At 62.5% G+C, this 57,001-nt stretch carries 56 protein-coding genes and 2 pseudogenes (1 of these 58 cut by a window edge); 31 read left to right on the top strand and 27 right to left on the bottom strand.

What is annotated here, in order from left to right; genetic code table 11:
* The 18 genes from ACZ9HU_RS20970 to ACZ9HU_RS20885 form a co-directional block, all read right to left on the bottom strand.
* Nucleotides 1-183, bottom strand: partial view of a YgjV family protein gene (locus tag ACZ9HU_RS20970; RefSeq protein ID WP_476107826.1) — the 5' portion only. Its footprint begins 393 nt before the window's first position; only the first 183 of its 576 coding nucleotides appear in the window; the start codon lies at nt 181-183; its stop codon lies off the left edge, out of view.
* A 125-nt stretch (nt 184-308) separates the two neighbouring features.
* A complete protein-coding gene (locus tag ACZ9HU_RS20965; RefSeq protein WP_017502290.1) occupies nt 309-701 on the bottom strand; it encodes a copper-binding protein in 393 nt (130 codons plus the stop codon).
* Between the two features lie 268 nt (nt 702-969).
* A complete protein-coding gene (locus ACZ9HU_RS20960) occupies nt 970-2,028 on the bottom strand; it encodes an IS110 family RNA-guided transposase (RefSeq protein WP_476107825.1) in 1,059 nt (352 codons plus the stop codon).
* A 140-nt stretch (nt 2,029-2,168) separates the two neighbouring features.
* The gene (locus tag ACZ9HU_RS20955) at nt 2,169-5,309 is read right to left on the bottom strand and encodes an efflux RND transporter permease subunit (RefSeq protein WP_017502289.1); all 3,141 of its coding nucleotides are present in this window, start codon (nt 5,307-5,309) and stop codon (nt 2,169-2,171) included.
* The gene (locus ACZ9HU_RS20950; RefSeq protein ID WP_017502288.1) at nt 5,306-6,799 is read right to left on the bottom strand and encodes an efflux RND transporter periplasmic adaptor subunit; all 1,494 of its coding nucleotides are present in this window, start codon (nt 6,797-6,799) and stop codon (nt 5,306-5,308) included. The genes ACZ9HU_RS20955 and ACZ9HU_RS20950 overlap by 4 nt, the downstream gene beginning before the upstream one ends.
* Complete coding sequence (locus ACZ9HU_RS20945; RefSeq protein ID WP_476107823.1) at nt 6,796-8,025, bottom strand: TolC family protein; 1,230 nt, start codon at nt 8,023-8,025, stop codon at nt 6,796-6,798. Before ACZ9HU_RS20945 ends, ACZ9HU_RS20950 begins: the two co-directional genes overlap by 4 nt.
* Before the next feature lie 135 nt (nt 8,026-8,160).
* Nucleotides 8,161-8,445 carry a hypothetical protein gene (locus ACZ9HU_RS20940; protein WP_021243444.1) on the bottom strand — a complete coding sequence of 95 codons (285 nt, stop codon included), beginning with the start codon at nt 8,443-8,445 and terminating at the stop codon, nt 8,161-8,163.
* Between the two features lie 103 nt (nt 8,446-8,548).
* Complete coding sequence (locus ACZ9HU_RS20935; protein ID WP_231377893.1) at nt 8,549-8,725, bottom strand: hypothetical protein; 177 nt, start codon at nt 8,723-8,725, stop codon at nt 8,549-8,551.
* Nucleotides 8,726-8,969: 244 nt separating this feature from the next.
* Complete coding sequence (locus tag ACZ9HU_RS20930; protein WP_017502283.1) at nt 8,970-9,413, bottom strand: DUF411 domain-containing protein; 444 nt, start codon at nt 9,411-9,413, stop codon at nt 8,970-8,972.
* Nucleotides 9,414-9,459: 46 nt separating this feature from the next.
* Nucleotides 9,460-9,855, bottom strand: coding sequence for a DUF305 domain-containing protein (locus tag ACZ9HU_RS20925; protein ID WP_017502282.1), 396 nt, complete (start codon nt 9,853-9,855; stop codon nt 9,460-9,462).
* A gap of 71 nt (nt 9,856-9,926) precedes the next feature.
* Nucleotides 9,927-10,373, bottom strand: coding sequence for a DUF305 domain-containing protein (locus ACZ9HU_RS20920; RefSeq protein WP_017502281.1), 447 nt, complete (start codon nt 10,371-10,373; stop codon nt 9,927-9,929).
* A 42-nt stretch (nt 10,374-10,415) separates the two neighbouring features.
* The gene (locus ACZ9HU_RS20915) at nt 10,416-11,108 is read right to left on the bottom strand and encodes a PepSY domain-containing protein (protein ID WP_026109409.1); all 693 of its coding nucleotides are present in this window, start codon (nt 11,106-11,108) and stop codon (nt 10,416-10,418) included.
* Between the two features lie 23 nt (nt 11,109-11,131).
* Nucleotides 11,132-12,397, bottom strand: coding sequence for a copper resistance protein B (locus ACZ9HU_RS20910; RefSeq protein ID WP_017502279.1), 1,266 nt, complete (start codon nt 12,395-12,397; stop codon nt 11,132-11,134).
* Nucleotides 12,394-14,289, bottom strand: coding sequence for a copper resistance system multicopper oxidase (locus tag ACZ9HU_RS20905; protein WP_476107840.1), 1,896 nt, complete (start codon nt 14,287-14,289; stop codon nt 12,394-12,396). The genes ACZ9HU_RS20910 and ACZ9HU_RS20905 overlap by 4 nt, the downstream gene beginning before the upstream one ends.
* A 93-nt stretch (nt 14,290-14,382) precedes the next feature.
* The gene (locus ACZ9HU_RS20900) at nt 14,383-14,955 is read right to left on the bottom strand and encodes an RNA polymerase sigma factor (RefSeq protein ID WP_021243451.1); all 573 of its coding nucleotides are present in this window, start codon (nt 14,953-14,955) and stop codon (nt 14,383-14,385) included.
* Nucleotides 14,952-15,389 carry a periplasmic heavy metal sensor gene (locus ACZ9HU_RS20895; protein ID WP_031290470.1) on the bottom strand — a complete coding sequence of 146 codons (438 nt, stop codon included), beginning with the start codon at nt 15,387-15,389 and terminating at the stop codon, nt 14,952-14,954. The genes ACZ9HU_RS20900 and ACZ9HU_RS20895 overlap by 4 nt, the downstream gene beginning before the upstream one ends.
* On the bottom strand, nt 15,386-15,667 hold the full coding sequence (locus tag ACZ9HU_RS20890) for a hypothetical protein (protein WP_017502274.1): 282 nt from the start codon (nt 15,665-15,667) through the stop codon (nt 15,386-15,388). The genes ACZ9HU_RS20895 and ACZ9HU_RS20890 overlap by 4 nt, the downstream gene beginning before the upstream one ends.
* A 135-nt stretch (nt 15,668-15,802) precedes the next feature.
* Nucleotides 15,803-16,354 (bottom strand): c-type cytochrome, encoded by a 552-nt coding sequence (locus tag ACZ9HU_RS20885; protein WP_279729508.1) that lies wholly within the window; start codon nt 16,352-16,354, stop codon nt 15,803-15,805.
* Between the two features lie 265 nt (nt 16,355-16,619).
* On the opposite strand from ACZ9HU_RS20885, the gene copC reads away from it, so the two are divergent.
* The 4 genes from copC (at nt 16,620) to ACZ9HU_RS20865 (ending at nt 20,391) form a co-directional block, all read left to right on the top strand.
* Entirely contained in the window at nt 16,620-17,000 is a 381-nt protein-coding gene (gene copC / locus ACZ9HU_RS20880; protein ID WP_476107821.1) for a copper homeostasis periplasmic binding protein CopC, read from the top strand.
* Between the two features lie 4 nt (nt 17,001-17,004).
* Nucleotides 17,005-17,940 carry a copper homeostasis membrane protein CopD gene (copD, locus tag ACZ9HU_RS20875; RefSeq protein ID WP_279729507.1) on the top strand — a complete coding sequence of 312 codons (936 nt, stop codon included), beginning with the start codon at nt 17,005-17,007 and terminating at the stop codon, nt 17,938-17,940.
* A gap of 636 nt (nt 17,941-18,576) precedes the next feature.
* Nucleotides 18,577-19,104 carry a DUF2141 domain-containing protein gene (locus tag ACZ9HU_RS20870; protein ID WP_476107820.1) on the top strand — a complete coding sequence of 176 codons (528 nt, stop codon included), beginning with the start codon at nt 18,577-18,579 and terminating at the stop codon, nt 19,102-19,104.
* 3 nt (nt 19,105-19,107) lie between these two features.
* Complete coding sequence (locus tag ACZ9HU_RS20865; RefSeq protein WP_476107819.1) at nt 19,108-20,391, top strand: glycosyltransferase; 1,284 nt, start codon at nt 19,108-19,110, stop codon at nt 20,389-20,391.
* 118 nt (nt 20,392-20,509) lie between these two features.
* Here the strand turns inward: ACZ9HU_RS20865 and ACZ9HU_RS20860 are convergent, their stop codons facing one another.
* Together ACZ9HU_RS20860 and ACZ9HU_RS20855 are read right to left on the bottom strand one after the other, a co-directional pair.
* Complete coding sequence (locus ACZ9HU_RS20860; RefSeq protein ID WP_476107818.1) at nt 20,510-21,793, bottom strand: type II restriction endonuclease; 1,284 nt, start codon at nt 21,791-21,793, stop codon at nt 20,510-20,512.
* A 99-nt stretch (nt 21,794-21,892) separates the two neighbouring features.
* Nucleotides 21,893-22,165, bottom strand: coding sequence for a flagellar biosynthetic protein FliQ (locus ACZ9HU_RS20855; RefSeq protein WP_476107816.1), 273 nt, complete (start codon nt 22,163-22,165; stop codon nt 21,893-21,895).
* A gap of 313 nt (nt 22,166-22,478) precedes the next feature.
* On the opposite strand from ACZ9HU_RS20855, the gene ACZ9HU_RS20850 reads away from it, so the two are divergent.
* From ACZ9HU_RS20850 to ACZ9HU_RS20840, 3 genes and pseudogenes are all read left to right on the top strand, one after another.
* Complete coding sequence (locus ACZ9HU_RS20850; RefSeq protein ID WP_476107814.1) at nt 22,479-23,366, top strand: NAD(P)/FAD-dependent oxidoreductase; 888 nt, start codon at nt 22,479-22,481, stop codon at nt 23,364-23,366.
* Between the two features lie 178 nt (nt 23,367-23,544).
* Nucleotides 23,545-25,839: a heavy metal translocating P-type ATPase gene (locus ACZ9HU_RS20845; RefSeq protein WP_476107839.1), complete on the top strand. Its 2,295-nt coding sequence runs from the start codon at nt 23,545-23,547 to the stop codon at nt 25,837-25,839.
* Nucleotides 25,836-26,065 (top strand): annotated as a pseudogene (locus ACZ9HU_RS20840) (MerR family DNA-binding transcriptional regulator). Before ACZ9HU_RS20845 ends, ACZ9HU_RS20840 begins: the two are co-directional and overlap by 4 nt.
* Nucleotides 26,066-26,356: 291 nt before the next feature.
* Here ACZ9HU_RS20840 and ACZ9HU_RS20835 read toward each other — a convergent pair.
* On the bottom strand, nt 26,357-26,773 hold the full coding sequence (locus ACZ9HU_RS20835) for a MerR family transcriptional regulator (protein WP_476107838.1): 417 nt from the start codon (nt 26,771-26,773) through the stop codon (nt 26,357-26,359).
* Between the two features lie 73 nt (nt 26,774-26,846).
* On the opposite strand from ACZ9HU_RS20835, the gene ACZ9HU_RS20830 reads away from it, so the two are divergent.
* Both ACZ9HU_RS20830 and ACZ9HU_RS20825 read left to right on the top strand, forming a co-directional pair.
* Nucleotides 26,847-27,215: a mercuric reductase gene (locus ACZ9HU_RS20830; RefSeq protein ID WP_476107813.1), complete on the top strand. Its 369-nt coding sequence runs from the start codon at nt 26,847-26,849 to the stop codon at nt 27,213-27,215.
* Nucleotides 27,208-27,435 carry a GDCCVxC domain-containing (seleno)protein gene (locus ACZ9HU_RS20825; RefSeq protein WP_476107812.1) on the top strand — a complete coding sequence of 76 codons (228 nt, stop codon included), beginning with the start codon at nt 27,208-27,210 and terminating at the stop codon, nt 27,433-27,435. The genes ACZ9HU_RS20830 and ACZ9HU_RS20825 overlap by 8 nt, the downstream gene beginning before the upstream one ends.
* Before the next feature lie 173 nt (nt 27,436-27,608).
* On the opposite strand, the gene ACZ9HU_RS20820 is transcribed toward ACZ9HU_RS20825, so the two are convergent.
* Nucleotides 27,609-28,766 (bottom strand): tyrosine-type recombinase/integrase, encoded by a 1,158-nt coding sequence (locus ACZ9HU_RS20820; protein WP_476107837.1) that lies wholly within the window; start codon nt 28,764-28,766, stop codon nt 27,609-27,611.
* A gap of 50 nt (nt 28,767-28,816) precedes the next feature.
* Complete coding sequence (locus ACZ9HU_RS20815; RefSeq protein ID WP_476107811.1) at nt 28,817-30,061, bottom strand: hypothetical protein; 1,245 nt, start codon at nt 30,059-30,061, stop codon at nt 28,817-28,819.
* Between the two features lie 166 nt (nt 30,062-30,227).
* Between ACZ9HU_RS20815 and ACZ9HU_RS20810 the strand changes: the two genes are divergently transcribed.
* Nucleotides 30,228-31,178, top strand: coding sequence for a hypothetical protein (locus tag ACZ9HU_RS20810; protein WP_051743944.1), 951 nt, complete (start codon nt 30,228-30,230; stop codon nt 31,176-31,178).
* Nucleotides 31,179-31,224: 46 nt separating this feature from the next.
* Here ACZ9HU_RS20810 and ACZ9HU_RS20805 read toward each other — a convergent pair whose 3' ends face one another.
* From ACZ9HU_RS20805 to ACZ9HU_RS20795, 3 genes are all read right to left on the bottom strand, one after another.
* A complete protein-coding gene (locus ACZ9HU_RS20805) occupies nt 31,225-32,208 on the bottom strand; it encodes a ParB/RepB/Spo0J family partition protein (protein ID WP_030092784.1) in 984 nt (327 codons plus the stop codon).
* A 259-nt stretch (nt 32,209-32,467) separates the two neighbouring features.
* Complete coding sequence (locus tag ACZ9HU_RS20800; protein ID WP_476107810.1) at nt 32,468-33,670, bottom strand: AAA family ATPase; 1,203 nt, start codon at nt 33,668-33,670, stop codon at nt 32,468-32,470.
* A 335-nt stretch (nt 33,671-34,005) separates the two neighbouring features.
* Nucleotides 34,006-34,230, bottom strand: a complete 225-nt coding sequence (locus ACZ9HU_RS20795; protein WP_126000574.1) for a hypothetical protein — start codon at nt 34,228-34,230, stop codon at nt 34,006-34,008.
* Here ACZ9HU_RS20795 and ACZ9HU_RS20790 point away from each other — a divergent pair.
* From ACZ9HU_RS20790 to ACZ9HU_RS20755, 8 genes are all read left to right on the top strand, one after another.
* Nucleotides 34,213-35,517, top strand: coding sequence for a replication protein RepA (locus tag ACZ9HU_RS20790; RefSeq protein WP_062787891.1), 1,305 nt, complete (start codon nt 34,213-34,215; stop codon nt 35,515-35,517). The two genes, ACZ9HU_RS20795 and ACZ9HU_RS20790, sit on opposite strands and share 18 nt — an antisense overlap.
* 164 nt (nt 35,518-35,681) lie before the next feature.
* Nucleotides 35,682-36,527, top strand: coding sequence for a DUF7146 domain-containing protein (locus ACZ9HU_RS20785; RefSeq protein ID WP_030092781.1), 846 nt, complete (start codon nt 35,682-35,684; stop codon nt 36,525-36,527).
* Between the two features lie 75 nt (nt 36,528-36,602).
* Nucleotides 36,603-40,826 (top strand): strawberry notch family protein, encoded by a 4,224-nt coding sequence (locus ACZ9HU_RS20780; protein WP_070936342.1) that lies wholly within the window; start codon nt 36,603-36,605, stop codon nt 40,824-40,826.
* 105 nt (nt 40,827-40,931) lie between these two features.
* Nucleotides 40,932-43,037, top strand: a complete 2,106-nt coding sequence (locus ACZ9HU_RS20775) for a ParB/RepB/Spo0J family partition protein (RefSeq protein WP_476107809.1) — start codon at nt 40,932-40,934, stop codon at nt 43,035-43,037.
* 101 nt (nt 43,038-43,138) lie between these two features.
* Nucleotides 43,139-44,080, top strand: a complete 942-nt coding sequence (locus ACZ9HU_RS20770) for an ArdC family protein (RefSeq protein ID WP_476107808.1) — start codon at nt 43,139-43,141, stop codon at nt 44,078-44,080.
* Between the two features lie 43 nt (nt 44,081-44,123).
* A complete protein-coding gene (locus ACZ9HU_RS20765) occupies nt 44,124-44,732 on the top strand; it encodes a DUF6927 domain-containing protein (RefSeq protein ID WP_476107807.1) in 609 nt (202 codons plus the stop codon).
* A gap of 42 nt (nt 44,733-44,774) precedes the next feature.
* A complete protein-coding gene (locus ACZ9HU_RS20760) occupies nt 44,775-44,975 on the top strand; it encodes a hypothetical protein (protein ID WP_030090560.1) in 201 nt (66 codons plus the stop codon).
* Nucleotides 44,976-44,995: 20 nt separating this feature from the next.
* Nucleotides 44,996-45,475, top strand: a complete 480-nt coding sequence (locus ACZ9HU_RS20755) for a thermonuclease family protein (protein WP_476107835.1) — start codon at nt 44,996-44,998, stop codon at nt 45,473-45,475.
* Between the two features lie 3 nt (nt 45,476-45,478).
* On the opposite strand, the gene ACZ9HU_RS20750 is transcribed toward ACZ9HU_RS20755, so the two are convergent.
* The gene (locus tag ACZ9HU_RS20750; protein ID WP_293977824.1) at nt 45,479-45,967 is read right to left on the bottom strand and encodes a hypothetical protein; all 489 of its coding nucleotides are present in this window, start codon (nt 45,965-45,967) and stop codon (nt 45,479-45,481) included.
* An 87-nt stretch (nt 45,968-46,054) separates the two neighbouring features.
* Between ACZ9HU_RS20750 and ACZ9HU_RS20745 the strand changes: the two genes are divergently transcribed.
* The 13 genes and pseudogenes from ACZ9HU_RS20745 (at nt 46,055) to ACZ9HU_RS20685 (ending at nt 56,968) form a co-directional block, all read left to right on the top strand.
* The gene (locus ACZ9HU_RS20745) at nt 46,055-47,068 is read left to right on the top strand and encodes a deazapurine DNA modification protein DpdA family protein (protein ID WP_293977822.1); all 1,014 of its coding nucleotides are present in this window, start codon (nt 46,055-46,057) and stop codon (nt 47,066-47,068) included.
* A gap of 97 nt (nt 47,069-47,165) precedes the next feature.
* On the top strand, nt 47,166-48,782 hold the full coding sequence (locus ACZ9HU_RS20740) for a PRTRC system ParB family protein (RefSeq protein WP_476107804.1): 1,617 nt from the start codon (nt 47,166-47,168) through the stop codon (nt 48,780-48,782).
* A gap of 34 nt (nt 48,783-48,816) precedes the next feature.
* The gene (locus tag ACZ9HU_RS20735; protein ID WP_293977799.1) at nt 48,817-49,248 is read left to right on the top strand and encodes a PRTRC system protein E; all 432 of its coding nucleotides are present in this window, start codon (nt 48,817-48,819) and stop codon (nt 49,246-49,248) included.
* A gap of 47 nt (nt 49,249-49,295) precedes the next feature.
* Nucleotides 49,296-49,502: a PRTRC system protein C gene (locus ACZ9HU_RS20730; protein WP_367120085.1), complete on the top strand. Its 207-nt coding sequence runs from the start codon at nt 49,296-49,298 to the stop codon at nt 49,500-49,502.
* Between the two features lie 269 nt (nt 49,503-49,771).
* Nucleotides 49,772-50,665, top strand: coding sequence for a hypothetical protein (locus tag ACZ9HU_RS20725; protein WP_476107803.1), 894 nt, complete (start codon nt 49,772-49,774; stop codon nt 50,663-50,665).
* 10 nt (nt 50,666-50,675) lie between these two features.
* Nucleotides 50,676-51,506, top strand: a complete 831-nt coding sequence (locus ACZ9HU_RS20720) for a PRTRC system protein B (RefSeq protein ID WP_476107802.1) — start codon at nt 50,676-50,678, stop codon at nt 51,504-51,506.
* Nucleotides 51,503-52,162, top strand: a complete 660-nt coding sequence (locus ACZ9HU_RS20715) for a PRTRC system protein A (RefSeq protein ID WP_476107801.1) — start codon at nt 51,503-51,505, stop codon at nt 52,160-52,162. Before ACZ9HU_RS20720 ends, ACZ9HU_RS20715 begins: the two co-directional genes overlap by 4 nt.
* On the top strand, nt 52,152-52,910 hold the full coding sequence (locus ACZ9HU_RS20710; RefSeq protein ID WP_476107799.1) for a PRTRC system ThiF family protein: 759 nt from the start codon (nt 52,152-52,154) through the stop codon (nt 52,908-52,910). The genes ACZ9HU_RS20715 and ACZ9HU_RS20710 overlap by 11 nt, the downstream gene beginning before the upstream one ends.
* A gap of 93 nt (nt 52,911-53,003) precedes the next feature.
* Complete coding sequence (locus tag ACZ9HU_RS20705; RefSeq protein WP_476107798.1) at nt 53,004-53,648, top strand: hypothetical protein; 645 nt, start codon at nt 53,004-53,006, stop codon at nt 53,646-53,648.
* Nucleotides 53,649-53,668: 20 nt separating this feature from the next.
* Entirely contained in the window at nt 53,669-54,952 is a 1,284-nt protein-coding gene (locus tag ACZ9HU_RS20700; protein WP_476107796.1) for a hypothetical protein, read from the top strand.
* Between the two features lie 18 nt (nt 54,953-54,970).
* Nucleotides 54,971-55,807, top strand: a complete 837-nt coding sequence (locus ACZ9HU_RS20695; RefSeq protein WP_476107794.1) for a Mom family adenine methylcarbamoylation protein — start codon at nt 54,971-54,973, stop codon at nt 55,805-55,807.
* 56 nt (nt 55,808-55,863) lie between these two features.
* A pseudogene (locus ACZ9HU_RS20690) lies at nt 55,864-56,220 on the top strand (hypothetical protein); the annotation flags it as partial.
* A gap of 241 nt (nt 56,221-56,461) precedes the next feature.
* On the top strand, nt 56,462-56,968 hold the full coding sequence (locus tag ACZ9HU_RS20685) for a TIR domain-containing protein (RefSeq protein WP_476107793.1): 507 nt from the start codon (nt 56,462-56,464) through the stop codon (nt 56,966-56,968).
* The last annotated feature ends 33 nt before the right edge of the window (nt 56,969-57,001 follow it).

Below are 57,001 nucleotides of genomic sequence, written 5' to 3'. Positions count from 1 at the left end.
GACGAGCTGCGAACATGAAATGAGGCACGCTATCGCCGCAGTGGGTGAGCCGAGCATCAAAAAATAGAGCGCGAAGGCGGCAGCACCCGCGCTCTGGATTTTCACCGCGGTTCGATAGTCGTCGAAAAACGGCCAGCTAATGACGCACAAAAGCGCGACGCAGCCGAACGCTGTGGCAATCATGATTGCCGCCACCCGGTTGTTTCGCTCAAGACCTGCGTTTCGCGCCCAGCTCTATCTTTCTTCATAGTGCAAGCGTGAACGAACAAGGTTAATTACGATTTAAGAACGCCCGTAGTAGCGCGGATTTACGGCTGCTTTTGGATCGCCGTTACCTCGCCGGCGTTGCCCGTCAACATAAGGTCAAAATCGACCTTATCGCCAACCTTCACTGCATCTGTGATCGCCGGGGCAGCCTTGAACGCCATTGTCATTGCCGGCCATTTGGCTTCGGGGATGGCGCCATGATCGAGTGTGATCGTGCCCGCAGACTTGTCGATCGCGGTGACCGTGCCGTGTCCCTTCACCTTGATTGCAGTGGCAGCCGACGGCTCCATCGCCATATTTGCCATGTTGCCGCTCATAGCGGCGGCGGGTTCTGCCTTGTTGGTCTCGACCGCAACGGGCGGTTCGGCTTTTTTCCCGCAAGCGACGGTCAGTGCCGCGAGGCCGAGGGCAAAGGTCAGTCGTCCGTAGTTCATGGTCTTCTCCAATGAAAGAACTCAAGAGTGGGAATGCACGTAAAAGGCACGTTTCCTCGTGAGTTCGTTGTTGTTTCTGTGTCCGCCGGCGCCTGTGCGGACGAGTTAACCCTCGCGAAGACAGGCGCCCTGTCCTCGTTTCGGCATTGAGCCATTCTCCAATCCGTGACCTTACCGTGTAGGCTCGGTCACATTCCGGTGTTCGGCTCTCGGCTTCCTATTCTCCTTCAGAGTGCGGCTCCGCGATGCGGAACCCACTAGAGGACCATCAGGACAGCCGAGAACTGGAAGACGGTCGCTCCAGCGCGTCGCGGCGTTCGTAGTCGCGCTGGTCGCGCAGCATCTGGTAGGCGATCGTCAAGAGCTTGCGCGCCACGGCGACCTTGGCGCGGTTCGCGCCTTTGGTGGCCTTGAGGCGCTCATAGTCGAACTTGAGAGCCGGCTCTGCCCGCATGGCCGGAATGGCGGCTTCCACGAAAGCCCAGCGCAGCCATTTGTTGCCCGCCTTGATGATCCGCCCGTTCCAGCATTTGCCGCCGCTCGCATAGGTCGAAGGCACGAGCCCCGCATAGGCGGCGAGCTTCTTGGCCGAGCGGAAGCGCGTGACGTCGTCGATCTCGGCCGCGATCAGGCGCGCGAAGAACTCCCCGACGCCAGGCATCGTCTTCAGACGTTTGACGTCCGCATTGTCAGCGCTGAAGCGGCGGATCGTCTTTTCGGACTCGCGGATGTGCTGGTTGATGTCGTCGATGAAGGCCAGCGCGCGGTCGATATGCTCGCGATCGATCGTCGACACCGAAAGCAGCTCGAGCTGGCCGCGCCCGATCTTGCCGAACAGGTCCGTCATCTCGCGCAGCGCCCGGGTCTGCTCGGGATAGCGGTCGAAGATCGTCACCACCCGGTTCTTTACCATCGTGCGCAGCCGGACGAAGAAGATCCGCTCGCGCAGCGCCTGGCGCAGTTCGCGCGCGGCCTCGCATGGGACATAGGCCTCTGGGATCAGATCGGCCCGCAGCAGATGCGCCAGGATCGTCGCGTCGATCTTGTCGGTCTTGATCTTGGCGTCGGCGATCGCCTTCACCTTCAACGGATGGGCGAGAACGACATCGTCGCACAGCTCGTCGAGCCAGTCGTACATCACCGTCCAGTTGCGGCTGGCTTCCATCACCGCATGGCTGTTCGCCAGATAAGGCGTCAAAAAGCCGGCAAGCGAGCGCGGGTCGTTCTTCACCTTGCCCGATCGTAGAACCTGGCCGCCGCCGTCCTGGACCACCAGGTGCGTGTAGGCTTTGTGGTAATCCACGCCGATGTGATAATCGTAAGACATGGGTGCATCTCCATTGCCGAGGAGGTTCGGCAATCCTTCATAGGCTCGTGTCCGCACGAGGGGGTGCACCCTGGTCTCCACGGTGATCATCTCACCGCTCCGTTCCGTCATCAAAGCTTGGCGCTTTCATACCGGCTCCTTTATAATGAAACGTGTTGGTCATTGGGCTTCATCTTCGGCCGCCGAAGCAGCAGATAGGCGGCAGGCAGGACGAACATCGACAACAGCGGCGCGGTCAGCATGCCGCCTATCATCGGCGCGGCGATCCGGCTCATGACTTCGGATCCGGCGCCCGATCCCAGCAGGATCGGCAAGAGGGCAGCGAGGATCACGGCGACCGTCATCGCCTTGGGCCGAACGCGGAGCAGTGCGCCTTCGCGCACTGCCGTCTCGACCTCGGCGACATCCGGATCGGTGCGCTCTTCCAAGGCGTTCTTCAGGTAGATCAGCATCACGACGCCGAATTCGGCGGAGACGCCAGCGAGCGCGATGAAACCTACCCCGGTGGCGACCGACTGGTTGAAGCCGAGCAGATAGAGGATCCAGATGCCGCCGGTGAGCGCGAACGGCAACGTCCCCATGATCAAAGCTGCTTCATCGAACCGCCCGAAGATCATGTAGAGCAGCACGAAGATGATCAGCAGCGTCGCCGGCACGACGAGCTTCAATTTGGCAACGGCACGCTGGAGATATTCGAACTGTCCCGAATAGGCGACGCTAACCCCTGGCGAGAGCGTCACCTGTCTTGCGATCGCATGCTGCAGGTCACTCACGACCGACGCAAGGTCGCGTCCGCGCACGTCGACATAGACCCAGGTCGATGGGCGGGCGTTTTCGGTCTTGAGCATCGGGGGCCCCTCAGCGATCGAGACGCGCGCAATGGTGCCGAGCGTGATCTGCTGTCCGGACGGGGTCAGGACCGGCAGCATCCGTATTCCGTCAAGACTGTCGCGTAGCTCCCGCGGATAGCGGACGCTGATCGGATACCGTGCCAGCCCCTCGACCGTCTCGCCGATCGTCTCGCCGCCGATCGCGCCAGAGACGATCCGCTGCACGTCCGTAATATTGAGCCCAAATCGGGCGGCAGCGGCCCGATCGACATCGACATCGACATAGCGCCCGCCCGTCAAGCGCTCTGCGAGCGCCGAACTGACCCCAGGCACGGTTTTCGCAACCGTCTCGACATCGTGCGCGATGCGGTCGAGCTCAGCGAGGTCAGCACCCGACACCTTGACCCCGATCGGGCTCTTGATGCCGGTCGCCAGCATGTCGATCCGGTTGCGAATGGGCGGCACCCACACATTGGCGAGGCCGGGCAGTTTTACCGTTCGATCAAGCTCCTCGACCAGCTTGTCCGGAGTCATGCCCGGTCGCCATTGGTCGCGAGGTTTGAACTGGATCGTCGTCTCGAACATCTCAAGCGGCGCAGGATCGGTGGCAGTCTCGGCGCGGCCGGCCTTGCCGAACACGCTCTCGACCTCGGGCACGGTCTTGATCAGGCGGTCGGTCTGCTGGAGCAGGTCCGACGCCTTCGCCGCCGAGAGACCCGGCAGCGCCGAGGGCATGTAGAGCAGATCACCCTCCTCCATCTTCGGCATGAACTCGCCGCCAAGCTGGGTGAGCGGCCAGGCGGTTGTTGCAAAAGCGAGCGCCGCGATCAGCAGTACGGTCCTTGGCCGCCGCATCGTCCAGTCGAGCGCGGGCCGGTAGATGTTCGTCAGCCAGCGATTGACCGGGTTGGACTGCTCGGGCGGAATCTTGCCCCGGATCAGCAAACCCATGAGCACCGGCACCAGGGTCACCGACAGGATCGCCGCCGACGCCATCGCATAGGTCTTGGTGAAAGCGAGCGGTGCGAACAGCCGCCCTTCCTGTCCTTCCAGCGTGAACACCGGAATGAACGACAGGGTGATGATCAGAAGGCTGAAGAACAGCGCTGGCCCAACTTCGGCTGCCGCTTCGGTGATGACGGTCCATCGGGTATCCCCCTCGAGATGTTCGTCCGGGTGATCCTCCTCCCATCGCTCGATTTTCTTATGGGCATTCTCGATCATGACGACCGCGGCATCGACCATCGCGCCGATGGCGATCGCGATGCCGCCCAACGACATGATGTTGGCATTGACCCCCTGGAAACGCATGACGACGAAGGCTGCCAGCACACCAAGCGGAAGCGTGAGGATTGCAACGAGCGCCGAACGGACATGCCAAAGGAAGAGCCCGCAGACGATCGCAACGACTATGAATTCCTCGACCAGCTTGTGGGTCAGATTCTCAACGGCGCGGTCGATGAGCTGCGAGCGATCATAGACCGTAACCACATCGACGCCGGGTGGCAGGCCCTTCTTGAGCTCTGCGAGCTTGTCCTTGACCGCCGCGATTGTCTCGCGCGCATTCTTGCCCGAGCGCAGGATCACAACGCCGCCCGCGACCTCGCCCTCACCGTTCAGTTCGGCAATCCCGCGCCGCATCTCGGGGCCGGCCTGGATCGTGGCAACGTCGCCCAGTCGCACCGGCACACCGCCGGCTGCGGTCCTTAAGGGAATGGCGCGGAAATCGTCGAGCGTCTTCAGATAGCCGGAGACACGGACCATATATTCGGCCTCGGCCATCTCCAGTACCGAGCCGCCGCTCTCCTGATTGGCCTTCTGAATGGCATCGACCGTCTGGGCGTGGGTCACGCCGTAGGCGGCGAGCTTCACCGGATCGAGCAGCACCTGATATTGCTTCACCATGCCGCCAATGCTGGCGACCTCTGCGACCCCCGTTACCGTTTTCAGCTCGTAGCGCAGGAACCAGTCCTGAAGCCCGCGAAGCTGCGAGAGATCGTGGCGGCCAGTGCGATCGACCAGCGCATATTCATAGACCCAGCCCACCCCGGTCGCATCCGGCCCCAGCGCGCTGCGGGCGCTGGCCGGCAGCCGGCCTTGTACCTGGTTGAGATATTCGAGCACGCGGCTGCGCGCCCAATAGAGATCGGTGCCGTCCTCGAAGATCACATAGACAAAGCTGTCGCCGAAGAAGGAATAGCCGCGGACGGTCTTTGCGCCGGGCACAGAGAGCATTGTGGTGGTGAGCGGATAAGTGACTTGGTTCTCGACGATCTGCGGCGCCTGCCCGGGATAGGAGGTGCGGATGATCACCTGCGTGTCCGAGAGATCGGGCAACGCATCGATCGCGGTCGATCGCACCGCCCAGACGCCCACGCCGATCAGCGTCAGCACCCCGATCATGACGAAGAAGCGGTTTCTGACTGACCAGCGGATGAGATGGGCGATCACTGGCCCATTACCTTCGCCATGCGTCGCACGGTTGGTCCACTCGGTGGTTGATCGAACCCGAACCGGACCCGGTCGCCCGTCTTTAAGCCGCGCGCGACTTTCGGGTCTGTGAGCTGAAACGTCATCGTCATCGCTGGCCAGCCAATGGCTGGCACGGCTTGATGGCTCAGCGTCACCGACTGGGCGGTGATCTTTTCGATCGTACCGACGGTCTCATAGACCGCGCCGGTCGGCATAGGTTTGGCAGGACTCTTTGGCATGTCAGCACCGATCGGCCGTGCTTCCACGCCCGAGAGGCTTGCTTCGGAATCGATCAGGAACTGACCCGAAGCGACGATCTTTTCGCCTTCGCTCAGGCCCGCCAGAATCTCCGTATCATCGCCAGCTTCCCTCCCAGTTTGCACCTCGGCAGGGCGGTAGCGCCCCTTGTCGAGCGCGAGCATGACCAACGTGCGCTTGCCAGTGCGGATCAGGGCTTCGGACGGCACCAGCAACGCCGGCTGCGCGCTCCCGCCAAACGAGACGGTCGCAAACATGCCGGGACGCAGTCGCCCGCCGCGATTGGGCAGCTCGATCCGAACGGTGAGTGTGCGGCTGTCGGCCTGTGTCTCGGGGAGGATCGCCGAAACGCGCCCGGAGATGGTTTCGCCGGGGAAGGCTGCAAGCGCGGCTCGCACCGCTTGTCCAGGCTTCAAGGGACCGGCGACCGCTTCCGGCACGGCGGCATTCAACCAGACCGTGCCGAGCCCGTTGACCTCGGCAAGCGTCTGGCCTGCCATCAAGGTCATGCCGCCCCGCACGTTCAACGTCTTGATCACGCCGCCCGTGGGCGTGGAGATGGTGATCACATTATGCGGTCGTCCGGTTTGCTCGACCGATGCGATCGTGCCGGAGGGCATGCCGAGCAGCATGAGCCGTTGACGCGCGGCCTGGATCAGAGCGGCGTTGCCGGTGCGGCGGACCGCCAGAAACTCGGTCTGTGCGCCGCCCCATTCCGGCACCAGAACATCGGCAAGCGGCGCGCCTGCACCGATCACATCACCAGGTGCGCGGCCATAGACACGGGAAACGAAGCCGCCTGCACGCGCCTGAACGATCGCAACGTCGCGCTGGTTGAAGTCGATCGTGCCGGTGGCGGTGAGACTGCTCGCCAATTCGCCGCGCCGCACAGCCACCGTTCGCATCCCGAGCGCCTGGGAGGCGGACGGGTCGATCGATATTCCCGGCTGTGCCGCGCTTGCCCCCACCTCATCCGCATAGCGCGGGATTGTTTGCATTCCCATCGACGACAGGCCTGGACCGTCATGATGCTCAGCGGGGATCATCGGGTCATACCAATAGAGGATCTTGCGTGCCGGCGGTTTGGCGGCCGTAGCGTCGGGTGATCCTCCTCTCCATTCAGAGATGGTGAAACCGACCCCGCCAGCGGCGACCGCGAGCAGCGCCGCGGCACCGAAAAGGCCGCCCCGAGGGATTGTGAAATGGCTCATTGCGATTCGCTCCGATACGTAAGGTTCAGTCGAACACCGTCAGCAGCGACAAGGGCTTCACGGTCGAGAGTGTTGAGGGTGACGTCGGCAAGGGCCGCATAGGCATCCGCGATATCGACAAGATTGGCGCGACCTGCCCCGTAGCTTGCCGTCTCCAACGTCACCCGCTGCTCGGCGAGTGGCAGCAATGTGTCCCGCGCGCGCAGCCACTGTTCATGATGCATGATATGGTCCGCAAGATCGGTTTCGAGATCAGCGGCCAGCGCCCGCAGGGCCGCGTCGCGTTCGGCCAGGATGCGTCCGGCATTCTCCTGGGCCGCCGCAATGCCCGCATTCTGTCGACTGCGGGTAAAGAAGGGCAGACTGACCGTCACACCGGCTGACACATAATCTCCAAAACGAGGGTCGCGGCGTTGATAGGCAAGGTTCACCCCGAAGTCGGAACGGCGGTTGGCATCGGCCATACGCACATCGGCCATTGCCTGACCGGACTGGGCGTCGATCATTGCCATGGTGGGAAGGCGATCCAGGCCAGCGCGCAGTTCGGCCCCATTGACAGGGAAGTCGGGAATAGATCCGGCAATTTCAGGCGCCGGGTCACCCGTCCATCGCGTCAGAGCAGCCCGTGCCCGCGCTATGTTTGAGACCAGTTCGCTGCGACGATCTTCTAATGAGGCGATAGCCTGTCGGCCGGCAAGAGTCTGCGCAGGCCGGGCATTGCCCGACGCGACGGCACTGGGCGTTGTCCGCACCACGCGCTCCAGACGGGCTAGAAGATCATCAAGCGCGGTCAGCCGGCGCTCGGCATAGGCAAGGTTGATCCAGGCAAGCGCAGTGCCGACCTCAACCGAACGCGCCTCAAATGCGGTGTCGGCATCTGCAGCCTTGATATCGCTGTCAGCGCGGGCGCGTTGCGCACGGCGCTTGGCGAGGTTGGGAATATCCTGGGACACGCCCACCCGCGCCATCGTGAAATTGTCCTGCCCGGGCGCAAACGCCAATGGCCCCGAGATCGGGAAACTGTCGAGCCCAACGGCCAGAGTCGGATCAGGTAGCGATCCGGCGCCGCCACGAGCGGAACGAGCGGCCTCGGCGGCGAGCGCCTTGGCCTTGATCGACGGCGCTTCCTGCCGCGCGCGCTGGAGCGCAGCGTCGAAAGTGAGGGGACCAGCGAATGCAACGCCGGGGATCGCCGCGAGCAGCGGCAGACAAACAAACAATCGCATGGAAAACTCCTGATCGGAGGATCAGGCCGGCGTCGCGCACTCTGGCAGGCATGTCAGTGGCGGCGGGATGGGGGCAATCCCGCCGCCACTGCTGGCCTGGCCGTCTATGCGACCTTACACGGCCAGAGGCTGTGCCTAGCCGGCCGAGGGAGCCGACGAAGGCGATGCCATGCTATGCATCTCCTTCATGCAGTCCGCCGCGCTCATCTTCATCATGTCGCAGTTGCAGTTCGCCATCTGCGGAGCATCGGGCACCCAGACGCGACGGGGGCTCATAGATGGCGCACGCGGGCCATAGTTTGGCGATTGACGCCATTCATAATGGCCAGACTGCGAGTTTGTGTTGGGTTCGCCGGCGAAAGCGGCAACGGGAGCGGCAAGCGCAATGCCCAGCAGGGCATAGAAAACACGGTTCTTCATGACTGTAATCCTTGGGCAAAATATCGTGGTAGCCGCGGGTCAGACAGGATTTTCAGATGCGCGATAGACGCAAGAATCCTGTCAGCCTGGCAGCCGGTGTCGATCAGCCAAGGAGAGTCGGTGGTTCCGGTTCGGGAGTGAGGTCACTGCCGTGCAGGACAGTGATGGTTGCCCAGAAGGGCAGAGCTGGACTGGCTTCGCGTGCTTCCAGCATAGGCGCGTCATTACGAACGGCCAGCGGAACGACGCAGCCCATGGCCGCGATGCATTCCAGGGTCATGCCCTTGCAAGGCTTCTGAGCAGGTTGTTGCTGCTGTGCCATTATCTTCATGCAGTCTTCCGACATCCCAGCCACGGCCTGCACAGACGTGGCCATTGGGGCGGACATCGCAGGCGGAGCGGACGCAAAGGCCGCCGCTTGGCCAATCAAGCCAACCATGGCTCCCAGAAGGAGAAGAAGTTGCAAAACGCGTTTCACAGCCGTTATTTATTACGCCTCGTAGCATCAAAGATCAACGAGATGGTCACCCGCCGTGTCGGGCAAATACCGTCTGACCCGCCGATCCGAAGGCGATGACAGAGTAGGGTTGTGGTTTTTGGCCGGGGACTTCCATCCCCGGAGAACCCAGCGGCATGCCCGCTACGGCCAATCCCTTTACGCCCTTCGGGCGCTTCGCGATCGCGCGCTTCATGTCGGCAATGGGAACGTGGCCCTCGAAAACCATGCCATCGACAATTGCAGTATGGCATGATGCCAGCGCAGCGGGCACGCCTTGAGCGCGTTGAAAGCGGCCGCGTTGCTGGTCGTCGACGATATTGACGCTTTGTCCAAATTGTCTGCGCACCTGGGCCGCCCACTGTTCGCAGCAACCGCAACCAGGGTCACGATGCATGATGATCGGGGCAGCTTCGGCGCTGGCGACGGAGAAGGCTGCTATGAACGCAGCGAGGGCAAATTTGAGTGTCATACGATCCCTTATTGGTTCCCCCGCCCCTGGGCGGGGGAGGAAAGGTCTATTGGGCGCGCTTGTTGTGGGCTCTCAGCCAGCCTTGAAGCTCGCCCACTTCTCGCGTTTGCTCGGTGATTGACTTGTTCGCCATCATTCGGACCTGCGCGTCCTTGGTGTCGCGCAAAACGATGCGTGACATCGCAATCGCACCGCGATGATGCTCGATCATCTTGCGCACCCAGGTCTCCGTTGCATCGCTGCCCGTGGCGGACATCATCTTCTGATGCATCTCCATTTCTGCAGGCGGGTAAGGATTGGCTGGCGTGGGGTTCATGGTCTGGCGCATGTCCATCTTGCTATGGTCCATGCCCTGCATTTGGGCGATCGCCGGCGCGGCCACCAATCCAGCGATGATGATGGGGACTATTTTCTTCACAATTCTCTCCTCAGCGCCCCGCATTGATAATACGCATGGGCGCGCCATTTCCCTCGTGAGGCGGCACAAAATTTACGGGAACGGGAGCGCGAAGCCTACTTGCGGGCTAGAATAGCCTTCATTTCATCGATTTCGCGGCGCTGAGATTCCTCGATGCCGCTGCACAGACGAACGATTTCCGGATCCTTCAAGGAGGCCTCGCGGCACATCAGGATCGCGCCCGAATGATGCGGGATCATCGATCGGAGGAATGCTGTATCGCCGATCGTTGTTTGCGTGCGGATGAGGGCAAATGATCCGGCGAATATCGCAACTGACCCTAATATAAGGGCCGCGTTTGCCTTTTTCGACGGGAACATATGGCCCATCGCGAGGACCATCAGCACCACCATGGGCGCCACCATCATTAGCGTCATGTAGAGCATATTCAGGTTGTTGTAGAAGCTCCCCAAGCTGTCGATCATGACGAACATCACCAGATACATGATGACGCCGCCAACCAAGGTCTGCAGGGCGAGGCTCGCATAGGCATTTTTCATCATTGGTCGTCTCCTTTGGCCCCCGCCCCGATCCTGCTTGACTATTCAACCCGTGCGGCGTCGCTTTCGCGGCCACCGAAGATACAAAAGTGCCGAACCCGCGATCGCCAATGCGAGACCACCTGCGGCAAACGCCATCAACCACGGCGTGTTGAAATTTTCGTGGTTTTTCCAATCCATGATGTGGAGCGCCCAGAAGAAATCGTACAGGCGCCACGTTCCATTTCTCACAGCGACGATCCGACCACTATTCTGGGCAACATAGACGCGGGTCGCTTCGCGGTCAGGGAAGTCCACCCGCCAGGCCGGCAGGACGCCCTTGAATTCTGGGGTCGACGCCACAACCAGGCGCACGCTCGGCGGCTCCGACGTACCACGGTAGGCCTGTATCGCCACCGCGCGAGCCATCGCAGCGTTCACGGGACCAAGTCGACGACCTGTTTCTGCATCGTGGAGTGAGATCGTCCCATCGATAGACTCGACCTCCGCAATCTCGCGGCCGAGCAGCGCGCGATATCGGACTTCACGCACGGGTCTGGTCGCCGCGCGCAACACTAGGTCCAACGGCGCGCGCGATCTCGACTGTTCCAATATCGCCGGCGACGATCGCTCGACGAGATGTTCACCGCGGACCCGCTCGATCGGCAACAGGCTCATGACAAGACCGCTCGCAAACCAAAGCAGCAGCTGGACGCCGATAACCAGGGCTAACCAGCGATGAACGCGGCTAGCCCCGATGTGGAAGCGGAGTTTGGCGCTTCTCAGAACCAGGTCCGAACACCGATTACAAAGCTGGCCGCCTTCACGTCCCCTCCGTCTGAGCGTGCATAGTCCGCCGTCCGCCCGAACTTTCGGTCGTAAGAAACGCCGATGTAGGGGGCAAATTCGCGGCGCAGTTCGTAACGCAAACGCAGTCCCAATTCGGCGTTCGTGATGCCCGCTCCAATCCGCGTCTCCGGGACATTTTGTGCTGAAAGGTTCACTTCCAGGCGCGGCTGGAGAATGAGGCGTTGCGTGATACGCTGATCATAATAGCCCTCGATCCGCCCCAACACCTCGCCTTTGTTCGACAGAAACAGGGCAGCCTCGGTCTCAAACCAGTAAGGCGCCACCCCCTCAATACCGATCGTCGCATAAGTACGGGATGGGTTGGGTTTGAAATCGTAACGGACACCCGCCTGGAGGTTCCAATAAGGGTCGAGTGCACGACTGTAGAGCGCCTGAACTTCTGCGGTCTCCATGTAGGTGCCGCTTCTGCCAGCAAGAACGCCCTCACCCTCTGTCTTGACCACCAGCCGATCGAGATCCTTGCCGAACCACGCCTCCCCGTCCCACCGATAGCCGTCGCGGCCGTTACGGACCTGATATTCCGCCAGATTGAACAGGATCATCGAGCTGGATGAGCCGCCATGTTCCTTATGCAGCATGGTACGCGAAGCCGCCATCTCGCCGTTTTTGTAGACGCGGTCGGCATAGTTGTCGGTAGGAGGTTGGGGTGCAGGGGCGTTGCCGGGCATGAGACTGGTGCCACCAGCGCCATGGGCTGCCATCGGCCCATCCATCGCCATGCCGGGCATCGACGACATATCGTGCTGCATCGGCTGACCGCCGGGTGCCGCCTGCATGTCCATGCCGGGCATGTCGTGTTTCATCGTACCGCCCGCCCCATCGGGCATGGTCATGCCAGGCATGCCGGACATGTCGTGGCCGGCATGCGGGTCAGCCGTTGGAGGCGTCTTGTCACCGGGCATCTCCATGCCGGACATAGCCCCCATGCCCGACATGTCGTGCGGCGCCGACTTGGGTTTTGCTGCCGGTGCCCGGCGCTTCGGGGTGGCAGGCTTGCCCTTAGCCGTGGGCGCAGCGGCGCGCCTGGGCTGGCTTGCTGGCTTGGCCACCGGCTTTTTCTTCGCCGCTGGCTGAGCAGCAGGCATGTTCATGCCCGGCATATTCTGCATCGACTGCGCGCTGACTGGGGTCGCCAAGGCGAGCGGGGCCGCGCCGATCAGAAGGAGAAGCGACTTCATGCGGCATCTCCCCGGGGACGGACAGAGACGACGCGCATCATCCCGGCATGCATGTGATAGAGCATATGGCAGTGAAACGCCCAGTCGCCGACTGCGTCTGCGGTGACGTCGAAACTTACCTTGCCTCCTGGTGCGACATTGACGGTGTGTTTGCGCGGCGAATACTCGCCATGCCCGGTCACCAGCTCGAAGAAATGCCCATGAAGATGGATCGGGTGCGACATCATCGTGTCATTGACGAGCGTGACGCGGACCCTTTCGTTTTCGATAAAGGGAATGGGCTCGCGCTTGTCACTGAGCTTCACCCCATCGAACGACCACATATAGCGTTCCATATTCCCGGTCAGGTGGATTTCCATCGCGCGGTCTGGCGCGCGAACATCGGGGTTGCGCTCCACCGCCATCAGATCGCGATAGACAAGAACCCGGTGGCCAACGTCTTCGAGACCCTGTCCCGGTTCTCCCGTGCGATCCATCGGCATGGGCGAGATCGTCTGGACACCCGGTCCCATCTTAACCTGCGGCGCTTTGCTGGCGTCGCGCATGTTCATGCCGCCCATTCCGCCCATCGCCATGCCGCCCATTGTATCACCGGACCCGCTGCCCATTCCGGGCATGTTGGCCATGGAACTATCCGCCGGTTTTTGCATGCCTGGCATCGACGCGCCGGCCCCCATATCCATGCCTGCCATCCCGCCCGCGGCAGCTCCGCCGGCAGACATGTCATGCCCCATTGCTGCGTGGTCCATGCCGGACATGCCGCTCATATCCATGTCCCCCATGCCCATGTCCTTCATATCGGCAAGGGGCCGCTTGCGGAGCGGCGGAACTTCGGCCGTCATGCCTTCACGCGGAGCCAGTGTGGCGCGTGCCATGCCCGAACGATCAACGGATTCACCGACCAGCGTGTAGGCGCGATCATCGGTCGGAGTAACGATGACATCATAGGTCTCGGCAACCGCGATCTGAAACTCGTCGACCTCGACCGGCCTGACATTGAGCCCGTCGGCCTGAACAACCGTAAGTTTGAGACCGGGAATCCGGACATTGAACGTCGTCATCGCGGAGGCATTGACGAAACGCAGGCGAACGCGCTCACCTGGCTTGAAAAGCGCGGTCCAGTTGTCCCGTGGGCCATGCCCATTCACGAGATAGGTATAGGTCGAGCCCGTGACATCGGACACGTCGGTCGGATCCATCCGCATATTGCCCCAGTCAAGTCGGTCCTTGAGGGGTTGGTCTTCCTTGGCCAGCAAACCGGCCAGCGTTTGCCGCTGATAATTGAAATAGCCACCGCCGACCTGCTTGAGCTTCCGGAAAATTGCGTGCGGATGCATCTGGCTATGGTCGGAGAGCACGATGACATGCTCTCGATCCGACTGAATCGGATCCTCGCCTTCCGGGTCGATGACAATCGGTCCGTAATGACCTAACTGCTCCTGCAGCCCCGAATGGCTATGATACCAATAGGTGCCAGCCTGGACGATGGGGAACTCATAGACAAAGGTCGACTTGGGCTTGATGCCGGGGAAGCTGATGCCGGGCACGCCGTCGAACTGGAACGGCAAAAGCAGGCCGTGCCAGTGGATCGAGCTGTCTTCCTCGAGATCGTTGATCACCGACAGGCGGACGTTTTGGCCCTGACGCAGACGGATGAGGGGCGCAGGCACAGTGCCATTGATGCCGATGGCATGGCTTTGTCGGCCGTCGATCATCATCATCTGATGCGCGATCTTGAGCGTGATATCGTTCCCGCTGACCGTTGGCAGTGGCTTGGCAATCCCGGACGAAATGGGTTGAGCCCATGCCGGCAGCCATGCCGACAATGCGAGGCCACCGCCGGCCAGCGCAGCGCCGCGGAAAAGGCCGCGGCGGTTCAATCCGGGGGACATAATATCTCCTTGTTCAACGTGCAGCACTTTGGGTCTGAAAAGACGCTTAAGCGCGGTATCTCTTTATCCTTACGCGCGAGCAGCGCGCACCCCTCATTCCTCAGCGAGTATTTCTGCGAGGCGCGCGCGCGCGCGATACAGGCGCGTCTCCACAGCCTTGCTACTGACGGAAAGCGCTTTGGCGGCCTCTGATTGACTGAGCCCTTCGACGGTCCTGAGCATCAGGACTTCACGCAACGTGGCAGGCAATGCGCTGATCGCCGCCGACAGTCGCTCCACCTCTATTTTCGATTCAGCACTGGCATGTGCGGAGGGTGCGTCATCCGGCACTTGCTCAATCTCATCATCCGACGGCGCGGAGCCAAATGTGAAGAGCTGCCGCACCCTCTGGCGGCGGCGCCAATCGCGACATTTGTTAATCGCGATCCGGGATAGCCAGGCGCGCAACGGACGCGCACCATCATATTTCCGCAGATGGCTGAACGCGGATACAAAGCAGTCCTGCGTGAGATCAAGTGCTTCCTCGGCATTCCCGACCAGGCCGCGCACCAGTCGAAATATCGCTGTCTGGTGCCGACGCATAATCTCGGCGAAAGCCGACTGCCGACCGGCAAGCGTCAGTGCCGCTAGTTCACCGTCCGAACACGCCTGGAGATCCAGACTCACCGTGCATCGTCGGTGAGCGCATGAACCACCGCCTGATCGAAGGTCTTGGCCTGATCGGGGCGAAGGATTTGCCGCATGGCGAAGATGTGCCCGAGCGTTTCCTTTTGCAGTTCGCCCATTGCCTGATGCGACTGATCGACGGCCGCGGTCACACGCGGCCCTTCGCCATGTTCGACCTCGATCGCGGCTGCGAGACGCGCATTGTCCGATCGCAGTTCAAGCTCCAGCGCGCGCCGACGCACGGCGAAACCCTGCTCTAGCAGCTCGATCTTGGCCTTCTGACGATCATCCAGATCGAGCTTGCTGTGCAAGACATCGTGGAGCTCGACGCCGGCTGCCTTGGGCTGCGGGAAAAAGTAGCGGCCCAGGAACACGCCCGCAACCGCCGATGCAAAGGCGACGATGGCGACGAGGAGGAGCAATTTGGGCTTCATTGAGAACCTACCAGCAGCGTCGAAGGGGCAAGCGGATTTGATGGCCCGAAAGGCGATAGCGTGACCGACGCCTCGGCACGCGGCGTAAAGCCATTGCTGGCGATACCCAGCAGTACCGCTCCGAAAGCCGCGACCGCACCGAGGCGGAATTGAGACGCGGTCGAAACCTGCGGCAATGCCGCTATGCGTCGGAACACAGCATCCTCCAGACCAATCAGCCCCGGATGCGTCGGTTCGTTGCGTAAGCGGCTCAGCAGCCGGTCCAGGTCGGTATCCATCGAAAAGTCCAATCCTCAATCAATCCGGGGCAACGGCCCAGGACGCGTTCTTTACTTTCCCCTCTATCAGCCTGTCCGTCAAAGCATCGCACATAGCGGGCAGTTCTGAGCAACAGCGACGGAGCAGCCGCATCGCTATGGCGCCGTCGTCGTCATGCCGGGCATATCCTTCATCAGCGCGTCATGGCCTTCGGGCGCACTGGCAATTGCCGCCTGATATTGGGCGGGTGTCATACGCGGGAGTTGCCGCACGAAAGCCACCATGTCCCAGATCAATTCGTCGCTATGGGTCTTACCCCAAGCTGGCATCGCGGTCAGCTTGACCCCATGCTTGATGATCCAGAATTGCTCCTTTGGCGATCTTTGCTCCTCGCGGGAAAGCTCTGGCGCCCTCGGATAGAGTCCCTGGCTGATTTCGGACTTTTCCAGTCCTGGCCCGAGATGGCAGCCGCTGCACATCTCGGTGTACAGCCCCGCCCCGCTCTGCAGCCGCTTCACGTCCCCAAGGTTGGCCGGGACATTCACATCACGAGATCGCACGGCGATGGAACGATCGCGGAGCTGCTCGATCAGCCAATAGACCGGTTTGGTGTGTGGTGAATCCGCCCCGATGTCATACGCACCCACATAGACGACGATCCCCGCTAGCGCGCCGCCGACCAGCGCTGTTGCAGCGATGAAACCCACACTTGGAAAGTGCCTGCGCAGCCAAGTCGTCCTAGCATTCTCCATAGCTTCCTCCCGAGCGGCAGCGTCCTTGGATCCAGGTGGTTCTCACACCCATCCAATTGTTCATACGCACGGTGCGCTTCTACCCCTCATCCGCCGCCCAGATGTCATGCACAAATTCCGCCGGGATCCCGATGTGAAGAATTATTGCGCCTGATGAGGGGTGGCGCCGCGTGGTGCGTAATTCAATGTGTCGGCAGTCTCGCCGCCCATGGAGAAATCGATGTTTCGTAAAACAATCTTTGCCGTCGCCATGGCGGCGTCTGTCCTCACCGCTACCGCTGCGCAGGCTCACCCTAAGCTCAATGGCGCAACCCCTGCCGCAAATGCCGTGGTCGCCGCCCCGACCAGAATTCAGCTCGTCTTTTCTGAAGCGCTCGTCGCACAATTTTCGGGGCTCGACCTGACGATCACCGAAATGCCAGGCATGAAGATGGGACCGATGAAGATGAACGGCGTCAAGGCCACCGTGGGCGCCGATGGCAAGACGCTCGTCGCGACGCTTGCCAAGCCGTTGCCGGTTGGAACCTACAAGGTCGACTATCACGTCGTCTCTGCTGACACCCATCGCATCCAGGGCAGCTATACCTTCAAGGTCCAGTAAGACCGTGCCTGACATCATAGCGATCGCAGTGAGGCTGGGACTTTTCCTCGATCTCATGCTCCTCTTCGGGTTGCCGATGTTCGGCCTCTACACGTTGCGCGGGACTGAGCGGGCATCCGGCTCGGTCCTGCGTTTCCGGTCGGTGTTGGCGACAATCGCGCTGGCCGGTATCGTATTATCTATCCTGGGCATGATGGTCCTGGCGGCCTCGATGGGGGGCGTGCCACTCGATCAGGTAGACCGCGCCACGGTCAATCTTCTCATATCGGGCACGGCGATCGGGACGGTCTGGCAGGTACGGGTCGCGGCCCTCCTGCTCGTGCTCTATTTTTCCATCGTCGGTTGGCGGCGTCCCGCTTTCGCCCTGTGGTCGCTGTCAGCGACCGCCGCTGTCGCTCTGGCGACCTTGGCCTGGACGGGTCATGGCGCTGCCGATGAAGGCTTGCGGGGATGGGTCCATCTTGGTGCCGATATCATCCATCTCTGGGCAGCGGGCATCTGGGTAGGCGCGTTGTTCGCGCTTTGCCTCCTCGTTTTCCGCCCTGCCGCGCGCATGGCGGTGGATCACATTCACCTCTCGCACCGCGCGCTGGATGGATTTGCGAAGGTCGGATCGGTGGTCGTGGCGCTGCTTATCGTGTCGGGTTTGATCAATAGTTGGATACTGATCGGCCCCTCCAATCTGGGATCCCTGTTTACCAGCCTCTATGGCCTGCTGCTGGTGGCAAAGCTGCTGCTGTTCGGCTTGATGCTGTTGCTGGCGGCGGCCAATCGCTACTTTCTGACGCCGTCGCTCGCGGCGGCGATCGAGACAGGCAACACCTCATCGGCGATAGGGTCACTGCGCCGTAGCCTCGCAATCGAGACCGGGTTTGCCATTACCATTCTTGCCCTCGTTGCCTGGTTAGGCCTGTTGGCCCCACCTGCCTCCGGCATGTGATCCTGCGTCAGGGCAGCGCACGCATTATTTCAAAGGCCTCATTTTTGTGTATGTCGACTGCGCAGTTCCATAAACGATCGGTCAGAGCGCTGTTGATGCTGCTCTCTATAGCTCTCGTCGTTTCGCATGGCGGTCCAAGTCCTGTCATACATTCTGCGGAGACGGAACACAGACCACTCGCCGAATTACGCGTAGATGCTCATGTGGACGGTGCAAATGCTGGCGATACCGGCAGCAATGAAGAGCCCGCCACAGATCATTCGCATATGCCTGCGGATCGGGTGAACGACGTTACGCTGGCGTTTTGGAACCGCACAGTCCGCAAGAAGATGTTCGGCCGATTGGCGCATGATCTCCGCGCGCAGGATCTTCTCGCAGAATTGATGCGACCTCCCACACTTCGGTAGCGCCCACTCCTCACTTTCTAGCCATCTGCCCAATTCCATGGCGCCTAACCGTCGGGTCCGCGCCAGCGGCTGTCTAGGAAGGTGTGACGTTCCAATACGTAACGAATTCGGCCTCAATCATGAGACGCCGGATCAGTGGCGCATTGGCCTACCGAAATGATCCCGGTGATCAGGCGCATTCTGAGGTACGCCGCGCGCCGTCCTCGGGCAAATGAGGGCAACAAGTACAATGCTGATGGAAATCGCTTATGGCGTTGCCGCCCTGGCAGCGACGCCCACGGCACAGGTGCACTTATCCGAGCTAGGCAAGGCAGGTGCCCAGTGCCGTCCAGATGAAAATGGTCCGGCCATAATTATCGATGTTGCGGGTCTCAAAGACCGCGTTGGACTGTTGAAGCTTGAGGTGTGGCCACCCCACGACGACGATTTCCTGCAGGATGCCAACGTTCTCGTCGCTCAAGGCAAGATATTCCGTCGGCTCGAACTGCCGCTCCGTCGCGACACGCCCCTACGCATGTGCATCAGAGTACCGAGACCGGGCACCTATGCGGTCAGCTTGCTTCATGATCGCGATTCCAGCGGGAAATTCAGCATATTGGTCGACGGCGTCGGTTTTGCGCAAAATCCCAAACTCGGGTGGAGCAAGCCGAACGCGTCTGCCGTGACCCTTACTGTCAGACGAACGGCGACCCGGTCACGCATCGTCCTCAACTATCATAGGGGCTTTCTCTCCTTCGCGCCGTTGAAGGGGGAATAAGCAATGCGGATCGTTGATGTATGCGCTTTTTACTCTCCTCTCGGTGGCGGCGTAAAAACCTATGTTCGCCATAAGATGCGTGCCGGCCCCCGGCTCGGGCACGAGATTATTGTCCTAGTCCCTTCCATCCAGCCCGGCGTGGAGATCGTGGGGCCCGGCGCTCGAATCGAATATGTCGAAGGCAAACCGTTCCCGCTCGATAAGCGTTACAATTATTTCTACGATGAGGCCGCGTTGCACGCCAAGCTCAATGCACTAACACCTGACTTCGTCGAGGCCTCAACGCCATGGAGCAGCGCCGGCATCGTCGCGCGTTGGCGCACCGACGTTCCGCGCAGCCTCATCATGCATGCCGATCCGCTCGGGAACTACGCTTACAGGTGGTTTAGAGGTGTAGCGAGCCGGCCGATGATCGATCGCGGGTTCGAATGGTTCTGGCAACGTCTGAGGCGCCTGGATGAGCGCTTCGATCATATCATATGCGCAAGCTCGGACCTTACGGCTCGCTTGAAGGAGGGAGGACTCAAAAAAGTCGTCATGAATCGTATGGGGGTCGAGCCTGACATATTTTCACCCGCTAACCGCGACTTGAACGCGAGGCGATATCTTCTTAAACTATGCGACCTTCCGGAACATGCTCTCCTGTTGGTAGGTGCCGGTCGCCACGCACCCGAAAAGCGCTGGCCAATGATAATCCAGGCTGTCACGGCCAGCGGTTATAAGCACCCTATCGGTCTGATTATAGCTGGTGACGGCCGATGTAGTGCTGCGGTTCACAAAGCCGTTGCGGGCAATCCCCACATCCGTCTCATCTCACCAATTTCGGACAGGAACGAGTTCGCCACATTCCTCGCTAGCGGAGATGCCTTGGTTCATGGCAGCGAATCCGAGACGTTCTGCATGATCGCCGCTGAAGCGCGCGCTAGCGGTCTGCCAATGCTCGTGCCTGACAGCGGTGCCGTCGCTGAGCATCTAGTCACAAATGCCGGATACCATTATCATTCAGCAAAAGCGGCAAGCCTCGCACAAGCGATCCAGCGTTTGGCGCGAGAAGGTGCTGATAGTCATCAGGCAACTGCGCGCGTCGCCGCTCAGGACACCCGCACTATGGACCAACATTTCACGGACTTATTTGACCTTTATACGTGCTCCGTCAGATCGAGACCAGGAGCTGGCACGGCTTGGAGAGACTTATCCTTGCAGTGTGCCAGGCCAGGGCTGTCAATGGCTCGAGCGCGAGCGAGCGATGTGGTCCGAACCTCGAGCCATACCTCCAAGGTCGATTAGATCTGTGCCGGACCTCATTGCGATCATGCTTTTCGGTGTCGAGTAGCCGATCCTGGACCTGATGGTTTCTGGTGACCTCGATGGATCGCTCCGCCTGCATCCGTGATCTAGTCCGACTTCAAGGCAGCGCGCGCGATATCGCCTTGATTGCCTTTAGACCCGAGCCAAACCGGGAAATCGCCTCCTTGTGCCGTTCGAGCTCGCCATAGGGAAGATAGGCGATTTCGAGGTCCGCGATCCGGCTGAACGCGGGCCTTGCGATTTGCGCTCGGACTTCGCTTTCGCGAGCGTCAGGAGCGACAAGGAACAATCCGGCTGTCGCGTGAAGATCGCTGCCGCTCAGCGCAAGGTCCAGCATCCGGACGATACCCGAATAGATAGACGTCGAATGTTCGACTTCGAAGGCTGCTGCGACCCGGTCGCCGCCCCGCTCCAGCCACAAAACGTCGATGAGGCGGATCGCATCCGCTCCCGTCGATGTCGAAATGGAAGTTGGCAGGCTTTCGAGGCACCCCTCCCCCAAGCGCACCCCGTCATGCAGCCGTCCCCGGTCATTGGATGCGATCCAGATGTCATACCCCAGCGCTAGACCGATATCGCGCAGCCACGCCTGGATTTCCGAATGAGTGCGGTCACTCTCGCCCTGCTTTTGCAGCGCTTTGTTGAGGGTTTGCGCTTCGGCCCGGGCTTGCTCGAGGCGCGCCGCCCAGGATCCTAGAGTCTGGTCTTCCTCGTCGCGCGGGGGCGCGGGATAGCGGCCCGAGCCGATGTCGAACAGAAGGCCACCAATGGCGCCCAGATCGTTCGACAGCAGATCGCGGAAACGCTCGTTCAGGTCGAGCACGCCCGAGCGCATTGCGAGAAAATGCTGCCAGCTTCCGAGCTTCACCTTGCCGCCGGTCAGCTTGTTGTATCCGTTGACGATCGCCGTGTTGAACGGCGGCACGAGGGTTGGATGCAGGAAATAGAGGAGGTTGGCCACCGCTGGCCCCAGCCCTTTGATGTTCAGACGATCGATCGTGTGAATACCTGCGATGATCTCTTCCGCGGTGTCGCAACAGGCGCAATGGTCCAGCAATCGACGAAACGCGCGTTGGTTCGCCGGGTTTTCATAGATGTCGGGAATGCGCAATTTGGGCTTCCAGAGAAACGCATGGTCCGCGCCCTTGAAGATCTGCCTCTGCTCGGCGACTGAATGAACGACCGTCTCCAGAGAAGAACCGCGATAGGCCACGCCAAACCGACCGGCTTCGATCTCAGCAACCACCTGAGCCAGACCACGCCTGATCGAGCGAAAGTTCTTGATGCGCTCATCCCATAGAAACCAGCTCTGGTACGTCGCGTTCGGGTCTTCCTTCCATCGCTGGATCAGTTGCCGCGCCAGCAATTCAAACTCCACCAAACCCCGCTCCCCTTTCGCGCCGATCCTCTCCGACGCTAGCACTCCGTCCCGTATTCGACCAGTTTTTGCGTGGTCGCCCCGAATGAAAATCGGTCCTCATTATTTGATATCCTCCGGAATATGCGTCAGCAGGTCACGGGTATAGTCGATCAGGAGATCGCCAGCGGTTGCCCCGTAAAGCGCGAGGAACAAGATGAACGCCAGGAGCTTCGGGACGAAGCTCACGGTCTGTTCGTTGATCGATGTAGCAGCCTGGATCATCGAGATAATCAGCCCCACCACCAACATGATTATCAGCGGGGGGCCAGCGACGATCATGATCACCCAAAGCGCCTGGCCCATCGAGGCCGAGAAAGGGCTGTAGGTCTCCATTGCTCCCACCCGACTATGATGCTGACGCCCCTGCCCGTGATGCTGCAACCTTTGTTGCGGGGCGAGCGACACGGAGCGCGATCGGTTGATTCCAATCCGTCTTCCCCACATCCGCTCGCCCCGGCGCCACGCTGCGACCCGTGGGCACCTCGGCTGTCCATCCTGCCAGGCGGTGGGCTTCATCTGAATTTACGCAGCGCTGGCGTTTACCCCTCACGACCCGATCTTTTTTTGGAAGAGCGTGTCTCTGTTCGAGGGAAGAGGCATCGTACCGCGTAATATCAGTGACGGCCGAGGTCAGCGAAAGGCTCGCATGTACGATTGCGTCATCATAGGCGGTGGCCCGGCAGGGCTGACAGCAGCCACCTATCTGGGCCGGTTTCTGCGTTCTACGCTGGTCATCGATGCTGGCGACGGCCGCGCGTCCTCCATTCCAGCTACGCACAACCTGATCGGGTTTCCAGACGGCATATCGGGCGACGATCTGCTGTCGCGAATGCGCCAGCATGCCCTGCGTTACGGCGCGAAGCTCTCTGATGGTTTTGCCAATGGGATTGTAAAGACCGGGACGGGTTTCCTAGTCAGCACGGGTCTCGAGGCCGTCAATACCCGCACGATATTGCTTGCCCAAGGCGTGATAAATCATCATCCGCGAATGGCGCTGGAAACGCATGATCGAGGCCTCGTGCAAGGTCTGATACGCTATTGCCCGATATGCGACGGCTATGAGGTACGCGGCAAGCGGGTGGCCGTGCTGGGGTGCTCAGACCATGGCGCCGCCGAGTCTGTGTTCGTGCGGCACTATAGCGACACCGTCACCTTGCTCGCGCAGGACGGCTCGCAACTGTCGGAGGCCGAAGAGGCAGATCTGGCTCGAGGCGGTATCGCGGTCGAACGCGCCCCTGTCCGAGATTTGTCGATCGATGGAAAGAATCTGATCGCTCAATTGACCGATGGCCGATCGCTTCGGTTCGACACCCTTTATGTTGCCCTCGGAACCTCCCCTCGCTCGGAACTCGCGCACATGGCCGGCGCGAAACTGGACCAGGCAGGGTGCATTGTCGTCGACGAGCATCAACAAACAACGGTCAGCGGCCTGTTCGCTGCTGGCGACATGGTCGAAGGGCTGGATCAAATTGCTGTTGCGGCCGGTCAGGCCGCCAAGGCTGCTACGGCGATCCACAATCTGTTGCCCGGCTGAGACGCCAGCGCAGAATCAGCCATCAAAAATATATGCATGTCGGGCTTGACCCTGACACGATGTCAGACCCCAGATTGCATTTCGTCGATAAGGAGACGAGCCTGTGACTGATCCTGTTCCAGCTAGCAATTCGGGCGCCCATAGCTGCTGCGCCGGCAAGCACGGTGGCGGCACGGACGTGAAAACTGTCAAAGATCCGGTTTGCGGGATGATGGTTGATCCGACGGGAACGTCACATCGTGCCTCGCATGACGGGGAGGACTATCATTTCTGCAGCGCGGGTTGCCGCACGAAGTTTGTCGCTCACCCGGAGCGCTACCTGTCCGAGGGTGAGAAGGAGGCGGCAACCGCTCAACCGGGCGCAATCTGGACCTGCCCCATGCACCCGGAGGTCCGCCAGGATCATCCCGGGCCATGCCCGATCTGCGGCATGGCCCTTGAGCCGGAACTTGTGACGGCAGACACTGGGCCGAGCGGTGAACTTCTGGATATGTCCCGGCGTTTCTGGATCGCCTTGCTGCTCACCATCCCGGTGTTTGTCCTGGAGATGGGCAGCCACCTCTTCCCGGCGCTGCACAATCTTGTGCCGCCCCGACTATCTGGTTGGCTTCAATTTGCGCTGGCTACCCCGGTCGTGCTCTGGGCGGGATGGCCATTCTTTGAACGTGGGTGGGCGTCCGTGCGGACACGGAACCTCAATATGTTCACCCTGATCGCGATGGGCACGGGCGTGGCCTGGGCCTACAGCGTGGTGGCAACCATCGCCCCGTCGGTATTCCCGGCAGCGTTTCGGATGATGGACGGGACGGTCGCGATCTATTTCGAGGCCGCCGCCGTCATCACCGTGCTCGTGCTGCTGGGCCAGGTGCTCGAGCTGCGCGCCCGCGAGAGGACTTCGGGCGCAATCAAGGCGCTACTCAACCTCGCGCCCAAGACCGCGCGCCGCATTGGCGCCGACGGGGATGATGAGGAGGTCTCGCTCGAGCAGGTGGCCGTCGGTGATCATCTCCGTGTCCGGCCCGGCGAAAAAGTACCCGTCGACGGCAAGGTCGAAGACGGCCGATCCTCGCTCGACGAGTCGATGGTGACGGGCGAGTCGATGCCGGTCACAAAGGCGCTGGGCGATGCGGTCATCGGCGGAACGATCAACCAGAGCGGCGCCCTCGTCATTCGCGCAGAGAAGGTCGGACGCGACACGATGTTGGCGCGTATTGTCCAGATGGTCGCTGACGCCCAGCGTTCGCGGGCACCCATCCAGCGCCTGGCCGATCAGGTCGCAGGATGGTTCGTGCCCGCGGTGCTGCTGATCGCTGTCATTGCCTTTGGCGTGTGGGGAATCTGGGGGCCAGAGCCGCGTCTGGCCCATGGCCTGATCGCCGCTGTCGCTGTCCTCATCATCGCCTGCCCCTGCGCCTTGGGGCTAGCGACGCCGATGTCGATCATGGTCGGCATCGGCCGGGGTGCAGGGCTCGGCGTGCTGATCAAGAATGCCGAAGCGCTGGAGCGGATGGAGAAGATCGACACACTGGTCGTCGACAAGACCGGCACGCTGACCGAGGGCCGGCCGTCGCTCACCCGCATCGTTCCCGCGACCGGCTATGAGGAGACCGAACTGCTGCGGCTCGCCGCCGGCGTGGAGCGGGCGTCCGAACATCCGCTGGCACTGGCCGTGGTCGCCGCCGCCAAGGACAGGGGAATCGTGCTTCCGCAAGTCACGGACTTTGATTCCCCAACCGGCAAGGGGGCGATCGGCACGGTCGATGGCAAGCGAATCACGCTGGGCAATGCCGGCTTCCTGTCAGAAAACGGGATCGAGGTTCGCGCCCTTGAGCCGCAGGCGGACGAGCTGCGCCAGGACGGTGCGACCGCCATCTTCATCGGGATCGATGGACAGCCAGCCGGGATCCTCGCCATTGCCGATGCGATCAAAGCAACGACGGCTGAGGCCATCGCGGCGCTTCGTCAGGAGGGCATAAGGGTCGTGGTGCTGACGGGCGACAATCGGACAACGGCACAAGCGGTCGGGCGGAAACTTGGAATCGACGATGTCGAAGCCGAAGTGTTGCCGGATCAGAAAAGCGATGTGGTCTCGCGATTGAAGGCTGAGGGGCGCATCGTGGCCATGGCAGGCGACGGAGTTAATGACGCGCCCGCGCTCGCCGCCGCCGATGTCGGCATTGCGATGGGCTCGGGCACCGATGTCGCAATCGAAAGCGCCGGCGTCACCCTGCTGAAGGGCGACCTGAACGGCATCGTCCGTGCGCGCCGATTGAGCGAAGCAACGATGTCCAACATCCGCCAGAACCTGTTCTTCGCTTTCATCTACAACGCTGCCGGGGTCCCGATCGCTGCGGGGCTGCTCTATCCGATCTTCGGCATCCTGCTCTCGCCGATCATCGCTGCGGCGGCGATGGCACTGTCCTCCGTCAGCGTGGTGACCAACGCATTGCGCCTCAATCGGGTGGCATTGTGAACATCGGCACCGCGTCGGACGCGAGCGGGGTCTCTCAGCGGATGATCCGCCATTACGAGAAAATCGGCCTAACCCCGTCGGCGGCGCGGCGGGATCGCGCGCAGCGGAACTTGGCCGAAAGGCCGACGCCCTCCAGCCGATGCGCCTGGCGCTGCTCGATCTGGCGACGCGTTGCCAAGGCGACGATCGGCCCGACTGTCCAATTCTCGCCAAGCTTTTGTCTTGATTACTCATCCCGCCCGTTTTCGAAGACTATCGGTACTGAGATAGAGGGCGATGTCAGTCGGCCGATTTTCCACAGACGCCGATCCGAACGGCAATTGTCTCGCTGGCCACTCGGTCCCAGCAACGCTTGAAGTCAGGGACATCGCCACCGGCCCGACGCGGCGGTGAGCGGCTCCGACAGGGTATCGTCTCCGCGCTGGTACCGCTCAAATCTGCAGCGCGTGCCCGCTCGTCGGCCTGATCCAGCCGGAGACACCAATCGATCGCCTGACCTGATCCGACAGCCTTCGGTCTACCGCGCTTCCGCAGTGCAAAGCGTTTCTAGCAAGGGACAGCCCATGGTGTCGCCCGCCTCGCAGGCGTCGACTGTCTCGCCGAGCACTTGTTCCATACGGCGAAGATCGGCGATTTTCACGCGGACATCCCGCAGGTGTTCGCCCGCGAGATCACGCGCCTGCGCACACGAAGCTGCGCCGCCGTCGGCAAGCTCCAGCAACGCCCGCACCGAATCGATCGGGAAGCCCAGTTCGCGCGCACGCCGTACGAACGACAGGCGCCGCACATCCGACGGTCCATAGGCGCGGTATCGGCCACGGCGCAGCGGCACCGGAAGCAGGCCGATGCGCTCATAATAGCGGATCGTCTCGATGTTGCAGCCCGTGCGGTGCGAAAGTTCGCCGATCGGGATGGTGGTGAGAGATGTCGTCATCATCAAAATACCGCTTGAGTCTGTAGCAGCTACAGACGCTAGGACATGATCGAACAGGTCTCAAGGAGCCGCCATGTCTGAACCTTCTCCCAGCCCCCCTTCGCCGAAGGGATTGGGAACCGCATCTCTCACTCTCGGTGGGATCGCAGCAGGTTTCGGCGTCGCGGCTTGCTGCGCCCTGCCGATGCTGCTGGCCTCGGTTGGCATCGGATCGGCATGGCTCGCCGGGATCGCTATGACCACGCTACCCTATCGCGTGCCGCTGCTCGCGATAGGCGCCCTATGCCTGCTTGCAAGCGCCGCACTTCTCGTACGTCAGCAAGCCGTCGCTGCGTGCTGCGCTCCGGACGGCACATGCACGTCACTCGCCACGCGCCTGATCACGCTTGCCGGCCTGCTGATCGGTGCCGTGCTGCTCTGGCTGGGCTATATCTATGTCTGACATCACCCCGGAGCTAAGGTCGACGATCACCTGTCCTGCGTGCGGCACGGTGAAGACCGAGCAGATGCCAACGAACGCCTGCCAGTTTTTCTATGAATGTTCGGGCTGCAACGCCGTGCTCCGGCCCAAGTCCGGCGATTGCTGCGTGTTCTGTTCGTATGGAACTGTTCCCTGTCCACCGATCCAGATCGAAAGCAAGGGCGCGGGCTGTTGCCGCTAGTTCCCGTATCGGCGCGAACGAAGTTTAACGAGAACGAAAGATCGAAGCGAAGCGGCCTGCAAGCAATTTGTGTCGAGTTCGCAGCCAGACAATTCGCTGAACATCAGCAGTGGCTGAGTCGATTTCAGGGATAGGCGGTACCCCCGGTCTTGACCGCACGGGGGGTAATCTGGTCATCCCAGCTTGCCCATCAGCCTTCCAGCTGCGCCCGCCTCAGCGGCAAGATTGCGGTTGTAGGCGAGGGGCATGCGTGGGCTCTTCCAGCGCAGCGCATCCATGATTCCGGCGAGATCTTCGCCGCTGGCGAACAGGTCCTGGTTGAGCCCCACCCGCGTCGAATGCGCGCTGATCCCCTTGAGCAACCGCGAGAGGTCATCGGCGGTGAGATCGGCCAGCGCGCCACGATCGAACGCCCGCTGGATGATCGCGCGCCAAATCGGCCCGATCGAACCAGGATGCAGCGCCGCTTCCCCCACATCATATTCGACGCGGGCCGGCACCGCCGGTCGCGATAGGGTCTTCCTGAGATCCCAGGTCTCGCGCCCCGAGATGCTGTCAATCCGCCGCCCCTTGACAGCCGGCCTCGCCTTGTAGCGCCGCACCTGCACCCGGCGGAACAGCGGCCCCGACGATATGCCTGCTGATTGCTTCCAGGCCGCAACCGCGCGCACCGAGCGCGGCGACAGGAATGCGGTGGCCCCCTCCCCTTCCGGGTCGCCCTTGCTGCGCGGTATCGAGAGAAGCCGGGCCTCGGGATCGAGCGCTTCGACAATGTGCGCGACCTCAATCGCGACCAGCTCGGAGGCGCGCAGCCCCGTATCATAGGCAACCGACAGCAGCGCACGATCGCGCAAGCCCGGCAGATCGTCGGGGCAGGCCTCGAGCAACGCGCGCACATTCAGCCCTCTCGGTGCCTCGCGCTCGACATCGCGCACCGGCCCCTTGAACCTGAGCGGCCGCGCCTGCTTCTGGGCCGTCCCCTTCTCGCGGCGGATCGCCGCGAGACGAAGCTTGACCAACTCGGACGGAGTCGGATCCTTCAACTCGAGCAGCTGGTGAATCTTGGCGATCGAAGCCTTGTATCGGGCAAGCGACGCAGGCCGGCTCCCTTGCCCTGCCCGGGCATCCAGATAATCGGCAACGACCTCCGGTGTCGCCGGCAGCGCGATCCGCTTTGCGCGGCGGCACCACAGGTCGAATGCCTCAAGGTCCGATTTCAGCGCACGAATGCTGTGCGGTGACGACGCCGCTTGGTAGGCGGCGATCAACTCTGCATTCACCGTAATCGGTGCCTGGGAGCCTAGCTTGGTCACCTCCCAGGCGAGGTCGATGGCCTGCTGACCAGGCCGGTTGCCGATCGGCTCTGGGAGGCTTCCGATCCTCACCTCGACAGCGCCACAATCTGCTCGAAGCTATGCGCCTCGACCCCATAGACAGCCGCCAGGCCGTTGAACGCGTCGACCGCCACCTGTTGCAGCGCCTCGGAGCCAACCGAGGTCAACGTGGCCTGATACTCGTAGCTCTCCTCAACGGCGGCAAAACCTTCGTCGCCAAAGTCATAGCGCCCCTGCGACCACCAGCTTCCGCCAAGGCCGTTGACGCCAAGCCGGATGTGGATCGGTAAGGCCCCACCATGCGCGAGCGCCAGCGCCGTGTTTCGCTTCAGGAATTCGAGCCAGTGGTGGAAGTAATAGCCGGTCGCGAGCCTCACCCGCCCTTCCCGCTCGAACAGGAAGCCGCCGCCAACGCCCCAGAATTCGCCAGTCTTGTCGAACCACTGGGTGACGGCCAAGGTCGGATTGGCCCCGTCTTCCTCCGTGCCAGGCCAGTAGACCGAGGCTCCGCCCCGGCTGATCCCGTAGCTCAAAGAGTTGGCGCGTGCGAGCAGCGCCGGATGCCCGGGATAATTGGCCAACGACTGCTTCGCGCCCGGCTTCGCTTGCCACTTCGAGGGAATCAGGCGCGCATAGCCGGGAAACTGGTCCTTCCAGACGAACTTGCTCGTCCCGTGCGAAAGGTTCGTTACGAGTTGCGGCTCGGCCCGGTCGAACCAGAGATCAGGGTCGCCAGCGAAATGCGGTTGCCAGTGCATGGCATCGGGCGGTGGCGGGGGAAGCTGACCCAACGAGAGCTTCAGCGCAGCCGCGAGCTGCTTGGCAAGATCGCCGCGCATCCGGCGCAGCTCGGTGGTCTCTGCGCCGACAGGCAGATGAAACGCGATCGGCCCGCGCCGCCCGCGCATATCGGACGGGAGCTTGTCGAGCGTGGCCCCGTCGAAAGCCGTGTTCCAGACCTGGATGACGCGGGCGTCGCTGAGCGCCCGGTTGGCATAGCCCATTTCGAGCAGCACATTGGGGGTGGCGCAGGCCTTCCCGTCCGCAGAGACCGCGATTGGCGTGACGTCACCGACGAACACGGCGGCCTCGTCGATCTTCCGGTAGATGGTCGCCACGATGTCGGGGGTGCCAGCCACCCCTTGCGTGTCCGAGGTCAGGCTCGGCCGCTCGGCCTCCTCGACGTCGGCCGCGAGCATTGTGATCGCGGCGTCGAGCGCGAAGCGGATGACCTCGCGCGTGACGCGGGCATCGAGATCGCTCTGCCACGACCAGAAAACCGTCTTCTCCACGCGGTATTGCCCCTCGCCTGCCGGCGGCCCCTCTACCCCACATTATAGAAGAGCGTCAAATCCGCTTCTGCGATAAGTGCAATTATCGCATATGAACTTTTCGACGATAGCATGAGGCGAAACCAACTGCTGACTTTGGTTTCCTCACGCGCTAAGCGTAAGAGCGATGCAGGAGATCGTCGACCGCCGCGCAAATGACCCAATGTTGCTGCTCGGCCGGCTCGACGGCCGGCTTCATCATAGTACAAGCGCCGACATTTTCCTTGCGCGATCGCGCCTTCACGGCGCCGCGGCGTTAGCAGGTCTCGCCGGCGTGCCGATCGCTGTCGGCGACCTGCAGGATTGGATCGCGGGGCGAAGCGCCCCTCCCCGCGCCTCCGAAGGTCTCAACGATCCGATATCGGTGGCGTCCATTTTCCACCTCGCACTAAGTCGGGACGAGGATGTCAGAGACCCGGTTGGCCGCGCATCCCTCAATGCTCTCCGAACCATCCTCGACGACCGTGCAGAGGCTGAGCGCTATGGTGGAGACGATCTCGCACACTTCGGCCCGCTCTGGCGTCAGGTGAAGTCTGCGGCGGATGCACCCTTCCCCGTCGCCGATCTCCGGTCCATCGCCGAGCGCGTGTTCGCTCTTGCCGAAATGACCGAGCGTCTTCCGGTCGGCGCCTCGGAGGTTGTTGCGATCGACGGACGCTCGTTGGAGCTTCCTCCCCGCTGCCGCGATCGCAACTGGCTCGTCGCGACCGCTCTTCCTCGCATGCTCTACCGCGCTGGCTTCACGAGCCGCATCATCCCCTCACTGGTGCCGCTCCCCAAGTTCATGCCCCCTTCCCCTGCCGCGCTGACCGGGTTCCTCGCTAAGGAGATCGGGCAGATCAGCGCGGCGGGGCTCCGCGAGCTTTCCGCAATTGAGCATGACGTCGCCAAGCTCACCAATTTAGGTGCAACTCAGCGAAGTCGCCTGCCGCTTCTCGGGCGCCTATTGATCGCCTATCCAGGGCTCCAGGCATCCTCCGTTTCGAAGCTGCTGTCTGTGACACCTCAGGGTGCCCGAAAGCTCCTCGCGGCGCTGCCCACCACGCCTGCCGCGCAGCGCCGGCTGCGGGCCGAATAGCGACCGGGACGCCCTCCGTACTGAAACGCCGTCTCGCTTGTTTTGCTCAGCTCGCCGGCAACAGTTCTTCGATCGCTTTCATGAGCTCGGCCTTCGTGGCGCCGGTCCGGGGCACGATCTTGATCGTGATCCCCCCACCTCTGGCACTGGCATAGCGCAGAATCGTCTTTCCGCCTTTGCCCGTGATCTCTCGCTCGCCAGTCTCCTTCTTCTTTGCCTCAACGGTCGCACGAACAAGTCGCTTCGCCACCTCGGGTCCGGTCAGACTGGAACCACCATTCCTACGCTCGGCCTCGATGCGCTCGGCCTCGTCTCGCATTCGCTTCAGAGTTTTCGGTTCGCTGGTCAGCGGTTTGATATCGCGCGCCACTCGAACGGTAATGTCGTGGGTGTCCGAAAATGCCGCCACGATCTCCTCAGGAAGCCTCGCAACATCCAGCAGGCGGCTCAGCCATGACCGCGAGAGGTTGAGATGCTCCGCCATCTGGGACTGGGAGTTCTCGTAAAACTCCGACAGCGCTCGCGCATATTCCTTTGCACGCTCCCAGTCTGAAATGTCCTTTCGCGACCGATTTTCAACGTCCGAAACCCGGAATGCCTCTTCATCCGTGACGGTCTGGATCGTGACGAGATAATCAAATTCTGGATGATGATGTTCGCGGAGCCACTGGACGGTCCACCACCGGCGAACGCCAGCGATGATCTCATAATCGTAGTCAGGATCGTCCTTCAGACGACGCACGATCGCCGGGATGCGCTGCCGCTTCGCCGCGAGAAAGGAGTCGATCAGATCGCGACAGCTCTCTTCGGACAAATGGTCCAGGTCGCGATTGTGCATCCGCCAGGGACGGCAACGAGCCGGGTCCACCCACTCCGTTCGATCGGTAACCGTCTTGCCGCTCGCTATCCGCGCCAGGGTCTGGCTTCGGCTCGCCATGATCCCTTCCGAGGGGCTCGCATTGTCAAGCTCGGCCTCATTATCCAGGCCTTCGGTGAACATCGAGCCGAAGCCCTTATTTCCTTTTGTCATCGGCTCGCTCCTACTCGAATTTCCGGCATCTTGGAGACCCGATTTGTTGGTCTGTTGCCACGTGGCAACAAACCGAAATTCGCCTCGCCTTCGGCTCCCCTTTTCTGAGGGAAAACTGATCCTGGAATTTGGCTCATGATACTGTTTATAAACGCTTTCCTTGCTCGGTTGCCACGTGGCAACAACGCATCATTCTTAGCAGATTTCAGCCCCATAGACGGCGAACAATTGCCCGCTGTTGCCACGTGGCAACTGCTGCTCAAAGCTGCCCCCCTGCCCGGCTCGGCCAGGTCCGCAAAACGTCTTCTTCGATGTCTCGGCAAACCTCATTCAGATGCCTCATGCACCGGTTGTAAACCTCGTGCGAAGTGACGGGCTTTTCCAGTTCAAAGACCGTCTTCATCCGCGAGCTGGCATTGTCGATCTCCGCACTGGTGACCATCACCGAAGAAGACATTGAGCCTCCGAAAACGCTCCGCATCATCGAAAGTATCTCACGATGCATCGACTTGCTGTCGTCGACCCGGCTGCCGACGAGACGGATGAAATTGTAAGCCGGGCGCCCCCTCCCCGCGAGCTGCTCGAGCTGCTTCATCGTGGTCTTCGCCATGTCGATAAACGACACCGTCGATGCGAAGTCGACCAGGCTTGGCGGCACGGGGATCACCATCGCATTGGCTGCTTGAAGGACCGCCATGGAGACCATGCCGAGTGCTGGAGGCGGATCCATGATCACCACATCGTAATCTTCTACCACCGAGTCGATGGCCTCGGCGATCAGGTCGATGATGTTCAGGTTCTGATTGCGCGCGAGGTAGCCGGCGATCTCGTATTCGAGATTGTAGAGCCGCAAATTCGCAGGGATCAGATCGAGCCCATGGAAGTGGGTCTTCCGAATGATCTTTCGCACACCCAGCAATTCCGGGTTATGGAAATGCCCATAGAGCGTGTCGTCCTCCTCCAGATCGACGTCTGGTCGGTAGCCGAACATCATTGTCGATGAAGCTTGGCTGTCGCAGTCGATAAACAGCACACGATAGCCGTTGATCGCGAAGTGCTGAGCCAGGTGCAGCGCGATCGTGGACTTGCCGACACCGCCCTTGAAATTGCAGACCGAGAGAATGGCGGGTGGATCTTCCGGGCTGCGCCACGGACGCGTTCCGAACACCTCACGCATATGATCGAGTTCTTTGAGCGTATATTGGACGCGATGACCGGAAGCCGTCCGCCCACGCTCCGGCAAACGCCCGTCGCGTTCAGCTTCTCGGATCGCCGACGCGGTGCGTCCGACAAGTGATGCAGCCTTGGAGATAGGGAAGGTGGGGGCTCGCTTCTGCCCTGTCTCTGGATCGACCGCGCTGTCGCGGATCCGCTTGAGGATCGTGAGCGCTTTACGGTGAAGCACATCCAGGCCACCTTCCAGAAGGTCATCGGCGGGGACATTTGTGGGATCAGTGGCCATGAGATTCCGCTTTTGTGGGTTTGATGGCCCACAATAGCGACGTTGGCAGTTTCGAGCAACGATTTGGCCATCGAACTTACAACTTTACCGATGATCTCCGAGCCGTTTCGGATTTCAAGGTAATGCCAATGCGCCCTGGTAGAGGCGCACCGATGATCTCCGAGTCGGTGCAAGCTTTCCGAAAACTTGCTGCGTCCGGCTGCACCGAGCGATGCCCTGTGGATAAATACCGATGATCTCAGTACCTTCCGATGATCTCGGTGCGTCCTACCAATGATCTCGGTGCCAACAGACCGATGATCTCGGAGCGCATACCTATTACATGAATCCCTGAATCAATCCGATTCGCGAATCGGCTTCAAAATTTCGATTTTTGAAAGTGGGAAGGGGCGATTCGGCAAAAGCGGCACCGAGATCATCGGTCGAATTGCAACTCTCACCCCTGATTTCCCGCCAAAACTGCCAACAGGGTTGATTTCGAAACCCAAACCTGTTGAGACAGCGCCATCACAGACCCCGGAGATTCGGGGAAGGGCGGAACAATGAACGGAGATCAGCATAGGCCGATTGGGCACCAATATGCACTCGCCATGATCGATGGCGGTGCAGAGAATGTCCGAAAGCTTGCCTCCACTGCCGGAACCCAATTGACGCTCGACGCCTTCCTGCGAGTCCACGACGAAGAGCCTGTCCCGGCATTTCTCCATTCCGCGCTTTGCGCCATGTCGCTCCCGACCAAGCGCCCGAAGGACGACACGCTCCCGATTATCCGGGAAGACGGCAAGTACGCGCTGGCAATCAACCCTCGGCCGGTTCTTCAAAATATCGATGGCAAGTCGGTCATGAGAAGCCTGGGTGTTCCATATGGGGCCTATCCCAGGGTTGCGCTCATCTATCTGCTTTCACAGGCGGTAATGAAGCGTTCGCGCGACGTCTATCTCGGCCGCAACTTCACGGAATGGATGCGGCGGCTTGGCTATCAAACGGTGTCCTATGGCCCCCGTGGCACCGCAAATCTGATGCGCGAACAGGTCGACCGCTTGCTGGCGTGCGAGTGGCAGATTCGCTGGGATGGCACCGAAACGGACGACAACGCCTTTGCGGTCCGCGATGTGAAGATCTCAAATGAATATGCTGGTTCACTCGACAAGAACGGCACCTTCGCGCGGGAAATCCGTATGTCGGAGGTCTTCTACAGTCACCTTATCGAGCACGCTGTCCCATTAAACGAAGTAGCGATCCGGGAGCTTAAAGGGACGCCAACGGCGCTCGATCTCTATACCTATCTTGCCTATCGCCTCCCACGGATCGGCTCCGACAAGGGGCAGATCATTTCTTGGGATCAACTGGCAAAGCACCTCGGCAACGAGGCTGACAGCAAGCGCTTTCGTCAAACGGTGCGGGAGACGATGCAGCTCGTCTCGGCGGTTTATCCCAACGCGAACGTCGATCTCTCCGGCAGGAAGGTGGTCCTTCATCCGTCTCCAGCGCCGATGGAGCGTAAATTGGTCGGACCCCATTTGCGACTTGTTGGGGCGCCAGGCGTCGAAACGGCACCGAGATCATCGGTTCGCACCGTTCCGCAGGCAACGAAACCCGCAGCGAAATCAGACGAACCGCTTCACGCATTCCCGCCGGGAACGCTTTCCTATGGCGACCGCGAACAGGCGTTTCGGAGTGTCGGTCTCACTAAGGGCCATCCTTGGTCAGTCGACGATATGGCCAACGCATTCCGCAAGGGATTCGCCGATATCAAGAGGCCCCGGACCGACACCGAATGGATGCGGCTCTGGGAGGCCTTCGTGATCAAATATGCGGATCGGCGGAAGAACCGGCCTGACGATTGACCGATGATGTCCGAGCCGTTCGTCGCCTGCGAACGAGCCCGAGTCGTGCCCGATGAAGCGATCAACGTGAGCGCGCCGACCCTCATCGTTGATAGGTCCGGGTCACAGCGCCATGCGCTGAAAGAGGGAAGGGGGGATGTGGCTACCGAGCAGGAGGTAGTCCTATGCCACTCACGGCCAAACGACCGACCCAGGAACTTGTTGACCTCGTAGGCGCTCTTGGCGGCACCTGGACCGGCTACAGGGCTATGGCCCGTTGCCCGGCACATGGCGACAACGATCCAAGTCTTTCGATCCGCCAAGGTGACCGCGGCATTCTGGTGACGTGCTTCGCGGGTTGCGCACGCGATGATGTTCTGCGGGAATTGCGTCGGGTTCGAACCGGCCAACATTATGCAATACCGGAACAGGATCGACCGCAAGGCAGCGCCAATGTCTCGCGCATCTGGGAGCAGGCCGTTGGCGTCAAAGGGACGCTGGCCGAGCGCTATCTTGAGCGACGCAACTTGTTGCCAGCGCCTGCCGACGTGCGCTTCCATTCGCGCTGCCCATACCTCCCGAAGCCGAAAACCGTTTATCGACCGGCTTTGCTGATTGCTGTTCGCGAGATCCGGCAGCTCGTCGCGATCCAGCGCAACTTTCTCGACCCTGCGACAGCGAAGTGCCTCCGAAAAGTCATGCTCGGCGTGCCTGGGACAGGCGCATGGCGGGGCCGGGCAGGGGGCGAGACGCTGGCGATCGCCGAAGGTTTCGAGACTGCCGGCGCCTACACCCGCATCAAGGACATCCCCTGCTGGGCCTCACTTGGCGCCAGGCGGCTCGATCAACTGGTCATTCCACCCGGCATTACGACCCTGCTGATCGCAGAGGACAATGATCCAGAAGGGCGTCGCGCCGCGGCGTCCGCCGAAGCGAAATATGCCCGTCCCGGGCTCATCATCCGCCGCGACCCGCCGCCGCCGGCTTTCAAGGATTGGGCAAAGTTCCTCGACGCGCACTGCCGGACCTGATCCCGGGGCGGAGAGAGGGGAGGGGGATCGAGGGTGTGTCGCTGCGACAGATGCAGCCGCGCAGGAGATTCCCAAATGACCGACCTTTTTCAGACCGCCGAGCGCGGCGACCGTGCCGCTGCGCACATCCTTCTATCCCAACTGGCGTCAGGCGAGCCGGTCACCCGTCAACATCTCAATCGGGCGATGGTGCAGGCGTTCGGCGGAACCGATGCCGAAGGACGCTGGACGCAGCGCTCAAGCTTCGAGGTGCTAGAGCACGCACTCGCCCTTCATCTCCGTGGATCATTGGCGCCTCTGGCCAGCCTCGCCGATGTCGCCGCGCGGATTGACCTCGCGCAGCGCCTCCCCACTCAGACCGTGCGGAGCGAAGACCAGATCGAATGGCAGCAATTCTCGACTCCTGTCGACATTGCGGCCGTCGCGATTCTGCTCGCAGATGTCCGGCAGGATGACGTCATTCTCGAGCCCAGCGCCGGCAACGGTTTGCTCGTTGCACAGCTTGGGGCTCATCGATCGCTGCATCTCAACGAGCTCGATCCGATCCGCCGCGATCGCCTGCACGGCGTTTTCCCCGGCGCAACGATCACCGGCCATGATGGGGCGATTCTTGATGCTGCTCTTGGCGACGCACCGCGTCCTTCCCTGATCCTCATGAATCCGCCGTTTTCGCGGTCGCTCGGCCGCGGCGTCGATGATCTTGCGGCCGTTCGGCATCTTCAGGCTGCACTTCGCCGATTGCAGACTGGGGGCCGCCTCGTTGCCATCATGCCCGACTGGTTCGGACCGACCACCCGAATGCGCGACCACTACGAGACCGTCCTTCGCGGATCGACAGTGCAAGCCTCTGTTCGACTTGAAGGCTGCTATCTCAAACACGGCACGTCTATCGACGTGCGAATCTTCGTCATCGACAAGGTCGCCGGCAGGCTCGCACCAGAAGTCATCCAGGGTGGATCAATCGCGGAACTGCTCGACGTTCTCACCGTGACACCTCGCCTGTCCCTTGTCGCAGATCAGCCGGCACCCGCGCCGAAGCGGGGCGGAGGCATCTCGCTCTTCAGAGCGGTCAAAAGCGCCAAGCCCATGCCCCGGGCCTTTCACGCTGCCGTGCGCAACCATGTCTTGCCGGTTGCTTACACCAGGCTCGAAACCCCGGCGCCGCTGCTCGAACAGACCGGCGTCTATCTGCCCTATCGGCCAAGCCGCCTGGTTTTCGACAAAGCCGGCGAACACCCGACTGCGCTCGTCGAATCCGTTGCCATGGGATCAATCCCAGCGCCGATCCCCGATTACGTCCCTTCGCTGCCGGAGCGGACTGTCACAGAGCGTTTGCTCTCGGCCTCCCAGCTCGAAACCGTCGTTTACGCCGGCCATGCCTGGGCTCAGACGATCCCTGGGCGCTTCGCACCGGACAAGGATGGTGTCGGCCTCGTTATCTCGGAGGAGGGCCGCGGCTACCGAAAGGGTTTCTTCCTCGGGGACGGAACCGGGGCAGGCAAGGGTCGCCAAATCGCGGCCGCCATTCTTGACAACTGGCTTCAGGGGCGGCGTCGCAATATCTGGGTCACCAAGAACGCGCCCCTCCTCGAAGATGCTCGCCGTGATTGGACGGCCCTCGGCGGGCTCGCCGGTGACATTCAGCCCATATCGAACTGGAAGATCGACGAACCCATCAGGCTTGACCAGGGCGTCCTTCTGGTCACCTATCCGACCCTTCGATCGATGCGCGGGGAACATAGCCGGCTGAAGCAGATCATCGACTGGGCCGGCGCCGATTTCGACGGCGTCATCGCCTTCGACGAAGCGCACGAGATGGGCGGTGTCGCAGGAGGCGAGGGCGCACTCGGAGCCAAGGAGGGATCGCAACAGGGCATCAGCGGCGTTCGGCTCCAGAACCATCTGCCCGCCGCGCGGATCCTCTACGCCTCTGCGACGGGGGCGTCCGAGGTCAACAACCTTGCCTATGCCGTGCGGCTCGGGCTCTGGGGACCGGAGACGGCGTTCGCCAATCGCGAGCAATTCATCTCCAGCATTCGCCAGGGCGGGATCGCCGCCATGGAATTGGTCGCACGCGATCTCAAGGCGACTGGGCTCTACATGGCGCGAGCGCTGAGCTTCGCCGGTGTCGAATATGAGATCCTGCGGCACGAACTGACGCCCGCGCAGATCGAGATCTACGACACTTACGCCAATGCCTGGTCCATCATCCACCGGAACATGGAAAAAGCCCTGGAACTCACCGGCGTCGTCGATGGTCTCGAGAACACCACTTTGAATAGCGGGGCGAAGGCATCGGCCCGCTCGCGCTTCGAGTCCACCAAGCAGCGTTTCTTCGGCCAGGTGCTGCTTTCGATGAAGCTGCCAACGGTCATCGCCGCGGTCGGCGAGCATCTTATGGCGGGCCAGTCGGTGGTGCTTCAACTGGTGACGACGGCCGAGTCCATCCTCGACCGGCGATTGGGCATGCTCAGCCCGGATGAGCGCGTCGACCTCGAAATCGACCTCAGCCCTCGTGAATATGTCATCGATTATCTCGAGCGCGCTTTCCCTACTCGCCAAATGCGCGTCTTCACCGACGACACAGGCACGCAGCGCTCCGAGCCGATGACGGACGAGACGGGTAATCCCGTCTACAATCCCGAAGCCGAAGCTGCCCGCGCGCTGATGATCGAGCATCTTTGCGCATTGCCGCCGATCATGTCGGCGCTCGACGGCATCCTGGAGCATTTCGGGCATGATCGTGTCGCGGAAGTCACTGGGCGGACAAAACGCCTAATCTCGACGGGCGACGGCCGGCAGAAGCTGGAAACCCGTTCGACCCGTACCAGTCAGGCCGAGGCCGCGGCCTTCATGCAGGGGCTGAAGCGCGTCCTCATTTTCTCGGACGCCGGCGGGACGGGGCGATCCTATCACGCATCAATGGACGTGCCGAACCAGGAGCAACGCGTCCATCTGTTGCTCGAGCCGGGCTGGCGCGCGGACCGCGCCATTCAGGGCCTTGGCCGAACCCATCGGACCCATCAGGCGAGCACGCCACTGTTCCGGCCCGTCACGACCGACTGCAAAGGCGAACTCCGCTTCACCAGCACGATTGCGAGGCGGCTCGACAGCCTCGGCGCACTCACACGGGGTCAGCGCCAGACCGGCGGTCAGAATCTCTTCGACCCGGCTGATAATCTGGAGAGCGAATATGCTTGCGCTGCGCTGGTGACGTGGTTCCACTTGCTGGTCGATGGCAAGCTCAAGAGCATCTCGCATTCGGAATTCGAGGATCGGACCGGTCTCGAGCTCTGCGACAAGGACGGCGTCCTGAAAGAGGAACTGCCGCCCATCCAGCGATGGCTAAATCGCATCCTCGCGCTTCCCATCGGCCTGCAGAACAGCATCTTCGATGAGTTTCTGTCCCTGGTCGAGACACGGGTATCGGCGGCGAGGGAGGCTGGCCGGCTCGATGTCGGTGTCGAGACGATCCTCGTCGATTCCGCCACCTTGATCGACGACACACTGCTCCGGACCGACCCGGTCAGCGGGGCGACGTCGCACTTGCTGACCATCGAGATCGCGCGGCGGCGGACCCCTGTCACCTTGGAGCGCGTGCTGCGTATCGCCGACAGCGATAGCACCGCCGTATTTCTGCTCAACGCCAAGTCGGGGATGGTCGCGCTGCAGACCCGCGCCCGAGCGCTCATGGAGGAGAAGGACGGAACGCCGATCCCGCGCTTCGAGCTGACGAGGCCGACCCGGCGGGAATATATCCGCGAGCATGAGCTCTTCGAGAGCGCCTGGAAAATAGTCGATCGGGACGCCTTCTGCGCGAAATGGCAGGCCGAAGCCGATGAAGCGGCGAACAAGGTCGACACCGAGACGATCCGCCTCGCGACCGGCTTGCTTCTGCCGATCTGGTCGGCGCTGCCCAGCGATCATCTGGTGGTCAACCGCATCGCTGACAAAGCGGGAAATAGCTGGCTCGGCCGCCTCGTTTTCGACGAGCACGTTGTCCAGCTTTTCACCAAGCTCGGCATCGATCGCGCCGAGAACCTGCCGCCCTCGGACATCATCAAATCGGCCCATTCCGGTCGAAGCGTTGATGTTGCCCGCCCATTCCCCATGACGATCCGCCGCGCGATGGTGAACCGAAATCATCGCATCGAGATAGTCGGGGCGCCGTCGGATCAGCTCGCCTGGCTGAAATCCTTGGGCTGCTTCACCGAGATCATTCAGTACCGGACACGGGTGTTCCTTCCGGTGAGCATCGCCGCCGACATCCTTGGGCGCATTCTCGCCGATCCTGGGTGAGCGCGGGTCGCCCTTGGTCAAACGACCGAGGCCGCTCTTGGGAAAGAGGGAAGGGGGAACGGGGTGGTGTCCGGGAATTGCCGGACGCCAAGAGGAGTGACCCCGGTGATCCAGACCATCAAACTCGCCAAGCTGCGGCTCTCGCCGATCAACGTCCGTACCGCACCGGACGAACAGCTTCAGATTGAACCCATGGCCGCCAGTATCGAGGCCAAGGGCGTCCTTCAGAATCTGCTCGTCACGCCCGCCAAAAAGCCGCGCGGCACCTTCGAGGTCTTCGATGGCGGACGCCGTTGGCGCGCGCTTCGCCTGCTCGCCGAGCGCGGTACGATCTCGGAAGCCGATTTCGATGTCCCCGTCATGATCCTTACCGGCGACGATGCCGAATTGTCCGAAACGTCCACGGCGACCAACTTCCATCAGCTCAAGATGACCCCCGCCGAGGAATGCCGCGCCTTTCAGCACTTCATCGGCTCGACCGGCGATCTCGATGCTGTCGCAAAGCGTTTCGGCGTGACACGTCGCTTCGTCGAGGGGCGCCTGCGCCTCGCCTCGCTGGCAGCGCCGATCTTCGACGCCTTGAGCAAAAGCGAGATCACGCTCGACATCGCCAAAGCCTATGCGTCGACCGAAAGCCACGACAAGCAGCTTCTGGTCTGGAACAGCTACCAGAATGGCCACGTAACGGCCGACACCATCCGCCGCGTCATCGCCAATGAGACGCTCAAGGCCAGCGATCCGATCGCGATTCTGGTCGGCGAGGAGCGGTATCGCGCGGCAGGCGGCAAGGTCGATGGCGACCTCTTCACCGACGGCAACGACCGCTGGAACAATCCCGAGATCGCGCACCGTCTCGCCGGCGACATCATGGAGGCCGAAGCGAGACGCATCGGTGAGGAGACGGGCCTTGCCTGGATCAGGCCGATCGCCAGCAACTACGCCCACAACGCCGCCCATGGCCTCTACCGTGCCATCCTGCAGCCGCCCGCGCTCACCGAGGAGCAATCCGCCCGCCTTGGCGAGATCGAGGCGCGCCGCGCCGAGCTCGAGGCCGAAATGCAGGACGAATCCATCTCGCCCGATGCCTACAAGGCCCTGGACCAGGAGGATGACCGACTGATCGCCGAGGCCGAGGCGATCGAGCATCGCGCGCCCGTGCTGCCAGATGAGCTGCGGCCGCATGTCGGCGCGTTTCTGCTTCTGACGCCGCAGGGCGAGATGCGTCTCGACACCCAATTTTACAGCGAGCAGGAGCTCATCGTTGAGGAACCCGATGCGATCGATGATGCCGGCAGCGGCAATCCCGGCGAACCCGACGAGGGCGGGGCGGGCAGGTTTCGCGTCGGCGTGAAGGATACGCCCGAGCCAGCCCGCCGGCCCGAGGCTGTGGCACCTGGCGGCAAGCCGCTCAGCAATCGGCTCTACGACGAGCTTGCCATACAACGCCGCGACATTCTCGCATCCTGTCTGCTCGCTCAGCCGGCGCTCGCGCTCGATTACGCGCTGTTCGTCATGATCGACGCTCGGGTTTTCGCCGGCGGCGGCTCTGCCGACGAGATCGTTCAATATGGCACCACCATCTGCGCTGATGCCCCGCAGGATCCCGTCACGGCGGATTTGCCCGGCTCACGCGCCCGGTCCTACCTGGCCGAAGCGCATGATGGCCTTGATGCCGGATGGTGCGACCACGATCACGAAATCGATCGGTTCGAAGGGTTTCGCGCGCTCGATGACGACAGCAAGGCGCAGTGGCTGGCCTATATCGTTGCCATGTCGATCGAGGCCAAGCCGCGCGGGGCCAGCGGCCAGGTCGCGATCCACAATCGATTGGCCTCGATCCTCGAGATCGACGTTGCGAGCTGGTGGCGTCCGACCGCGGAAAACTTCTTCGATCGGGTCAACAAGGGCAGCATTCTGAGCCTGCTTCATGACGTCGGCGGCGGCGCGCTGACGGCTCGGCACGCCACCCTGAAGAAGGCGGAGATCTCGGAGAGCTGTGAAAAACTCTTCGCCGGAGCGGCCATAGTCGAGCCCGAGACGAAGGAGGCTGTGCTCGCATGGGTGCCGGACGCGATGCGCTTTGGTGCTGCGGCCCCGTGCCCGACCGATCGTCTCGGTGGCGAGCCGGATCGCTCTGCGTTGTCGGATGATCACATGGCGGAAGACGCTTCGGTCGCGGACGATACGGCGATCGAGCCGGTCGAAGCCTGACCCAGCAGGGCAGGGGGGCGGTCGGCGCCACTGGCGCGATCGTCCCCTCCCGCACGCTTGCCTCTCCCGAACCCCATCGTCATCCCGCTGGAGCATCAGCCATGCCTGCGAAAGCCCGTCCGAGCCGCGACGTCGCGGCCGAAATCACCAATCTCATCATCAGAAAGCTGGAAGAAGGCGTCCCGCCCTGGACTCGGCCCTGGCGGGTTGCCGGCGCCGGTGGCCGTCCGCTCCGACACTGCGGCACGCCCTATACCGGGATCAACACGGTCTATCTTTGGGCGATCGCAGACGCGAACGGCTATCGCTCGCGCTTCTGGATGACATATCGCCAGGCCGAAGCGCTCGGCGGCTATGTTCGCCGGGGGGAGCACGGCTCGCTCTCGGTCTATTATTCGAGCTTCAAAAAGACCGAGGCGGACCCGGTGACCGGTGCCGAGAGCGAACGCAGCATCCGTTTCCTTCGCCATTATCTTGTGTTCAACGCCGATCAGATCGATGGACTGCCCGCCTATTTCTATCCGGACGACGCGACCCCTGCGCCGATCGATCCATCTGCGCGGCAATCCGCCATCGACGAGTTCTTCGATCATGTGCCGGCAGAGGTTCGACATGGCGGCGATCGCGCCTTCTTCCACCCGACATTTGATTTCATCCAGATGCCGCACCGGCGGTCATTCACAACGATGGATCATTACGCCTCGGTGAGGGCTCACGAGACCGTTCATTGGTCAGGCGGCAGCTCCCGGCTTGCCCGGACCTTCGGCAAGCGATTCGGCGACAAAGCTTATAGTTTCGAGGAGCTTGTAGCTGAGATCGGAAGCGGCCTGATTTGCGCGCATTTGGGTCTGCCGAACGAACTGCACGACAATCATGCGAGCTACGTCGCCCACTGGCTCGGCATTTTGCGCGCGGACAAGACCGCAATCATTCACGCCGCCTCGAAGGCTGAGCAGGCCTTCAATTACCTGCTGGCGTTTGGCGGCAGCGGCGACACGGCCTCATCGGCCGAGGGGGTCAGGCAGATTCTCGAGACGGCCTGACCGCCGCTAATCCGAATTTTCCCCGACATCACAGGAGATACCGATGGGCTGGCTCACCATGTCCCGTTTCCACATGGGCGGACACAAGACCGCCAAGGACTATCTGGACGCGCAATTCACCTACAGCCGCGAGGCGGACGGGACGATCAAGGGACTGAAGGTGCTCGCCTCATCCTGCCCCCAGAATCGCACCTACTATGCTGCGGCTCAGGTGATGATCGACGGCGTCGGCAAGGAGGTGTTCGCGATCGTCTGCAAGGTGATGTGGAATCCCAAAAGCAAGTCCGGTGAGCACTTCGGATACAAGGATATGGACGAATCTGTCGGCCCCTATGAGGATAGCTGCCCCCGTCACATTCTCGACCTTCTGACCCCCACCGACCGGGAACACGCGCTCGACTGGCGCGCGCGGTGCCGCGCCAACCTGGCCCGCCGGGCGCGCAAGATCGAGGACGGAGACCGGATCAGGCTGGCCCAGGCGCTTACTTTCTCCGATGGCCATGTCGGCGCCGAATTTATCGTCGTGAAGCGCGGCCGCCGCCTGAGCTTCCGCGATCCGGTGACCCGCTGTGGCTATGCGATCAGCCGGTTCATGGAGCGCGATTGGGCGATCGTGCCAGTGACCAAGGTTCACAAGACGATCTTTGCATGAGTGCGTCAGCCAGTATCATTCCCGCAGCAGGGAGAAACCATCATGTTTGCCGCGTGCCTTGAACTGTCGCCCAAGCGCCTGCAGCTCTGCAGCCGCGAAAACGCCAATCGCGTCGCAGGTCGCCTTTTCGACGAGCGGCCGGGCAGGCTGTCGATCGTCCGGACTGGCGATCCGCTGCAACCGTTCCGGGTCTGCACGACGCCGGCGGCCGACGATCATGTCGAGGTGGAGATGACGTTTTGATCCGGCTCTCGGCGGCGATCATGCTCGCGGGCGGAGCGCTTCTCGCGTCGACTTCATGGTCACAATCCTTCGATGCCAAGGCTCGTGCGCTCGATGGCGATACTGTGGCCGTCGATTTCCGGCTTCTAGGGGTCGATGCATTCGAGCGCGGGCAACTCTGTCGGCGCGGCTCGGGATGCTGGCAATGCGGCAAGGCCGCGCAGGATTTCGCCGCTAACGCGCTGCGCTCCAAGACCGCGACAATCCGGCTCGTGCCTTCGTCTTCCTATGGGCGCCCCGTGGCGGTCGTGACGGTTGATGGAGCGGACTTGGGGGAGCGCCTCATCCGCGCGGGCCTCGCGACCCCGCAGGCGAGCTTTCTAAGGGACGACCCAGCTCGCCTCCGCACATATAGCGCGGCCTTCGCCTCGGCCAGGAGGCAAAGGACAGGGGCCTTTGCCGGCGACTGGGTCGAACCATCGCGCTGGCGGCACGGGGACCGCCTGAGCTGCGAGCGTTGATGGTCAAGCTGACAGGGTCGGGTCGGCCCACCATGATGGCCCCTGCTCGAAATTCCCGTCCATCCTGACCAGCGGTCCGTCGGGCGCGTCGGCCACATACGGGTTCACGAGCGGCATCACCGTCGCCTTCAAGCGCTTCTGCTCGCCAGCCACACGCCCGCGCCGTTCCAGCAGATCCTCCAGCCATTCGAGATCGTCGAGCATCGACACCACGCCGCGGCCGGCGAGGCAGAAATAGATGCAGCGCTGAAAATCGTCGGCACCATCATTGCCGAGGATCTCCGCCAGCTTCAGCTTGCCCGCCGGAACGCCTTCATGCACCCAGCTCACCGCCTCGCGCAGCTCCCGCACCGAATAATAGGCGTCCTCGACATGGATGCCGATAGCCGCATTGGCGATCATGCGGCGCGTCGGCCGATTCTCCATGTCCAGCGCCGCATCCCGCAACGTGATGTCGAGGTCGAACAGGTCTCTGAGGCTCGGCGTCGTCATGGCAAATCTCCTACTCAATAGAACGTAACGTGAACAAGCGCGACCGTCAATTGTCCGCATGCGTCCGTTGCGAGCGGAGCGCGCATCATGCCCATCAACGTCATCGTTGGCCTGCCGCACCTGAACGAGGGGCCAATCCTTCAGCGGGCACGCGCGCTTGGCCGGACCGCGCTCATCTCGGCGAACGCGCTTTCACGCTGGTCCGACAAGGGCGGCTGGCGGGAATGGGCCGGATGGCGCCTGGGGCAACTACAGAATGCACGGGGCTTGTCCGGCCTCTGCCTGGACTCCGCAGGCTTCGTCGCGGCTGCGCGCTATGGCGGTTTCCCCTGGTCACTGGCGGATTATGTATCGCTGGCGGCGGCCTATCCCTTTCATTGGTGGGCAAGTGCCGATTACTGCGTCGAGGCCGAAATCGCGCGAGATCGCGACGAGGTTTTTGACCGCCTGTCGCGCACCATCCGCGCCAATCGCGATTGCCGCATCCTGGGCGAGGATGCCGGAATAGCCGACAGACTGATGCCTGTGATTCAGGGCCGGCGACCATCCGACTATGAGCGCTGCGTCGATGCGCTCTGGGGCTCGCTCAACCCTGGCGCACTGATCGGCGTGGGAAGCATGTGCCGGCGCGACATCCACGGGCCGGAGGGCTTGATCGCGGTCATCGACCATCTCGATCAGATTTTGCCGCCCGGTGTCCGTCTCCACGCATTCGGCGTCAAAGGCACAGCGTTGCCCTATCTACTGCCGTTCGCGCATCGGATCGCCTCGATCGACAGCCAGGCCTATGGTGTCGGCGCGCGTCGGGCAGCCCTGCAGGCGGGCATTGCCAAGACGGATCGAGTGGTGGCCGACCATATGGAGCAATGGCTGGCCGGTCAGCACCTCCGGCTAACCGAGCGGCCGCGCCGCCTTCCGCAACAACGTCCTGCCGAAGCAGATTCGCCGCCCAACGACCTTTGGGAGACTGCTCTCGCCCAGGCCCGTACCGAAATCCGCGCTCTCATCGAGTCCGGTGATCTTGATCACGATGAGATGTTCGAGCCGTGGCTCGAGCAGTGGGCGGCCGACATCTTCCATGGCCAGACGGCCGAGCGGTGAAAGGGGAGAGGGAGTGGAAGGGTGAGCATCAGGCTCACCGAAAGGGCGCACGTCGCGAGCAAGCGCGTGCACCGCCATTCTCACCAGGAGAACCGCTTTGACCGCATCGCACCCTGTCGGGACCGCCATGGTCCCGCTCGCCCGGATTGCCGTGGGCTATAATCCGCGCCGCTATTTCGACCGGAAGAAGCATGACGAACTCGTCGCCTCCCTGCGCTTGCGGGGCATGCTGCAGCCGATGCTGGTTCGGCCCGCCGCCGACCTGCCGGAGCATTTCACGATCGTCGCGGGCGGTCGCCGCTACCGGGCCGCAATGGAAGTCTTCGGCGAAAACGGCGAGGTGCCGGTCCTGATCCGGGAGATGACCGACCAGGAGGCGCTCGACGCGGCGATTGCCGAAAACGACGATCGCGATGATCCTTCCGAGACCGAGCAGGCGGACGCGGCCGTTCGCTATCTCGCGGCATGCCAAGGCGATCGGGCTGAAGCTGCACGGCGGCTTGGCTGGTCCCGCGCAAAGCTGGATCGCCGACTCGCGCTCGCCGACCTTTCCGAGACCGTCAAAACCGCGCTCGACGAGCGCCGGATCAAGGTCGGACACGCCGAATTGCTCGCCGCCGTTCCCGCCGACAAGCAGGACAAAGCGCTCGAGACGATCATCGCGGCCGGCCTCGACATCGCAAAGACCCGCGATCTTCTCATGAAGGTCACGCAGCGCCTCGCCGATGCCCTGTTCGACAAAACGGAATGCACCACCTGTCCGTTCAATTCGGGGACGCAGCGCGCCCTGTTCGACACCCATGTCGATGATGGCCACTGCACCAACACCACCTGCTTCCAGCTCAAGACCGAAGCCGTCGAGGCGGCGCGCCGTGAAGCTGAGGCTGCCGCCGAGGCCGCGGAAGCTGCCTCGGCGATCGATACCGATGGCGACGAGGACGATAATGGCGATGTCGGCGACGAGATGGACGAAGTCGGCGAGACCGACCGTCCGACCGACGGATCCGCGACTGTAGCTCCTCTGGTTGGCCGCGGCACCGTTGTGCGCAAGGTCTCCGCCAACGGCGGGCCGAGCAGCACCGCGAAATCCATTGCGGGCCGCACTTCCGAATTGCGGGAGGCGACGTGGCGGACGGCACTCGCTCGCGGGCTCGCCGACGATCCATCGAATGCCCAGGCGGCGATCCTCGTGGCGGCGCTGACCGGCACGCTGTCGCACATCAAGGCAGACACTTTGACCTCGCGCGCCGCGCTGTTGGTCGATGCCGCGTTCCCGGACCGCGGATTCAAGGACAAGATCGCCGTGATCCGCGAATTGTCGGAAGGACAGGCCACCACGGTGCTCGCCGCGATCGGAGCCGCATATGCCCGGGACGTTCAGTCATTCGCGCACGTCGCCGATCTCGCCGGCGCCTTCGGCATCGACATCCGGACGGTCTGGCAGGTCGATCGCGCCTTCCTCGAACGCTACACGAAGGACGAGCTCAAATTCATTGCCGGCGAGAGCGGCCTGGTCGCGCACATGGGCGAGAAGGCCTTCTCCAAGTTGCTCGGCGCCAAGAAGGGCGACCTCATCTCCGGCATGTTGAATGCTGTCGGGTTCGACTGGGCTGGCCGGGTGCCAAGCGCGATGGCCCTCGATGGTCGCTATGCGCCGCCCCGTTCGCTTCCGCCCGCCAAGGCCGACGAGGTTGTCACCGAGCTGGCCGCCTGACCCCGCCCAACTTTCCAATCAAGGAATCACCACAATGCTGATCACCAATCTCCTGCCCATGCTGGGCAGCTATTCGCTCGCCTTCGATCTTGTCGCCGGCGATGACGGTGTCGTCACCCTCATCATCATTCCCCGCGTCGCAGAAGGCAAAACGCACAAGGCCGAGGCCGGCGAGCTGCGCCCGATCTCGATCACCGCGACGGCCGCCGAGATCGATGCAGAGCTTGCGAAGGGCGCCGAGGGTGCGCTCGGTGGACTGATTGCCACGCGCATGGCGCTTGCCGACCAGATCGCGACCCAGCGGGACGCGGCCGAGGCCGCGCGCGCGGCGTCTGCGGAGGCAGCGAAGGCAAAGGCGGCATCGGCACCCGCCAAGCCCGCAGCCACCGCGAGCGCGCCGACGGCGCCAGCGCCGGGCGCCCTCCCGGCTGATGCCAAATCCGAGGAGCCCGCCAGCCTCTGGTGATCAGGCTCGATCGCACCCCTTTTTACGTCTCCAACGAGGATATTCCGATGCAGATCGATCATCTCGCCCGCGTCTACCGCTATGACGGTATTGATCTTCCCCAGCCGCCGCACCTTGCCAACGATCAGCAGGGGCTGCGCGCCTATCATGCCACCCTCTATCCGGCGATCCTCAACGCCGACCTGGTCGATGCCGGGGTGACGGGCGGCGTCCATGTCACCGAATATCGCCGCGCGGTCGGCACGAAGGGCTGAGGTGGTGCGCCGGCAAGCGGCGGCCATTCCCGCCGCACCGCGCTGCACGCTCTTGCATTGGATCGAGGATGATCATGGCGACTCTTCCGAGCCTTCCCGACCGGCCTGCAGTAAACAGGCCGAGGCCCTCCACGCGAAGATCATCCTTGGCGCGGACACGCGCGAGGACGGCCCCGCCGATCCTATCCCGCCGCCCTCAGGACTCTGTCTCCCTCCGCTCGGCTGATCTGGCCGGCAGCGCCGTCCGTATTTCCCGCGACATTCCGGTGATGTTCGATCGACCTCTGGCCGCCCACCATAAGCTCGTCGGCAGTTGGGTCGCCTCGAAGGAGCAGGAAACATTGCGGCGCACGCGCCCTGAGGCGCGCCGGCATATCGAACGGGTCTTCCAGGCCGAGGTCCTCGAAATCCTGCGTACCTGCACGATCGCGGACTTGCGTGTCGTCGTGCTCAACGGCGAATCCTGTGGGGCGCCGGCGGTCGCAATCGTCTGCGACAGCGTCGGGCAACTCGATCTCGGATGGATCGAGGACAGCAACCGGCCGATCTCGTGGCGCGCGGCTGCCTATCGGGCGCTCGAGCGCACGCTCGGAAGCGCTCTCCCGGTCTTCTGCTACGACGACCTCTTCGACAACATCTCGATGTATTATTGGGACGGCGAGACCGAGGACGCCGCTGCCCGCGAAGCCCTCATTGCACTCCACGGGGCTAACGACGGCGAGATCGAGGCCCAGACCATGCCGTCCGAAATGAACGCCAGGCGGCCGGAGTGGATGCTCGCCGCGAGGGCAGCGCCCACGTCGAAGTTACCGATTGCTCTCCGTCGGGCTCTGCGCGAATTGCGGGATGCCCACGCGGCGCTCACCAATTTGCCTGACGAGCATCACGCCTGGCGCCTCGAGATGGATGTTCTCTACGAGTATGTCCCCGGCATCGAGGAATGTTCGCCGCTTCCACCGCTGACACTCGTTCCCGTCGAACAGTTCGCGGTCGAGGTCGACGACGTCGGGCGTCACGGCATGGAATATGGTTTCATGGACGTGACGGGCCTTTGCCCAATGACGCACTCCACCGCGATCGATGTCTGGCTTGCGTCACTCGCCGCCGGCGCGCGGCTGCTGCGGGCCGCCAAGCATCTCATCGAACTCTATCATCCCGAATAGCGAGGCCGACATGACCGATCATTGCGTGCAGTTCGAGCGAACCGCAGGCGGCATGGTGCTGACCAACGCCATCCTGCTCTACAGAAGCGACGGGGCTCGCGGCCTCGGCTCGCATCTTACCCCTGGCGAAGATGCCGAGGCATTCGCCAGCATCCACCAGATCGAGCACGACGCCATCGGCGCGCCGACCATCGCCGCTGGTACGCCTTTGACCCGGGCGCATCTGCGGCATTGGTCGCAGGCACTCGGCCGCGTCGCCCCGCCGCAAATTCTCCCCGAAACCGTACTGGTCGCCCATCCCGACCTGCTGGTCTGGTGGGTGCCCGCACAGGTGAGGCCGGCCTATTTCGACCTCTCGGCGAAATTGGCTGGACTGCGTGCACTTGGCGGCCGCGCGATCGTCCCGGTTGCCTATCCGGCACACGTCCTTGTCGCCACACGGCGCCGGCTTGGTGTCTATGCGCTTGAGCGGAGCGCGCGGCCCGCGGCCGAAACCGTCCTGCTTCACTCGCCGATCCTCAACGTCTTCCTCAACGGTTCCCTCTGCTGGGGTAACATTCCGAAGCCGACATCGCTGGATGTGTCCGCCATTCCCCAGTTCGAGCGCGCGCTTTTCGACTCCTGGTCGACCCATCCGAATCCGGGTCAGGAGTTGACGATCACAGGGAAGGGCGGTCTCGTGCGTCTCTGGGACAATCTCGCGGCGACCCGCGCGACCCGCTTCCCGGTCAAACGCTTGAGGCCCTTCCTCGGCGATCGGCGCCAATCCGCCCCGCGAGGCGCCGTCAAGGCCGACCCGGTGACGCTCGGCGACCTCATCTACGGAAGGTCCGGCCGATGACTGCCCTCGCCGAAGACCCGACCGCCGCCGCGGTACTGGCGGAGGCGCCTTGCTATCCCGTGCCGCCGGATGGGCGATCACCCGCGATCGAGGCCATTCGCGAAGCCCGAGCAGGCAGCTGCCTCGCAATCGGCCGCGATGGTGTCTGCCTGATCTTGCGCCGGGCCTGGCTGGCTCTGGATCTGCCCGTGACACCGCCCATTCCGGCCTACCTGCCCTACGGGAGCATTGGAGTTCGCCGCGCGAACCTGCGCTGCGGCTTGATACCGGCGGAGCTGCTGCGGCAAGTCCTCGAGCACTTTCGCGCCGCGCTGCCTAACGAGGCCGCCGCCTTCATCCTCTGGGATGAGGCTAATCGGCGATTCTGGGTAGACTTCCCCCAGATCGACCGCGCGACGCCGTCACACCTCACCTATCGTCCGCCTGCGCTGCCGCCGCACCATCACCTCATCTGCGACATTCATAGCCATGGGCACGGCGCGGCCTTCTTCAGCGCAACCGACGACGCGGACGACGCGCACGCGACCAAGATCGCCCTGGTTGTCGGACGTCTGGGTCATACGGACGGCCCCGCATTTGCCTCGCGACTGTGCGCCGGAGGGATGTTCCTTCCGCTGCCGCGAAGCCCTTTTTCAGGAGACGATCATGACCTCTGAGACGCCCCTTCGCCACTATCTGCCCGCGGCGCTCGGCAACCGCGCGATCAAAATCGTGCTTGTGGGATGCGGCGGGAACGGCGCGCAGATGCTGATGGGGCTCGCCTCGCTGGATACAGCGCTACGGGCGATTTCGTCGCGTTCGCTCGATGTAACCGTCGTCGACGACGATATCGTCAGCGAGGCCAATCTTGGCCGGCAGCCCTTCTTCAGGTGCGACATCGGCAACTCGAAGGCCCGGACGTTGACCGAGCGAATCAATATCGCCCACGGTCTGGCCTGGACGGCGGTGCATGGTCGGGCACCCGAGGCCGCGAAGCTCGACGGCACCGACATTGTCATCACTTGTGTCGATACCGCATCGGCGCGCCGGAGCGTCGGTGCGGCCATCGCCTCGGCCAGGAATGCGCCGGCCTATTGGCTGGATCTCGGCAACCGCGCTGGCGACGGGCAATATATCATCGGTTGCCCGAACGCTGAGCCCGAGGCCGGGCACCAGATCCTCCCGACAGTCCTCGAATATTTCCCCGAGGTCGCGAATGAGAGCCTGCCTGACGACGACGCGCCGTCGTGCTCGATGGCCGAAGCCCTCGAGCGCCAGTCGCTTTTCGTGAACCGGGTGGTGGCGAGCCACGCGCTGGCCCTTCTCTTCGATCTCGTTGGCCGCGGATCGATCGGCCACGCGGGCGCCTTCATCAATATCGCCACCGGGCAGGCCGTGCCGATCCCGCTACCGATCGCTGCTTGAATCTTCGGTCGAGCCCGAGGCCGGCCACGGGAGAAAGGGGAGGGGGAGAGGGCCGTTTGAGCGGATTTTCGCTCAAGACCGGAGGGCCATCCCATGACCTACGACGTCGCCATGCGCCACCAGCAGGCGCTCGACCCCAGCGCGCTGATCACCGTCGGCACCACCCTCCACGCGATCGGAGCCGCGATCAAGGATTGCCGCAACGCCGGCAAGGACGCCGAAACCGATCCCGCCGTGATCCTGCTCGTTCGCCACCTCAGCGCAGTGTGCGAAGATCGTCCGTCCAATCTCGAGCTTCGGCGCACCTGCATGGACCAGATCGCCGAAATCCGCCGAACGCCGGTCCTGCGCAACCTTGCCTATCGGGGCGTGAGCCATGACGAGGCCGCCAAGCGGCTCTTTCATTCGGAGGGCCGCACCGCAATGCGGCGCCTCGCCGACGCGCTGGGTCTATGCGACGGAACCTATGACATCCGCTCCAGCAAGGGCGGCCCTGCGGTTTCCGGCGAAATCACGCTCCATGGCGAGGAGGCATGGGTGCAGCTCTCGCTGGGTTGTTCGGGCCCGGGTCGGGAAGTCCTCTATCGCAGGGTTCGCGGCCGCGATGATCACTGCGGCGAGCGCAATCACTGGGCATCGGTCAACGATCTCATGGCGCCCGATCGTTTCGCCGACCGTCTGCGGCGCGATCTTCGTCTCGCGACGCCGGTCGAACAGCCAATGCGCCTCTTCGCCTGATCTCGACGGAGGCCGAGCACATGACCCATGTCGAAAAAATCCCGCAGTTCGACCCCTGTTCGGCTGCCACCTGGCTGGCCCGCGGCCGCGCACCCGAACATGCCGAAGCGATCGCGAAAGCCTGGCGCGACTTTCCGGACCTGGCGCCGACGGCTTCACCTGAAGATCGCATGGCGCGCACCCGCGCGCGCGTCCAGGCGATGAAGCCCGTCAACGACGCGATCGCCGCGCATAGCGAGGCCGAGCGCCAGGCGCGCAATTTCAGCTTCACCGAGGAGCGCGCCGTCTCAGGACGCGGCGATGAGCGCGATGCGGCGATTTTGCGTGGACGCGATCGCTATGGCTATGACTGGAATCTCGCGATCCGCTATGCCGACGGCTGGTATGCGGCCCGCGTAGGCTGGAATCATCGCTCGCCGTCCAAGGCCGCAGAACGCCCGGCCTATGACTGCGGGTTCGCCGACGGCGGCGGCGACGTTGACGATCTCTTCGACGCGGCGCGCCGGGCCAATCTCGCTGCCGAACGATCGCCCGCCCCGGTGCAACCGCAGGTTGCGGCGCGTTCGCTACCGTCGGACTGGCCGAAACCCAGCGACCGGCCCCGACCGACGCCATGGTCGCGGCGGGTCCTCATTCTCGGCGATCACCCAGCGGCGGCGCTCGGCCGAGGCGATATTTTGGAGCGCTATCGTGAGACGGGCGGCCGCTGCGGCGGTCACGCCATCATTCTCACCGCCACCGAGGGCTTCATATCCGGTGTAACCGCGCTGCCCGAGGCCGAGGAACTGACGGCGGCGCGGGCCGACGAGCTCATTGCCAGTCCCGAGCAAGAGGACCGGCTTCGCGCGCTCTTCGCGGGCATCGACGTCGAGGACATCCTCGTTGCCCTGCACGGCGAATATCTGCGGGTTCTCGACGCCCATTCGGCCGCATTGCCGACCTGTCGGAATCGCGAACGCACGCGCAACACGCCGCTGCAGGTCAAGGCGCACGCGAAGTTCTGGATGGACCGAGGCCGTGAGACCGGGAGCAATGTCGGCGCCGGCCACATCCGTTGGTCCAAGGCGACCAAGGGCCTCACTGCCAAGTTGGGCGAGCTGACGGCGTGCTATCAGGGGCCGGCGCCCGGCAAGGGGCATCTCGTCTCGATCGAACAGGACGGCACCCCCGCGCACGGCTTCATCGACCCCGGCGGAAAACCCCTCGCGCCGACGCTCATCGTCGGCAGCAAGGCCCGGCTGCGCGTCGAGATGGCGCGGGCGCTCCGCCTGTTTGGCGGGGCGACGAGATTTGCCGCTCGCTAAGACCCGAGGATCCAAAACATGGAAACGACCCGCAGCCAGCGCTGGCGCGAGCGCCGGGCGCACTGGGCCCGCGATCTCACGGTCATCGATCCCAGATCCTATTCCGTCGAGATCATCGGGCACGATGTCGCGCGCGCTTTCATCGCCCGCCATCATTATCTGCCGACCTATCCGGCCGCGCAGCTCGCGGTCGGGCTCTATGGCGCCGGGGCAGTCCTGGAAGGCGTCGCCGTCTTCGCCGTTCCGGCCACCGGGGCCGTGATCACACGGCATACCGGCTTTGCCGATCCACTCCGCGGCTGCGTACTCGCCCGGCTGATCCTGACTGATGCCGTACCCCAGAACGGGGAGAGCTTCTTCGTCGCGCGGGCGTTTCGCCATCTGCGCCGTGAGAAGCCCGGCATCGAGGCCGTGGTTTCGTACAGCGACCCAGGCGCCGGGCATATTGGCCGCGTCTATTGCGCGCTCTCGGCGGCGCACCGCGCCATTACGAGGCCGCGCACCGTCCTGCGCGCCGGCGACACGACGATCGCCGGCCGCACGCTTTCGAAGATCCGCCTGGGCGAGCGAGGCCATGCCGGAGCCATCGACCAGCTCGTTTCGCTTGGCCTGCCCAGGCCGGAGTTCGGGGAGACGCCTGCGACATGGCTTTGGCGGCTGCAACGCGAACGCCATCTCGTGCGCCATCAGCAGCCGGGTCTCTACGCCTATTGCTTCGAGCTCACGCGCGAAGCCCGCCGGCACGGCCGCGGGTTGCCGCGATTGCCCTATCCAAAGGCCCTGCCATTGGCGCATCCGGCGTTCCAGTTCGGTCTTCCCGTCGAGGCCGAGGACCGCGCAGCCGGCCGGGAATGAGGGGAGGGGGATCTTGAGGGTTGCGGCGATGGGCCGCGATCGAGGTCGAGATTCCCATGCACATCCCCAACAACAGGCGAGTGGTCGACACCATTCTGGTCGCCGCCCCGCCGCCCGTGGTCTTGGCCTATGGGATCGGTGTCGATTCCACGGCGCTCCTGATCGAGCTCGAGGCGCGCGGAGAAGCGCCCGACCTGGTGCTGAGCGCCGATCCTGGCGCCGAGAAGCCCGAGACCTACGAGTATCAGCGGATGATCGCCGCATGGATGCGCGCGCGCGGAATTCCCTACGAGGTCGTCCGCTACGTGCCCAAGCGCTTCAAGCACTGGCCGCCCTATTATTCGATCCTCGCCAATGTCCTGACTAACGCGACTTTGCCGAGCATCAGCCTGGGACGGCATAGTTGCTCGTTAGGTCCGGCTTCAGAGACTGTCTCTTTTGCTCGCGATGAGTGACGGGCCGACCGCCGCGCTAACCCAAAGAGCTGGCGGTGGTCGGCCCGTCACTCGCGTCGCGCAGCGACGCCTGATTGCCGGATGAATCCGCTTGGACTCAATTACCGCACTTCATTCGCGAGCAGATCATTTCAGGATCGATTTCACTGGCGAAACAAAGGCTGGGCTTGTAGAAGACCGGAGAACAAAAGGGGGCCTTATGGCGCGGCGCGTTTTCTTCAGTTTTCACTTCGCGAACGATTTTTGGCGCACCCAGCAAGTGCGTAACATCGGTGCTCTTGAAGGGCAGACTCTTTGCACCGCGAATGCGTGGGAAGAGGTCAAGCGGAAGGGCAAGGCCTCCATCGAAAAATGGATCGATGACAACATGTACGGCAAGAGCTGTGTGGTGGTGCTTGTCGGTTCTGAAACAGCGAGCCGCCCTTGGGTAATCCGCGAGATCGTTAAAGGCTGGGATGCCGGCAAAGGAGTGGTCGGCATTCGGATAAACAAACTTCTCGGCCACGACGGGAATTCGTGCGCGGCTGGTAGCAATCCGTTTGACGAAGTCGGCTATGGAAATACCGGGAAAAAGCTATCGTCCATAGCGAAGCTGGTCACCCCTTCAGGCACAGATAGCAAGGCAGTCTATGATTCGATCAAAAGTAAGCGTCCGCCCTCGGGCGTGTTGCGGCATTCAGGCTTGGCGCTGATGGACCTCCGCTAAGGAGTCTCTTTCTGGACTCCAGAAGGAGTCCAA

It is taken from the genome of Novosphingobium sp. Sphag1I, from assembly GCF_056279125.1.
This window is presented reverse-complemented; position numbering and strand designations above follow the sequence as displayed.

Coding starts and splice junctions, on each gene's coding strand:
- ACZ9HU_RS20965 (WP_017502290.1), bottom strand. CDS start 701: ATGAACTACGGACGACTGACCTTTGCCCTCGGCCTCGCGGCACTGACC.
- ACZ9HU_RS20960 (WP_476107825.1), bottom strand. CDS start 2,028: ATGTCTTACGATTATCACATCGGCGTGGATTACCACAAAGCCTACACG.
- ACZ9HU_RS20950 (WP_017502288.1), bottom strand. CDS start 6,799: ATGAGCCATTTCACAATCCCTCGGGGCGGCCTTTTCGGTGCCGCGGCG.
- ACZ9HU_RS20945 (WP_476107823.1), bottom strand. CDS start 8,025: ATGCGATTGTTTGTTTGTCTGCCGCTGCTCGCGGCGATCCCCGGCGTT.
- ACZ9HU_RS20940 (WP_021243444.1), bottom strand. CDS start 8,445: ATGAAGAACCGTGTTTTCTATGCCCTGCTGGGCATTGCGCTTGCCGCT.
- ACZ9HU_RS20935 (WP_231377893.1), bottom strand. CDS start 8,725: ATGACCCTGGAATGCATCGCGGCCATGGGCTGCGTCGTTCCGCTGGCC.
- ACZ9HU_RS20930 (WP_017502283.1), bottom strand. CDS start 9,413: ATGACACTCAAATTTGCCCTCGCTGCGTTCATAGCAGCCTTCTCCGTC.
- ACZ9HU_RS20925 (WP_017502282.1), bottom strand. CDS start 9,855: ATGCGGGGCGCTGAGGAGAGAATTGTGAAGAAAATAGTCCCCATCATC.
- ACZ9HU_RS20920 (WP_017502281.1), bottom strand. CDS start 10,373: ATGATGAAAAATGCCTATGCGAGCCTCGCCCTGCAGACCTTGGTTGGC.
- ACZ9HU_RS20910 (WP_017502279.1), bottom strand. CDS start 12,397: ATGAAGTCGCTTCTCCTTCTGATCGGCGCGGCCCCGCTCGCCTTGGCG.
- ACZ9HU_RS20905 (WP_476107840.1), bottom strand. CDS start 14,289: ATGTCCCCCGGATTGAACCGCCGCGGCCTTTTCCGCGGCGCTGCGCTG.
- ACZ9HU_RS20895 (WP_031290470.1), bottom strand. CDS start 15,389: ATGAAGCCCAAATTGCTCCTCCTCGTCGCCATCGTCGCCTTTGCATCG.
- ACZ9HU_RS20890 (WP_017502274.1), bottom strand. CDS start 15,667: ATGGATACCGACCTGGACCGGCTGCTGAGCCGCTTACGCAACGAACCG.
- copC (WP_476107821.1), top strand. CDS start 16,620: ATGTTTCGTAAAACAATCTTTGCCGTCGCCATGGCGGCGTCTGTCCTC.
- ACZ9HU_RS20870 (WP_476107820.1), top strand. CDS start 18,577: ATGCTGATGGAAATCGCTTATGGCGTTGCCGCCCTGGCAGCGACGCCC.
- ACZ9HU_RS20865 (WP_476107819.1), top strand. CDS start 19,108: ATGCGGATCGTTGATGTATGCGCTTTTTACTCTCCTCTCGGTGGCGGC.
- ACZ9HU_RS20855 (WP_476107816.1), bottom strand. CDS start 22,165: ATGGAGACCTACAGCCCTTTCTCGGCCTCGATGGGCCAGGCGCTTTGG.
- ACZ9HU_RS20850 (WP_476107814.1), top strand. CDS start 22,479: ATGTACGATTGCGTCATCATAGGCGGTGGCCCGGCAGGGCTGACAGCA.
- ACZ9HU_RS20835 (WP_476107838.1), bottom strand. CDS start 26,773: ATGACGACATCTCTCACCACCATCCCGATCGGCGAACTTTCGCACCGC.
- ACZ9HU_RS20830 (WP_476107813.1), top strand. CDS start 26,847: ATGTCTGAACCTTCTCCCAGCCCCCCTTCGCCGAAGGGATTGGGAACC.
- ACZ9HU_RS20825 (WP_476107812.1), top strand. CDS start 27,208: ATGTCTGACATCACCCCGGAGCTAAGGTCGACGATCACCTGTCCTGCG.
- ACZ9HU_RS20810 (WP_051743944.1), top strand. CDS start 30,228: ATGCAGGAGATCGTCGACCGCCGCGCAAATGACCCAATGTTGCTGCTC.
- ACZ9HU_RS20805 (WP_030092784.1), bottom strand. CDS start 32,208: ATGACAAAAGGAAATAAGGGCTTCGGCTCGATGTTCACCGAAGGCCTG.
- ACZ9HU_RS20800 (WP_476107810.1), bottom strand. CDS start 33,670: ATGGCCACTGATCCCACAAATGTCCCCGCCGATGACCTTCTGGAAGGT.
- ACZ9HU_RS20790 (WP_062787891.1), top strand. CDS start 34,213: ATGAACGGAGATCAGCATAGGCCGATTGGGCACCAATATGCACTCGCC.
- ACZ9HU_RS20795 (WP_126000574.1), bottom strand. CDS start 34,230: ATGCTGATCTCCGTTCATTGTTCCGCCCTTCCCCGAATCTCCGGGGTC.
- ACZ9HU_RS20785 (WP_030092781.1), top strand. CDS start 35,682: ATGCCACTCACGGCCAAACGACCGACCCAGGAACTTGTTGACCTCGTA.
- ACZ9HU_RS20780 (WP_070936342.1), top strand. CDS start 36,603: ATGACCGACCTTTTTCAGACCGCCGAGCGCGGCGACCGTGCCGCTGCG.
- ACZ9HU_RS20770 (WP_476107808.1), top strand. CDS start 43,139: ATGCCTGCGAAAGCCCGTCCGAGCCGCGACGTCGCGGCCGAAATCACC.
- ACZ9HU_RS20765 (WP_476107807.1), top strand. CDS start 44,124: ATGGGCTGGCTCACCATGTCCCGTTTCCACATGGGCGGACACAAGACC.
- ACZ9HU_RS20760 (WP_030090560.1), top strand. CDS start 44,775: ATGTTTGCCGCGTGCCTTGAACTGTCGCCCAAGCGCCTGCAGCTCTGC.
- ACZ9HU_RS20755 (WP_476107835.1), top strand. CDS start 44,996: ATGCTCGCGGGCGGAGCGCTTCTCGCGTCGACTTCATGGTCACAATCC.
- ACZ9HU_RS20750 (WP_293977824.1), bottom strand. CDS start 45,967: ATGACGACGCCGAGCCTCAGAGACCTGTTCGACCTCGACATCACGTTG.
- ACZ9HU_RS20745 (WP_293977822.1), top strand. CDS start 46,055: ATGCCCATCAACGTCATCGTTGGCCTGCCGCACCTGAACGAGGGGCCA.
- ACZ9HU_RS20735 (WP_293977799.1), top strand. CDS start 48,817: ATGCTGATCACCAATCTCCTGCCCATGCTGGGCAGCTATTCGCTCGCC.
- ACZ9HU_RS20730 (WP_367120085.1), top strand. CDS start 49,296: ATGCAGATCGATCATCTCGCCCGCGTCTACCGCTATGACGGTATTGAT.
- ACZ9HU_RS20725 (WP_476107803.1), top strand. CDS start 49,772: ATGTTCGATCGACCTCTGGCCGCCCACCATAAGCTCGTCGGCAGTTGG.
- ACZ9HU_RS20720 (WP_476107802.1), top strand. CDS start 50,676: ATGACCGATCATTGCGTGCAGTTCGAGCGAACCGCAGGCGGCATGGTG.
- ACZ9HU_RS20715 (WP_476107801.1), top strand. CDS start 51,503: ATGACTGCCCTCGCCGAAGACCCGACCGCCGCCGCGGTACTGGCGGAG.
- ACZ9HU_RS20710 (WP_476107799.1), top strand. CDS start 52,152: ATGACCTCTGAGACGCCCCTTCGCCACTATCTGCCCGCGGCGCTCGGC.
- ACZ9HU_RS20705 (WP_476107798.1), top strand. CDS start 53,004: ATGACCTACGACGTCGCCATGCGCCACCAGCAGGCGCTCGACCCCAGC.
- ACZ9HU_RS20700 (WP_476107796.1), top strand. CDS start 53,669: ATGACCCATGTCGAAAAAATCCCGCAGTTCGACCCCTGTTCGGCTGCC.
- ACZ9HU_RS20695 (WP_476107794.1), top strand. CDS start 54,971: ATGGAAACGACCCGCAGCCAGCGCTGGCGCGAGCGCCGGGCGCACTGG.
- ACZ9HU_RS20685 (WP_476107793.1), top strand. CDS start 56,462: ATGGCGCGGCGCGTTTTCTTCAGTTTTCACTTCGCGAACGATTTTTGG.